This window comes from Paenibacillus cisolokensis (assembly GCF_050481165.1).
Lineage (GTDB): Bacteria > Bacillota > Bacilli > Paenibacillales > Paenibacillaceae > Paenibacillus_AH > Paenibacillus_AH cisolokensis.
Genome location: NZ_JBCNFP010000097.1, coordinates 1 through 57,671, shown reverse-complemented (window position 1 = coordinate 57,671; position 57,671 = coordinate 1). Strand labels below are relative to the sequence as shown.

Annotated in this window: 51 protein-coding genes and 1 riboswitch (1 of these 52 running past the window's edge); of the genes, 13 read left to right on the top strand and 38 right to left on the bottom strand. The window is 58.3% G+C overall.

Annotation, left to right across the window (positions count from 1 at the left end):
- A protein-coding gene (locus tag ABEV74_RS16150; protein ID WP_430147486.1) for a YhcN/YlaJ family sporulation lipoprotein crosses the window boundary here: on the bottom strand, positions 1-240 show its start. Its footprint begins 528 nt before the window's first position; only the first 240 of its 768 coding nucleotides appear in the window; it begins with the start codon at positions 238-240; its stop codon lies beyond the left edge, outside the window.
- Between the two features lie 406 nt (positions 241-646).
- On the opposite strand from ABEV74_RS16150, the gene ssuE reads away from it, so the two are divergent.
- Genes ssuE through ABEV74_RS16125 form a run of 5 tightly spaced genes read left to right on the top strand, consistent with a single transcriptional unit; the run spans position 647 to position 5,038 of the window.
- On the top strand, positions 647-1,201 hold the full coding sequence (gene ssuE, locus ABEV74_RS16145) for an NADPH-dependent FMN reductase (RefSeq protein WP_430147484.1): 555 nt from the start codon (positions 647-649) through the stop codon (positions 1,199-1,201).
- Positions 1,194-2,210, top strand: coding sequence for a sulfonate ABC transporter substrate-binding protein (locus ABEV74_RS16140; RefSeq protein WP_430147481.1), 1,017 nt, complete (start codon positions 1,194-1,196; stop codon positions 2,208-2,210). Before ssuE ends, ABEV74_RS16140 begins: the two co-directional genes overlap by 8 nt.
- Before the next feature lie 2 nt (positions 2,211-2,212).
- The gene (gene ssuD / locus ABEV74_RS16135; RefSeq protein ID WP_430147479.1) at positions 2,213-3,358 is read left to right on the top strand and encodes an FMNH2-dependent alkanesulfonate monooxygenase; all 1,146 of its coding nucleotides are present in this window, start codon (positions 2,213-2,215) and stop codon (positions 3,356-3,358) included.
- A gap of 16 nt (positions 3,359-3,374) precedes the next feature.
- Entirely contained in the window at positions 3,375-4,187 is an 813-nt protein-coding gene (gene ssuC, locus ABEV74_RS16130) for an aliphatic sulfonate ABC transporter permease SsuC (protein ID WP_430147476.1), read from the top strand.
- Positions 4,139-5,038, top strand: a complete 900-nt coding sequence (locus ABEV74_RS16125; protein ID WP_430147473.1) for an ATP-binding cassette domain-containing protein — start codon at positions 4,139-4,141, stop codon at positions 5,036-5,038. The genes ssuC and ABEV74_RS16125 overlap by 49 nt, the downstream gene beginning before the upstream one ends.
- 86 nt (positions 5,039-5,124) lie before the next feature.
- On the opposite strand, the gene ABEV74_RS16120 is transcribed toward ABEV74_RS16125, so the two are convergent.
- The 14 genes from ABEV74_RS16120 to ABEV74_RS16055 all read right to left on the bottom strand — a co-directional run bounded on the left by ABEV74_RS16120 (position 5,125) and on the right by ABEV74_RS16055 (position 20,273).
- Complete coding sequence (locus tag ABEV74_RS16120) at positions 5,125-6,213, bottom strand: phage baseplate protein (protein WP_430147470.1); 1,089 nt, start codon at positions 6,211-6,213, stop codon at positions 5,125-5,127.
- Between the two features lie 15 nt (positions 6,214-6,228).
- On the bottom strand, positions 6,229-6,717 hold the full coding sequence (locus ABEV74_RS16115; RefSeq protein ID WP_430147506.1) for an MgtC/SapB family protein: 489 nt from the start codon (positions 6,715-6,717) through the stop codon (positions 6,229-6,231).
- A gap of 16 nt (positions 6,718-6,733) precedes the next feature.
- The gene (locus ABEV74_RS16110) at positions 6,734-7,546 is read right to left on the bottom strand and encodes a glycerophosphodiester phosphodiesterase family protein (protein WP_430147467.1); all 813 of its coding nucleotides are present in this window, start codon (positions 7,544-7,546) and stop codon (positions 6,734-6,736) included.
- A gap of 20 nt (positions 7,547-7,566) precedes the next feature.
- A complete protein-coding gene (locus ABEV74_RS16105) occupies positions 7,567-8,883 on the bottom strand; it encodes an ABC transporter substrate-binding protein (RefSeq protein WP_430147464.1) in 1,317 nt (438 codons plus the stop codon).
- 56 nt (positions 8,884-8,939) lie between these two features.
- Entirely contained in the window at positions 8,940-9,680 is a 741-nt protein-coding gene (locus ABEV74_RS16100) for a carbohydrate ABC transporter permease (protein ID WP_430147503.1), read from the bottom strand.
- Positions 9,681-9,811: 131 nt separating this feature from the next.
- Positions 9,812-10,648, bottom strand: a complete 837-nt coding sequence (locus ABEV74_RS16095; RefSeq protein ID WP_062494764.1) for a carbohydrate ABC transporter permease — start codon at positions 10,646-10,648, stop codon at positions 9,812-9,814.
- A gap of 101 nt (positions 10,649-10,749) precedes the next feature.
- Positions 10,750-11,511, bottom strand: coding sequence for a DeoR/GlpR family DNA-binding transcription regulator (locus ABEV74_RS16090; RefSeq protein WP_062494766.1), 762 nt, complete (start codon positions 11,509-11,511; stop codon positions 10,750-10,752).
- Between the two features lie 157 nt (positions 11,512-11,668).
- A complete protein-coding gene (locus tag ABEV74_RS16085; RefSeq protein WP_235593209.1) occupies positions 11,669-12,766 on the bottom strand; it encodes an alcohol dehydrogenase catalytic domain-containing protein in 1,098 nt (365 codons plus the stop codon).
- Between the two features lie 932 nt (positions 12,767-13,698).
- On the bottom strand, positions 13,699-14,235 hold the full coding sequence (locus ABEV74_RS16080) for a DinB family protein (protein ID WP_213529160.1): 537 nt from the start codon (positions 14,233-14,235) through the stop codon (positions 13,699-13,701).
- Positions 14,236-14,398: 163 nt separating this feature from the next.
- The gene (locus tag ABEV74_RS16075) at positions 14,399-15,169 is read right to left on the bottom strand and encodes a carbon-nitrogen hydrolase family protein (protein ID WP_430147460.1); all 771 of its coding nucleotides are present in this window, start codon (positions 15,167-15,169) and stop codon (positions 14,399-14,401) included.
- A 462-nt stretch (positions 15,170-15,631) separates the two neighbouring features.
- Positions 15,632-16,681, bottom strand: coding sequence for a ComEC/Rec2 family competence protein (locus ABEV74_RS16070; protein WP_430147458.1), 1,050 nt, complete (start codon positions 16,679-16,681; stop codon positions 15,632-15,634).
- A gap of 76 nt (positions 16,682-16,757) precedes the next feature.
- Positions 16,758-18,392, bottom strand: a complete 1,635-nt coding sequence (locus ABEV74_RS16065) for an extracellular solute-binding protein (protein ID WP_430147501.1) — start codon at positions 18,390-18,392, stop codon at positions 16,758-16,760.
- A gap of 84 nt (positions 18,393-18,476) precedes the next feature.
- A complete protein-coding gene (locus ABEV74_RS16060; RefSeq protein ID WP_430147455.1) occupies positions 18,477-19,361 on the bottom strand; it encodes a carbohydrate ABC transporter permease in 885 nt (294 codons plus the stop codon).
- A gap of 15 nt (positions 19,362-19,376) precedes the next feature.
- Complete coding sequence (locus tag ABEV74_RS16055) at positions 19,377-20,273, bottom strand: ABC transporter permease (protein WP_430147453.1); 897 nt, start codon at positions 20,271-20,273, stop codon at positions 19,377-19,379.
- 224 nt (positions 20,274-20,497) lie between these two features.
- On the opposite strand from ABEV74_RS16055, the gene ABEV74_RS16050 reads away from it, so the two are divergent.
- Positions 20,498-22,750 (top strand): helix-turn-helix domain-containing protein, encoded by a 2,253-nt coding sequence (locus ABEV74_RS16050; RefSeq protein ID WP_430147450.1) that lies wholly within the window; start codon positions 20,498-20,500, stop codon positions 22,748-22,750.
- A 520-nt stretch (positions 22,751-23,270) separates the two neighbouring features.
- Here the strand turns inward: ABEV74_RS16050 and ABEV74_RS16045 are convergent.
- The 5 genes from ABEV74_RS16045 to ABEV74_RS16025 form a co-directional block, all read right to left on the bottom strand.
- Positions 23,271-23,558 carry a hypothetical protein gene (locus ABEV74_RS16045; protein ID WP_430147448.1) on the bottom strand — a complete coding sequence of 96 codons (288 nt, stop codon included), beginning with the start codon at positions 23,556-23,558 and terminating at the stop codon, positions 23,271-23,273.
- 104 nt (positions 23,559-23,662) lie between these two features.
- On the bottom strand, positions 23,663-24,451 hold the full coding sequence (locus ABEV74_RS16040; RefSeq protein ID WP_430147445.1) for a class I SAM-dependent methyltransferase: 789 nt from the start codon (positions 24,449-24,451) through the stop codon (positions 23,663-23,665).
- 253 nt (positions 24,452-24,704) lie between these two features.
- Positions 24,705-25,238 carry a GNAT family N-acetyltransferase gene (locus tag ABEV74_RS16035; RefSeq protein ID WP_430147442.1) on the bottom strand — a complete coding sequence of 178 codons (534 nt, stop codon included), beginning with the start codon at positions 25,236-25,238 and terminating at the stop codon, positions 24,705-24,707.
- Positions 25,201-25,740, bottom strand: a complete 540-nt coding sequence (locus tag ABEV74_RS16030; RefSeq protein ID WP_430147498.1) for a GNAT family N-acetyltransferase — start codon at positions 25,738-25,740, stop codon at positions 25,201-25,203. The genes ABEV74_RS16035 and ABEV74_RS16030 overlap by 38 nt, the downstream gene beginning before the upstream one ends.
- Before the next feature lie 334 nt (positions 25,741-26,074).
- Positions 26,075-27,274 (bottom strand): FAD-dependent oxidoreductase, encoded by a 1,200-nt coding sequence (locus ABEV74_RS16025; protein ID WP_430147439.1) that lies wholly within the window; start codon positions 27,272-27,274, stop codon positions 26,075-26,077.
- A gap of 253 nt (positions 27,275-27,527) precedes the next feature.
- Between ABEV74_RS16025 and ABEV74_RS16020 the strand changes: the two genes are divergently transcribed.
- Both ABEV74_RS16020 and ABEV74_RS16015 read left to right on the top strand, forming a co-directional pair.
- Entirely contained in the window at positions 27,528-28,013 is a 486-nt protein-coding gene (locus ABEV74_RS16020) for a MarR family winged helix-turn-helix transcriptional regulator (RefSeq protein ID WP_430147436.1), read from the top strand.
- A 186-nt stretch (positions 28,014-28,199) separates the two neighbouring features.
- Entirely contained in the window at positions 28,200-28,379 is a 180-nt protein-coding gene (locus ABEV74_RS16015; RefSeq protein WP_430147434.1) for a hypothetical protein, read from the top strand.
- Positions 28,380-28,446: 67 nt separating this feature from the next.
- Here the strand turns inward: ABEV74_RS16015 and sigJ are convergent, their stop codons facing one another.
- Both sigJ and ABEV74_RS16005 read right to left on the bottom strand, forming a co-directional pair.
- Entirely contained in the window at positions 28,447-29,304 is an 858-nt protein-coding gene (gene sigJ / locus ABEV74_RS16010) for an RNA polymerase sigma factor SigJ (RefSeq protein ID WP_430147432.1), read from the bottom strand.
- Entirely contained in the window at positions 29,273-30,577 is a 1,305-nt protein-coding gene (locus tag ABEV74_RS16005; RefSeq protein ID WP_430147429.1) for a phytoene desaturase family protein, read from the bottom strand. Before ABEV74_RS16005 ends, sigJ begins: the two co-directional genes overlap by 32 nt.
- 205 nt (positions 30,578-30,782) lie before the next feature.
- Here ABEV74_RS16005 and ABEV74_RS16000 point away from each other — a divergent pair, with 205 nt between their 5' ends.
- On the top strand, positions 30,783-31,775 hold the full coding sequence (locus ABEV74_RS16000) for a ketoacyl-ACP synthase III (protein ID WP_213529190.1): 993 nt from the start codon (positions 30,783-30,785) through the stop codon (positions 31,773-31,775).
- A gap of 112 nt (positions 31,776-31,887) precedes the next feature.
- Complete coding sequence (locus tag ABEV74_RS15995) at positions 31,888-32,967, top strand: glycosyltransferase family 4 protein (protein WP_430147426.1); 1,080 nt, start codon at positions 31,888-31,890, stop codon at positions 32,965-32,967.
- 380 nt (positions 32,968-33,347) lie between these two features.
- Here ABEV74_RS15995 and ABEV74_RS15990 read toward each other — a convergent pair whose 3' ends face one another.
- The 13 genes from ABEV74_RS15990 to ABEV74_RS15930 form a co-directional block, all read right to left on the bottom strand.
- Positions 33,348-34,331, bottom strand: a complete 984-nt coding sequence (locus tag ABEV74_RS15990; RefSeq protein ID WP_430147423.1) for a polysaccharide biosynthesis protein — start codon at positions 34,329-34,331, stop codon at positions 33,348-33,350.
- 150 nt (positions 34,332-34,481) lie between these two features.
- Positions 34,482-34,604 carry a hypothetical protein gene (locus ABEV74_RS15985; RefSeq protein ID WP_430147421.1) on the bottom strand — a complete coding sequence of 41 codons (123 nt, stop codon included), beginning with the start codon at positions 34,602-34,604 and terminating at the stop codon, positions 34,482-34,484.
- Between the two features lie 287 nt (positions 34,605-34,891).
- Positions 34,892-35,905 (bottom strand): glycosyltransferase family 2 protein, encoded by a 1,014-nt coding sequence (locus tag ABEV74_RS15980; protein WP_160327828.1) that lies wholly within the window; start codon positions 35,903-35,905, stop codon positions 34,892-34,894.
- A 356-nt stretch (positions 35,906-36,261) separates the two neighbouring features.
- Positions 36,262-37,209 (bottom strand): glycosyltransferase family 2 protein, encoded by a 948-nt coding sequence (locus ABEV74_RS15975; protein WP_430147418.1) that lies wholly within the window; start codon positions 37,207-37,209, stop codon positions 36,262-36,264.
- Positions 37,210-37,987: 778 nt separating this feature from the next.
- Positions 37,988-41,875: a WIAG-tail domain gene (locus ABEV74_RS15970; RefSeq protein ID WP_430147415.1), complete on the bottom strand. Its 3,888-nt coding sequence runs from the start codon at positions 41,873-41,875 to the stop codon at positions 37,988-37,990.
- A 140-nt stretch (positions 41,876-42,015) separates the two neighbouring features.
- Positions 42,016-42,843, bottom strand: a complete 828-nt coding sequence (gene thiD, locus ABEV74_RS15965; protein WP_213531216.1) for a bifunctional hydroxymethylpyrimidine kinase/phosphomethylpyrimidine kinase — start codon at positions 42,841-42,843, stop codon at positions 42,016-42,018.
- Between the two features lie 13 nt (positions 42,844-42,856).
- Positions 42,857-43,993: a glycine oxidase ThiO gene (gene thiO / locus ABEV74_RS15960; RefSeq protein ID WP_430147412.1), complete on the bottom strand. Its 1,137-nt coding sequence runs from the start codon at positions 43,991-43,993 to the stop codon at positions 42,857-42,859.
- Entirely contained in the window at positions 43,990-44,844 is an 855-nt protein-coding gene (locus tag ABEV74_RS15955; RefSeq protein ID WP_430147409.1) for a thiazole synthase, read from the bottom strand. Before ABEV74_RS15955 ends, thiO begins: the two co-directional genes overlap by 4 nt.
- Positions 44,845-44,851: 7 nt before the next feature.
- On the bottom strand, positions 44,852-45,721 hold the full coding sequence (thiE, locus tag ABEV74_RS15950) for a thiamine phosphate synthase (protein WP_430147406.1): 870 nt from the start codon (positions 45,719-45,721) through the stop codon (positions 44,852-44,854).
- Positions 45,722-45,783: 62 nt separating this feature from the next.
- Entirely contained in the window at positions 45,784-47,043 is a 1,260-nt protein-coding gene (locus ABEV74_RS15945; protein WP_430147403.1) for a ThiF family adenylyltransferase, read from the bottom strand.
- On the bottom strand, positions 47,036-48,796 hold the full coding sequence (gene thiC / locus ABEV74_RS15940) for a phosphomethylpyrimidine synthase ThiC (protein WP_062494803.1): 1,761 nt from the start codon (positions 48,794-48,796) through the stop codon (positions 47,036-47,038). The genes ABEV74_RS15945 and thiC overlap by 8 nt, the downstream gene beginning before the upstream one ends.
- A gap of 473 nt (positions 48,797-49,269) precedes the next feature.
- Positions 49,270-49,377, bottom strand: a riboswitch (TPP riboswitch).
- A 102-nt stretch (positions 49,378-49,479) separates the two neighbouring features.
- Positions 49,480-50,637 (bottom strand): glycosyltransferase family 4 protein, encoded by a 1,158-nt coding sequence (locus ABEV74_RS15935; RefSeq protein ID WP_062494807.1) that lies wholly within the window; start codon positions 50,635-50,637, stop codon positions 49,480-49,482.
- Between the two features lie 134 nt (positions 50,638-50,771).
- On the bottom strand, positions 50,772-51,065 hold the full coding sequence (locus ABEV74_RS15930) for a hypothetical protein (RefSeq protein WP_062494809.1): 294 nt from the start codon (positions 51,063-51,065) through the stop codon (positions 50,772-50,774).
- Between the two features lie 273 nt (positions 51,066-51,338).
- Between ABEV74_RS15930 and asd the strand changes: the two genes are divergently transcribed.
- Entirely contained in the window at positions 51,339-52,145 is an 807-nt protein-coding gene (gene asd / locus ABEV74_RS15925; RefSeq protein ID WP_062494811.1) for an archaetidylserine decarboxylase, read from the top strand.
- Between the two features lie 41 nt (positions 52,146-52,186).
- On the opposite strand, the gene pdxR is transcribed toward asd, so the two are convergent.
- Positions 52,187-53,656 carry a MocR-like pyridoxine biosynthesis transcription factor PdxR gene (pdxR, locus tag ABEV74_RS15920; protein ID WP_430147400.1) on the bottom strand — a complete coding sequence of 490 codons (1,470 nt, stop codon included), beginning with the start codon at positions 53,654-53,656 and terminating at the stop codon, positions 52,187-52,189.
- A 138-nt stretch (positions 53,657-53,794) separates the two neighbouring features.
- Here pdxR and ABEV74_RS15915 point away from each other — a divergent pair, with 138 nt between their 5' ends.
- Entirely contained in the window at positions 53,795-54,421 is a 627-nt protein-coding gene (locus ABEV74_RS15915) for a pyridoxamine 5'-phosphate oxidase family protein (RefSeq protein WP_430147398.1), read from the top strand.
- Positions 54,422-54,434: 13 nt separating this feature from the next.
- Here the strand turns inward: ABEV74_RS15915 and ABEV74_RS15910 are convergent, their stop codons facing one another.
- Entirely contained in the window at positions 54,435-55,226 is a 792-nt protein-coding gene (locus ABEV74_RS15910) for an AraC family transcriptional regulator (protein ID WP_062494817.1), read from the bottom strand.
- Positions 55,227-55,416: 190 nt separating this feature from the next.
- On the opposite strand from ABEV74_RS15910, the gene ABEV74_RS15905 reads away from it, so the two are divergent.
- Positions 55,417-56,715, top strand: a complete 1,299-nt coding sequence (locus ABEV74_RS15905; protein WP_430147395.1) for an aminotransferase class I/II-fold pyridoxal phosphate-dependent enzyme — start codon at positions 55,417-55,419, stop codon at positions 56,713-56,715.
- Between the two features lie 770 nt (positions 56,716-57,485).
- Here ABEV74_RS15905 and ABEV74_RS15900 read toward each other — a convergent pair.
- A partial coding sequence (locus tag ABEV74_RS15900; RefSeq protein ID WP_430147393.1) for a hypothetical protein occupies positions 57,486-57,671 on the bottom strand: 186 nt, incomplete at its 5' end.

Genomic DNA, 57,671 nt, shown 5'->3' with positions numbered 1-57,671 from the left:
GTAATTCCGATGCTGCCCGACGATGTTGTTGCTGTTCAGGCGGCGCCCGTATTGCCGGTTCATTTCGTTCAACTGGTCGTCCGCGAACCGCTTGTTCATGATCAGATTCCCGTTCGCATCGCGGCGGACAGCGTTAGGTCGGATATTGCGGTTGCCCAGATCCCCTTGCTTCTCCATGCAACCGGACAACATTGCGCTCAGAACGACGCCGGCTGCGAGTGCGACCCATCTGCGCTTCATGTGCCACCCTCCAATATCATCTTGTAATCAGGCCCTGGCCTTTTTTTATGGTTTGCAAAACGGTTTGGACCTATGCCGGCCAAAGGCTGGCATAAACGATGCGGGGAGGGGCGGATAATCTGCACTGGACAATCCGCATTATCGTCTGATCATGTCATTTTTCGTTTAGGGTGCCCGCTCCGCAATCGACTTATGCGCCTTTGCGAAAAACGTTGACACCTTTCACCCACGGTGGTAATATAAATGCCATAAATACTAGTTTGCTCATCGGATTAATGAAATATCGAATGGCTCGACCGGACAATCGGAGGCCTCTCTTGTTCGCTTCATGCGCGAATCGAGGGAGGTCTCTGTCTTTTTTCTGGAATGTCCGATGACAACACAGACTGGGAAGGAGAAAAAAATTATGAGCAAAGCCGTTATGATCTCCGGCAGTCCGAACCCGGGCTCCAGACTGACCGGACTGACCCGTTACGCGGAGCGACGCCTGCAATCCGCCGACGCATTCGGAGGCTATATCGACGTCTCCGCCTTGCCTGCGGAGGATCTCGTCCGCGCCGCCTTCGACAGCCCGGCGATCGCCGGTGCCCACGCTTTGGTCACGGAAGCCGATGCGATCGTGATCGCCAGCCCGGTTTATAAAGCGTCCTACACCGGCGTGCTGAAAACATACCTGGACCTGCTTCCGCAAAAAGCGCTTGCCGGCAAAACGGTCACGCCGCTCTTTATCGGCGGGACGATCGCCCATCTGCTCGCCATCGATTACGCCTTGAAGCCGGTGCTTGCCGCGCTCGGCGCCAATCGGTTCACCAGCGCGGTGTACGCCGTCGATTCCCAGATCGTCCGAAGCGATCGGCCGGACGGAGAACTCGAATTTACGCTGGATACCGAGCTGCAAACGCGGCTTGACGCCGTATTGGACGAACTTCTTCTTGAGCTGGGAGCGGGGACGCATGCTTAGACGAAAACGTTCCGGCAGACCGGGGTTTGCGATTATCGCTTTCCTGAGCTTGTCGCTCGCGCTGGCAGCCTGCGGCGCGGAAGCGGGCAAAGGCGGGGCCGAGACCGAATCGGCCTCCGGCGGCAAATCGTCCGGCGCAGATGTTACGGTCCGCATCGGTTACCAGAAGTACGGCACGATCAATATTTTGAAAGCGGACGGGGCTCTTGACCGAAAGCTGGAAGAATCGGGCGTCAAGGTCGAGTGGACCGAGTTCCCCGGCGGCCCCCAGCTCCTCGAAGCGCTCAATGTCGGCAGCATCGATATCGGCCATACCGGCGAAGCTCCTCCGATTTTCGCGCAGGCGGCAGGAGCGCCGCTCGTCTATCTCGCGCACGAGCCTGCCAGCCCGGCGAGCGAAGGCATTCTGGTGCCGAAGGACTCGGATATCCAGTCCGTCGCCGATTTGAAGGGGCGAACCGTTGTGCTGAACAAAGGCTCCAACGTCCATTATTTGCTCGTCAAGCTGCTGGAAAAGGCCGGCGTCGATTATCAAGATATCGATGTGAAATATCTCCCTCCGGCGGATGCGCGGGCCGCGTTCGAAAAAGGCAGCGTCGACGCCTGGGTCATCTGGGATCCGTTCCTCGCCGCGGCGCAGACGGCTACCGGCGCGAGACTGCTCGCCGACGGTACGGATGTCGTCTCGAACCATGAATTTTATTTGGCTTCCCGCCCATTCGCCGAGAAGCACCCCGATATTATCGAGACGCTGCTGGAGGAAGCGAACAACATCGATACCTGGGCCAAGGACAATCCGACGGAGCTCGCCGAAATGCTTTCTCCGCAGCTCGGCATCGACGTCGAGTCGCTGGAGCTTGCGGCAAAGCGCAGAACGTACGGCGTCCAGCAGATCGACGAGAAGCTGGTCGAAGCCCAGCAGCAAATCGCGGATACGTTCTTCGCACTCGGGCTCATTCCGAAGGAAATCGACATTCAAGACGCGATTCTGAATCAAGGGAGCGAATGACAATGAAGGCTTTCTGGTTTATTCCGACCCATGGCGACGGCCGTTATCTTGGCACAAGCTATGGCGCCCGCGCCGTCGACGCCGACTACATGCAGCAAATCGCCAAAGCCGCGGACAGGCTCGGCTACGAAGGCGTTCTGATCCCGACCGGCAGCTCCTGCGAAGATCCGTGGATTGCGGCCGCTACCCTCATTCCGGAAACGAAACGCCTCAAATTTCTCGTCGCCGTTCGTCCCGGACTTATGTCGCCGACGCTCGCCGCCCGCATGTCGGCGACATTCGACCGGCTGTCCGGAGGCCGCCTGCTCATCAACGTCGTGGCCGGCGGCGACCCCGTCGAGCTGGCCGGCGACGGGCTATTTCTGGAACATGACGACCGCTACGGCTTGACGGATGAATTTCTGGACATCTGGCGGCGTGAGCTGAGCGGTGAAACCGTTCATTTCAAAGGCGATCATCTGCGCATCGAAGGCGGCCGCATCCTTTATCCGGCGATTCAGCAGCCGTATCCGCCGCTATGGTTCGGCGGCTCTTCGTCCGCGGGGCAAGAAGTGGCCGCGAAGCATGCGGACGTATATTTGACCTGGGGAGAGCCGCCGCACGAGGTGGCCGAGAAGCTTGCCAGCGTGCGCAAGCGGGCGGAAGCGCATGGACGCGACGTTCGCTTCGGCATCCGTCTGCACGTCATCGTCCGGGAGACGGAAGAAGAAGCGTGGCAAGCAGCGGATGAGCTGATCAAGCATCTCGACGACCGGACGATCGCCGAAGCGCAGCGCATTTTTGCCCGCTTCGACTCCGTGGGGCAGAAGCGGATGTCGCGGCTTCATGGCGGCGGCCGCTCCGCGCTGGAGATCAGTCCGAACCTGTGGGCCGGCATCGGCCTCGTGCGCGGCGGCGCCGGCACGGCGCTGGTCGGAAGCCCGGAAATTGTCGCCGAACGGATGAAAGAATACGCCGCCCTCGGCATCGATACGTTCATCCTGTCCGGCTACCCGCATCTCGAGGAAGCTTACCGCACGGCCGATTTGCTGTTTCCGCATTTGCCGCTGGAACGTCCCGCAGAGCCGAACGGCCCGTCCTCGATCAGCCCGTTCGGCGAGCTGATCGCGAACGAAGTCCGACCGGCTCCCCGGGCATCCGCGCACTGAGAAAGGAGCGGTCCGCATGAATGGCAACAAGGTGCGGCGTCTGCTCCGCCGTCCGAACCGGTCGCTTCCCTGGTACATTCCGCTCGCTTTACTGGCGATCTGGCAGCTGTTCGGCAGCCTCGGATGGATTCCCGAGCGCACGCTGCCGGCGCCCGATCAAGTGCTGTCTGCCGGCTTCCGTCTGCTGCAAAGCGGCGAATTGGCGGAAGCTATCGGCATCAGCTCGCTGCGGGCGCTGATCGGCTTCGCGATCGGCGGGTCGATCGGCTTTGCCCTCGGACTGTTGAACGGAGTCATCCCGTTGTCGGAGAAGCTGACCGATTCGACGATCCAGATGATCCGGAACATCCCTCATCTGGCGATGATTCCGCTTGTAATCGGCTGGTTCGGCATCGAGGAAGAAGCGAAAATTTTTCTCGTCGCGCTCGGCGTATCGTTCCCGATCTACCTTAATACGCTTCACGGCATCCGGTCCGTCGATCCCGGCTTGATCGAGATGGGCAGAACCTACGGACTTCGGGGATGGCGGCTGTATCGCAATGTCATATTGCCCGGGGCGCTTTCCTCGATCCTGGTCGGCGTCCGGTTCTCGCTCGGCATTATGTGGCTCACGCTGATCGTCGCCGAAACGATTGCGGCAGATTCGGGAATCGGTTATATGGCGATGAATGCGCGCGAGTTTTTCCAATTGGACGTCGTCCTGCTCAGCATTCTGCTTTACGCGCTGCTCGGGAAGCTGTCCGACTTGATCGCAAAATATCTCGAAAGGAGATGGCTCAGATGGCATCCGCATTTCGGAACGGCAACATTGCAGTCGAAGACTTCTTGAACGAAACGTCTCACCGGGAAGAGAAGGAGGACAGAAAGAACAATACGAACAAGCGGCCCGCTGCCGCCGGCGAAAAACAAGGCCTGTCCCTCGAGCTGTGGGATGTGGCCAAAAGCTTCGGAGACAAATCGGTACTGCGCGACATCCGTTTGTCCGTTAAAGAGGGCGAATTCATCGCCATCGTCGGCCGAAGCGGTTGCGGCAAGAGCACGCTGCTCCGGCTGATCGCGGGTCTTGACGGCATCAGCGGCGGGACGCTGGTCAGAGGCGGTCAGCCGGTTGACGGCATTGGCCCGGACACCCGCTTCATGTTCCAGGACGCCCGCCTCCTTCCCTGGAAAACCGTGCTCGACAACGTGCGGCTCGGCATCAACGGGGAAAGCGCCCGAATCGCCGAATGGAAAGCGTATGAGGTGCTGAAGCAGGTCGGACTGGAGGATCGCGCCGGCGACTGGCCCTCGGTCTTGTCCGGCGGCCAACGGCAGCGCGTTGCGCTCGCCCGCGCGCTGGTCGGCAGCCCGCGCCTGCTGCTGTTCGATGAGCCGCTCGGCGCGCTGGATGCGTTGACCCGCATCGAGATGCAGCGGCTAATCGAGCGGCTCTGGGAACAGCGGGGCTTCACCGCCGTGCTCGTGACCCATGACATCAGCGAAGCGGTGGCGCTCGCGGATCGGGTCGTTCTGATCGAGAACAGCCAACTGGCCCTCGACGTACCGATCACGCTTGACCGGCCGCGCACGAGAGACAGCTCGTTTGCCCGGTATGAACAGCTCATTCTGGATCGGGTTATGGCAACCGGAAACGAGATTGCGCAGCCGACGCCGGAGACAGCGGCAGCTGCCAATGGATAAACAGGCATCGGTTAACCAGCGCAAAAAAAACCAAGGGAGCGCACCTTGGTTTTTTTTGCATGTCCAGCGTTCAAGCGCCGGACAGATTACTTCCGCTTCAACGCCTGCACCGGCATCAGCCGATCGAGGTAAAACATGTTGGCGAGCTTCGACGTGTTCTCGGCGGATACGGTCGAAGCGAATCCGAAATGCAATTCCGCTTTATGCGGATGCCGCATATCCGGAATGCGAACCGCCAATCCTTCGGGTTCCCGGAACAGCACGTCCTGGCCCGCCGTGATCAGCTGTCTGTCCACAAGATTGCCTGTATTTAAATCGACGGAAGTGATATACGTATTCCCTAGCGGCGCTTCGGAGCCGTTGTTTCCGTAGGCGTTGCCTTCCAGCAAGTACAGGTAGGCCCCGTAGGAGGCAAATCCCTGGAAGGTGCCGAGACTGGGCTGAGCGATGTCGGCAATCGGTTCGAAGCGGCGCTGCTTGACGTCCTCCAGCCGGTAAACGCCGAACCGGAACGATCCGTTTTCCCGATAGCGCATCGTCAGCAACCCATAGGCCGGATCGATGGCGACCGTCGTCCGGTCGACGTTTTCCTTGAGCCTGAATTTTTCCAATTCCAAAGATTCGTTCGTCAAGACGGCGCCGTTCTCGAAGGAGAACCGGGCAAGCTGCGTTCCCCACCCGTCTTTTCCTTCCGCCACGGAATCCGTTTCCGTCCACAAATAGGTTTTATCCCCTTCCGTCTCCACGCCAATTTGCACGCCATGACCGAAGCCTTTCAGAAACATATGGCCTAACAGATTGCCTTCAAGATCCAGCTTGCTCAGGGCCAGATCGCCGTTTCTCGCCCGATCCGCTCCGCTTACCGGGGCCGGCTCATCCGCCAGCTGCTGTCCGCCGGCCATGAGCTGCACGACGTATACGTGGCCGTTCACATTGTCGAAGGCGAACGACTGCATAACGGTATTGTTGCGCAGCTGCGCTTCCCGGAAGAGCGTCTTGGCGTCGCCCGACAAGACGAAATGCTTCGATTTCAGCGCCTCTCTGCCGCCTTTCGCCCAACCGGGCGACGGGACGGCCGAGCCGAAGACGGTCATGGTCAAGAGAACCGCAACGAACAGCCTTCCGCCCAAAAATTTGGTTTGCCGCACGTATCCGCTGTTACGGCTTTCCTTCATCTACATGCACCTCCGTTAATTGGACATGTCTACCGGTCTTTCATCATCCGCCGCGCGAGCGAACTTGCGCTTTTCCAGGCAGTTTCCGATACGGGCCATAACCGTCGCAAGCGCCACCGTAAAGACGACCATGCCGTAAAAGCCGGCTCCGATCCCGATCCCGACTCCGCCCGCAAACAGGATCATCGCGGCGGAAGTGAGCCCTTTCACCTGCAAGCCGTTCTTCAGAATGACGCCGGCTCCGAGGAAGCCGAGTCCGGATACGATTTGCGCCGCAAGCCGCATTGGGTCCATCATCGTTCGAAGCTCGTCGTTGTTGCCGAACCGTTCCACGCTGTAAATGGAGACCAGCGTAATCAACGTGCTGGCGACGCAGACATACATATAAGTTTTCAAGCCCGCCGGCTTGCTTTTCGCTTCGCGGTCCCAGCCTATAAGGAAGCCGAGCAGCGCGCTGAGAGTGATTCGTATATAAATCTCATAAAAGTGTTGAAAATGTTGCATGATTTCCGCAGCAAGTTCAGCCAACAGGCGCCCCTCCCAGCGGATTTCGGCCGTTCTCCGCCGATCGGAGCGTTTCCCGGTGGCGGCCGATTTCCAATGCGGGAACGGGATTGTTGCATGTCATTAACGTCACGCCGCAGCCGAGCGCATAGTAGACGCTCTTCAAGTCGTCCGGACAATAACACCAGACTTGCAGCCCCATATCCCGAAACTGCTCGACAAGCTCCGGAGTGAGCAGCTTCATGCTGATGCCCACCGCCCACATTTTGGAATAGGTGCCGTTGTCGCCCGGTACGAAATTGTACATCTGCGCTTGCGGGAAGCCTTGCGTCTTCAAGCCGTATGCATCATGAATATGGGCGAGCACCGCGGCATCGAAGCTCGTAAAAACGCACCGCTCCAAAAATCCGTATTTTTTCAACATGGCAATTGCTCCGTCGGCCGCTTCGATGGCGTCGAAACTCGGCTTGATCTCCACATTCAGCAGCACGTCCGGATACGCTTTAAGCAGCTCGCACAATTCCTCGAAAGTCGGGATCCTAAGCCCGGCAAACCGCTCCGCGAACCACCTCCCGGCATCCAGACGCTGCAACTCCTTGCAACTGAAATCGCCGACTTTTCCTTTGCCGTCCGTCGTCCGGTCCACCGTTTCGTCATGGATCACCATGATCACGTTATCCTTCGACAAGCGCAGATCGAACTCCAACATGTGCACGCCCAGCTTCAGCGCCTGCTCGAAGGCGAGCAGCGTATTTTCGGGATAATTCGATTTATATCCGCGGTGCCCCGCCACCACGACCGCTTCACAATCTTGCAAACGCTCAATCATACGGTAACATTCCTTCCTCTTTATTCGGCAAGTATGCGCTCTGCCTCTTTCTTGAACGTATCCAGCGTCGCCGGAATGTCTTCGTTGTCGTACATAATCGCTTCGATCGCGGAGAAAAACTCATGCATCACTTCCGGCCAGGCGACATGCTTGTTGGTGTCGACCGCGTACTGCAGCTGATCGTACGCCACTTTGCGATTCGGTTCCTTTTCCCAAAGCGCCTGCATCGGCTCGGATTCCACCATTTTGGTCGTGAACGGCAAATATCCCGAATCCAGAATAAATTGCTGGGCGCCGTTCGGATCTTCCATCATGAACCGGATAAACTCCCATGCGGCTTCCTTGTTTTTCGAGCCTTCCAGCATCACGACGTTGGCTCCGCCGGTCGGCGTGGCAAACTTCACATCCTGCGGAAGAAACGCGGTTTCGTAATCGAATTCAACGGAACCGAGCAGCGAGCCGATGACGCCCGTCGATTGAAACATCATGGCGACCCGGCCTTCCAGAAACATCTGGTTGACGATGTTGCCGGAATCCTGGGCAGGCGGATAATACAGCGCGCCGGTTGCCTGCAAGTCCTTCAAATAACGAAACACTTTCTCGCCCACGCCGTTGTCGTAGAAACCGATCGAAGTGCCTTCATCGTTGAAAAACCGGCCGTCTGCCTGAGAAATCATGGCGATCGGATACCACGTGTCGTACGGCATGGACAGACCGTAACGTTTGAACTCGCCGTTCTCCTTGACAACCAGGGCATTCGCAACCGTTTTCATCTCTTCCCACGTTTTCGGAATCGAAAGACCCTTTTCATCCAGCAGCGTTTTGTTTACATGCAGAATCGGCGTCGAACGGTTCAGCGGCAGCGAAACGAGCTGGTCGTTGAAATAAGAGTGTCCCATCAGGCCTTCGGTGAACAGGTCCTCGCTCATGCCCGAACTTTCCAAGTAAGGCTTCAAGTCCTCGAGCACTTCCGAATCTGCGAACAGCTGGACATATGCCCGTTCGACCATGCTGACATCCGGTGCGGTGCCTGCGGAAATGGCCTGCTGCAGCTTCGTTACCGTCTCGTCGTATCCGCCCTGGAACGTGCCCACGACGGTAATGCCGTCCTGACTTTCGTTGAAGCGTTGGATCAGCGCATCCATATATTCGCCGTTCTTGCCGCCGAGCGAATGCCAGAATTGGATGGTCGTCTTGCCTTCTTTCGGCTGATCGGCGTCAGACGTTCCGCCCGCCTCCTCCCCCGAGCCGTTGCCGCTGCAACCTGCCAGCAGACCGGCCGACAGACCGATCAAGAGCGCCGCAGCCGTCAAAAATCTCTTCGACTTCCTGGACATTTTGCAAATCCCCTTTCGATCTTGATTATGGTGAACCGGAATCGGGTTGTTCGTTGTTATTTGATCCCGGTATACACGAATGCCTTGACAATCTGTTTGGAGCATATGAAATAGACGATCAATATCGGGAGCACCAGGACGACGTTGCCGGCCATAATAATATGCCAATTGCTGATTCCTTCCGTCTCTCGCAACATGGCAATCCCGATCGTGAGCGGCCGGACGGAGGCGGAATCGGTCATGACGAGCGGCCAGAAATAGTCGTTCCAATGGCTGACGAAGCTGAACAGGGCTATCGTCGCCAGCGCGGGCTTGGACAGCGGCGCCATAATTCTCCACATAATCGCAAATTCGCTCGCGTTATCGATTCGCGCGGCCTCAATCATCTCTTCGGGCAGCTGCATAAAGTATTGGCGCAGCAGGAAGATGCCGAAAGCATTGGACATAAACGGTATAATTTGCGGGAGAAGCGTTTTGATGATCCCCCACTCCGCCAGCATGAGGTATACCGGTATGAACGTGACCTGGTGCGGAATCATGAAGGCGAGCAGCACGAGCCCGAACAGAAAGCTTTTTCCTTTGAAACGGTATTTGGCAAACGCATATGCCGCCGGAATCATAATGGCCAGCTGCATGACGATAATGCTGAACGTAATGATCAAAGAATTGCGGGCAAACAGCAGAAACGGTCCCGATTGCATAGCTTCCGCGAAATTGACCCACTGCGGCGACGCGGGGATCCAGGTCGGCGGAAAGGCCATCGTTTCCCGGAACGTCTGCAGCGACGTCGAGATCATCCACAGAAACGGAAAAATAAACACCGCTACTACAAACGCTTTCAAAACGAAATTGATCGATTCCGTAATTGTTTTGACGCCAAGCCTCGCTTTCAAGTCGGACCCTCCTTTGCTCGGGAAACGGTATCGGCCTATTGATAATGGACCTTCTTGGCCAGCAGCCGGAAGTACAGAAGAGTCAACAGACCGATGACGATCATGAGCACGACCCCCGTCGCCGACGCATATCCGATATTTGTCGTTCTGAAGCTGTAGATGTAGTAAACAAGCGTGTTCGTCGAATTGTTGGGACCTCCGCCGGTCATAATTTTGATCGTATCGAACACCTTGAAGGAGCCAATTGTCATAATAATCAGAATAAAAAACAGCTGCGGCGAAATAAGCGGAAGCGTAATCCGGAAGAAGACATGGCGCCGCTTGGCGTTGTCCAGTTGGGCCGCTTCCAAAATTTCACCCGGAATGCTCTGAATCGCGGCGACCATAATCAAGGCGTAATAGCCGATCCCTTGCCATACCGATACGATAATGACCGATATCATCGCCGTGCCGGAGCTTTGCAGCCATTGGGAGGTCGGCAGCCCGAGCGATTTCAGCACGTAATTGAGAAATCCGAGGTTCGGCTCCATCAGCCATAGCCATATCAAAGCGACCGATACGATGGAAATGATATGCGGCGTAAAAATGCCGGCTTGCACGAACGCGTTGAATCTCGTTTTTTTGCTGATCCATACCGCGATCAGTAGCGAGATCGCCATCGTCAGCGTGACGACTCCTACCGTATACACCACCGTATTGCCAAGCGATTTGTAGAAGTCCTCCCGCGAAAAGATTTGCGTGAAATTGTCGAATCCGATAAATTTGCTTTTGTCTTTGTTCATCAGGTTGTACTTGTAGAAGCTCAAATAGATCAGATACAGCATGGGATAGATGACAAAGGTAATAATGCCGATCATGGCCGGCCCTATCATGACATAGGGGCGAACCGACTGCCAGATTCGCCTTTTGCGCCTTGCCGGACGGTTGGATGCCAAAACAGTATCCCTCCCCGCTTGAGTTGTCGGTCTCGCTCTTACACCGTATAAATGGTCATGCCGTGGTCCCTGAACGGTTTCAGCTTTTCTTCCGGCGTCTCCACTCCGGTAATGAGGGTATGAATGGAGCTGATCGGCGCCACGTTGTGCAAGGACAGCTTGCCGATTTTGCTGTCATCCGCGACGACGATAATTTCTCTGGCCGCTTTGATCATCCCCTTTTTGGCAGGCACGAGCTGGGCTTCCGGATGCATAAGGCCGTGAACGGGATGAATCGCCGGAATACCGATGAAAGCTTTCTCCACATGCAGCGATCCGAGCACGTGGTCGGTAAACATGCCGTTCAGCATATAGCTTGACGGATACAGCTCGCCGCCTGTCAGAATGACCTTGACCCCGGACGAATCTTTCAATTCGGCCGCAACATTCATATCGTTCGTGACCACGATAATATTGTTGCGGTGCACCAAATTGCGGGCGATATGCAGCGTCGTCGTGCCGGAATCGATAATGATATGTTCGCCGTCCTCCACCAGACTCGCAGCCATCTTGCCGATGCGCATCTTCTGATCCAGGCGGGCATTGGTCCGTTCGCTGAACGGAGGCTCGTCATGCGTCCACTGCTCGGCGATCACGCCCCCGTGCGTCCGTTTGAGCAAGCCCTCCTGCTCGATTTCCATCAGATCGCGCCTGATGGTGGCTTCGTGAACGTTAAATTCTTTCGCCAGTACGGCAACCGTCGCGATACGACGCTGTCTGACGTACTCCACAATCCTCATTTTTCTTTCTGCCGCCAACATCGGAACCCCTCCAGTTATGCTCGATTTATGCTCGTTTAATGCTCGATTTTACTTATTCCATTTTATAATTTTTTCGTTTGAATGCAAAATCCGTTTATTTACAATAATGGATGAGCATAAAGGAACGGGTAATCTGGCGGCTGCGAAGTTAGTTCGATTACCATTGGAACTGCAGCAGCACCTTGTGCCAGCCTCTGTGGCTTTCCGCATATTCCATGGCGCGGGCGAAATCCGCCGCGGATGCGACAGGCGTCCGTTTTTCCGGAAGTAGCTTGCCGAGCGTCCGCTGGAATGCCGGATCTTTCATGGCGGCCATGACCGGATGGAAGTCGGCTCGCGAGCTTCTGCTGCTGCCGCGCATCGTAATGCCCTTCTCCAGCACGTCCCTCGTATTGATCGGCACGCGCTCTTCCGAAACCCCCATCAGAATCAGATGGCCGCAAGGGCTTAGCACGTCAATCGCCTGATTGATGGCGCTTTCCGAAAATCGCCCGCCTGCGCACTCCAGGGCAATGTCATAGCTGTCGCCGGCGCTGAAGTCATATTCCTGCACCAGGCTCGTCGTCGCAAAATCGAACTGCGCCAGCTTCTCCGGCACCGCGCCGAAAACGTGCAGCCTTTCTTCGCCGACGCCGTAAACGTATCGCAGCACCGCCGCGGCCAAATAACCGACGGGGCCGTCTCCGAATACGGCGATTCTGGCCGAGTCGAGCTTGCTCTTCACATGGACGAGCGCTTGGTACGATACAGTGCAAAGTTCCACCAGCACCGCGATTTCACCCGGCACCTCATCCGGAATCGGAATGGCGCATTCCGCCGGCACGACGAGCCGGTTCTGGGCGATCCCGTCCGTGCCGCTGCCCAGAAACCTTCCCTTTTGGCAATAATTTTCCCCCGTCCCGTTTCGGCAAGCCGGGCAGCAATCCTCCGGGGCGATGCCGTGAATCAAATACCCGGGAATATTCGGCACGACCGCTACGCGCTGGCCGATCCGAATCTCGGGGGCGCGGCTGTCCACGACCGTGCCGATCCCTTCGTGAATCAGCGCCATCGGCAGCTTCCGGGCCAGCGCTTCCGGACGCCGGTTCCCGCTGAAATAGCGCAAGTCCGCATGGCATATGCTTCCCAGTGTCGGCTCGATTACTACGTGCCGCTCCGGTACCCGATGCTCGATTTCGGTTTCTACTACTTGATGCGGCTTCATCAGCCGGTAAGCGGTCGATTTGACCGCAGGATGAACGCCGGGCGTACTCAATGCGCAAAACCTCCACTCGTTTTTGTTCATTTATACTCGAATATGTTTATTTATTTACGAAGATCATACTGCGATTATGCGATTTCGTCAATAAAATATTTAATTTTTGCTCGTTTCCGATTTGGTTTTGTTCATTTGGGCTCGTTTATCTTTTTTTGCGCCGCTGCATCCTAGTCCTTCTTGACATTTCATGGACGATCCGACATGAGTGTTTTGGGCACATGTCTCCCTGCTTTGACAGAAGAAAGCGACATGCATGCAACCGTCGTCTGTCTATCCATAGCTGCAGTACGAACACCCGAAAGCTGGATACGGACACCCGAATCGTGACGCAGAATGCTCTCCCGGATCGTATCTTTCAGCAGCAGGTATAGTCGATGACGCTTTGAAATCGCTTGCAAAATTGCTCGAATGTGGCAAATCCTGCAAAAGTACATCTTTTCCGCCCCTAATTGGTCCGTTCGGGCCGAATTCCTGCAATTATACATCATTTCCAGGCGGCAACCTCATTTTCGGCCAAGAAGTGAAACAAAAAGCTGCATTTTTGCAGCCTTTTGCTTAAATTGGGCCGATCCCGCTCCAAAATCCTGCACTTTCGCAGGAATTTACCTCCAGTGATTTCTCAATATGGTGCGATTTCCGGAAAAAACGGCGCACATGCCGTTTTCTGATCTCTTGCCACTTGAGCCATCTATTGCTGACTTGAGCACCTAATATCTACTTGAGCATCTATTACCTATTTGAATATCTATTGTCCATATGAGCATCTATTAGCATCTCTTGCCCACTTGAGCATCTATTGCTGACTGGAGCATCTATTGCCCACTTGAACATCTCTTCCCGGCTTGAGCACGAAAAAGCCGCAAGCCGTGGGGGTGATTCGGCGCTTCGAGCACGAATCGCTCCCACAGCTTGCGGCTATTCAACGGTGGTCAAACGTCTTTCCCGGCATCCGGCAACTCGGCACCTGACAATTCGGCATCGACAGATCGCTTTAGTTCTTGCTCGTTCACGCCGTTCTGCACGAACCGGAAGCGGGCGCCGGTCATTCGCTGCACGCGGTCGACAATTTGGCCGGTATGGTAACCGGTGTGCTCCACCAGATGATAAATGGCGTACATATCGGCTGCGGCCGGATCCGCCCGATCGACGGCTTCGCCAAATGCGGCGAACGCCCGTTCAAGTTCGGCCGACACGTCGGCCGGGTCCGATTTCGTCTGCGGAAAATATTGCTCGATTCCCTGACCGAACTTCGTCTCCGGACGAAGCAAACGGGCTGCGTTGCGCTCCGCATGTTCGATCAGATGCATCGCAATGCCGCCGATGCTGTTCATGCCGGGCGCCTCCTCGCTCCATAACGACCGGGCATCGAGCCGTTCCAGGCAAGCCTGAAGCTTCGGCAAATAATGGCGGACCATGCGATGCTTGGAGATGACGAGAAACGCCCGCCGATCATCCCGGCTATTCATGTAACACTCCTCCGGTCCATCTCGCGTTATGCGCCGGCCTCGTCAAGAATACAGACCGGACCGAACCGCCTCATCATTGTCCGAAAGATCGAAAGTTGTCCGAAAATTCGAAAGCCGACATTTCCCCGACTACACCGAAAAAAACGGTAGGCTGCAGCACGGATCATACGCTGATTTCGGCATACAAAATCCCTTCTCCCCAATCTCCCGATTCCTTCACGCACTGCCCGCGCGGATCGAACAAATAACCTCCTCCCGGAAAGTCCTCGTCCATCGTACGTCCGGCTTGCGTGGCGACCCCGATATAGATCGATTGCTCGGCCGCGTATGCCCCCAGTTTCGCGATGCAATTGCTTCTCCACCAATTGTAGCCGGACGCCCAATTCCGCGTTTCCTGTTCTCCGTACAATCCGGGAGCTGCGCTTTCAAAAACGATCGCGGCGCCCTTCCGCGCATACTCGCGAAAAATATCCGGATCGTCGATATCCGCACAGACGGACAAGCCGAATGTCAGGCCTGCAACCGAAAATATCGGCTGCCGGTCGCCTGGAGCGAACCAGTACACTTCCTCGTCCTTAATCGTCTTCTTCCGATAGCAGCCGAGCAAGCGCCCGTTATGGGCAACGAATTGATTGATATAAGGCTTTCCCCCGGGATTGTATTCCACGAATCCGGCGATCACGCAAACCGAATAGAGGGCGCTCATCCGAACGACCTCGCCCACCGCCTGGTGATCGAGGGATAAGACGGCATGCGGTTGGTTAAAGGGATCGATATACCCGGTAATATTCATTTCGGGAAAACAGACGATGTCCGCACCGCCCGCACGTCCGGCGGCGATCGATGCCCGCATCGAACGGAGATTGCGGTCAATCGCCGCCTTCTCGCAATTCATCTGCACCAAAGCGATGTTAAAACGCTTTTTTTCTTCCACATCAATCCCCCATATGAACGCAAATGCCGAAGCCGGGCGGCTGGCTTGCCGACGGTTGCTGGCCGACATCTTCGCAATGTTGGCATTCTGCCTGCAACTTCTACGCCCCGATCTCCCTGACTCGCGATTTCTCAAAAGCTCCCGATATGATCAACAGCTGTATCAACAGGCCTATGTCATGCTGTCCTCCAGTCCGTAAAGCCGAACCGTTTTCCTCATCATAGCGGATCGGGATGGCGGCGTAAAGACGCGACAACCGCTACAAGCGGTCCCGCCTCACCCCCGCGGGTGTACCGGAAGACGCGCGCGGCGGGAGCCCACGGGAATGCGGGCATCGCCGGACTCAACCGTTCGCCGGAAGACGCGCGCGGCGGGAGCCCACGGGAATGCCGGCATCGCAGGACCCAACGCTCGCCAGAAGATGCCCTCAGCGCGCCCACGGGAATGCCGGCATCGCAGGAATCAACGCGCGGCGGGAGCCCCCGCGGGCTGCCAGTCTTTTTCGGTCAACACCTCGATCGTCCGGCCATCGGAATGCAGCAAAATATTGCCGTGCAGCCCGGTGGAATAGACCTCGGTCCCGTTCTTCTCCAGCCGCTCCTTCAGGTTCGGGCTTTGGAAGATGTTTTGGCTCATGATGACGATGTGCGGCGACACCGCCTCGATAAAGGCGGTCGACGAAGAGGTCGATTCGTTTCCGTGGTGCGGCGCGTCCATCATGTCGCTCTTCAGTTTGTCCCGCAGCCCGGAACCGGTCAGCTCGATTTCCCTGCGCTTGTAGACGTCCGCCGTGAACAGAAACGTCCGATCGCCGTACGTCATCTTGAGCACCATCGAATAATCGTTGATTTCCTGGGCGGAGAACGTCTTCACCGCATCGGGAAGCGCTTCCTTGGGAGGGTTCAGCACTTCGAAGCGGACCTGTTCCCCGAGCATAAACGCGTCGCCTTCCTGCAGCGTCTTCTTCGGCACCTTTTTCGCGTCCAGCGCGGCCATGGCGTTCGTATACGCGGACGATTTCGGGTACGGCAGATTTTCCATATAAAAGGTCCCGATGTCGATCTCCTTCGCCACGGCCGCAAACCCGCCGATATGATCGATGTGCGGGTGCGTGTTGAGCGCATAATCGAGCTTGCCGATGTTCAGCTTGCGCAAATAGTCGACCACCTGAGCGCCGGCTTCCGGCACCCCCGCGTCGATCAACATCGTCTTCCCTTCCGGCGACACGATCAGGAAGCTGTCTCCAGCCAAGTTCTCTCCATCGAGATAAAAATACCGGATCGTCAGCTTTCCCTTGTAAGCTTCCGTATCGAACACTTGCGCCGTGCGCACGGCGGTCTCCTGCGGCGCATCCGGCGCGGATTCGGAGCCGTCGACGACGGCGGTTTCCGCCGGAGGCTCCGCAGGTTCGCCGGCCGACAAGCATGCCGCCAAAAGCAGCGAGACGGCGGCCAGCATCCCGCTTGCCCGAAGGGCGCTCCTCCATCGGCGAGGCAAAGGCAGAGGGATCATTCCGCATTCTCCTTTCTTCTCCGTGAAAATAAACAGGGAGGCGCGGACAAGCCGCGGCCTCCGTAAACGAACAGCATCAACCGTTGTTTTTGTATCGTTCGTAAGCCTGTTTGTAAATGGCCATATATTCGTCTACGCCCATCTTATGAACCGTCTCGACATACTTGTCCCATTCCGACATCGGTACGGCGCCGGTAATGAACTTCGCTTCCGACTCGCCGATGTAGCTCTCGATATCGGAGCCGACGGTCGAGCGGAATTCCGTCTCTTCTTCCGTAAAGTTGAAGGCGTTCCAGATTTCCGGGATGCGGTGCGGTTCCGCCTTTTTGCCGACGGCGATCGACTCGGGAAGCGACTCCGATCCTTTAAAATATTTTTCCTGCACATAGCCCGGATAGCTGCCGCCGAGCCAGGTGATATATTTGGCCAGCGCCTGGTCCATCGTCAGCCCGTCCGGATTGTTCGTAATCTCCTCAACGAACTCCAGCTTGCCGTCATCCGTCTTCCGGTACGTCTGCCCTTCGATGCCCATGAAATAGAAGGTCGCTCCTTCGTCGCCGTAAAAATGGTCGATCCAGCGCACCGTCGCCTCAGGATATTTGTTCTTGTCGGTAATGACGAAGGCGCCGGGCCAGACGGCGGGCACTTTGATATGGGAGTACAACTGATCGCCGTGCGGCCCCTTCAGAGCGCCGAGTCCGATATACCCGTCTTGATTCATCTGGGTTTTCGGATTCGGGTTGATGGTGGCGCCGAGAATCCCTTCCTGGCCTTTGGCGTACAGCGCCGCCGTCTTGATCGTGAATATTTCCGGATCGATCAGCCCTTCGGCATACAGCTTCCGCACATAGTCGATGACCTCTTTATATTTCGGATCGGTGCGGAAGAAGCGGAGCTCGCTGGTTGCCGGATCGACGTCGACGAATTTGTGCCCGAGGCCGCGGTTGCCGAAGCCCCAGGCGCCGCGCAGCTGCTCGATAAGCGGGTTGATGCCTTCTCCCGCGTACGGAATTTCGTCCGCCTGCCCGTTGCCGTTCAGGTCGGTCTCCTTTACTTTTTTCAAATACGCGTAAAATTCCTCGGTCGTCGCCGGCTCCTTCATGTTCAGCTTGTCGAGCCACTCCTGCTTCACCCAGAGCGGCGTGCCGATCAGCATCGGGAGAAAGTCCGGACTGTAAAAGGACGGGAACGAGTAGATGTTGCCGTCGGGCATCGTCAGCCCTTTCTTCAAGTCCGGATAGGTCTCGAGCAGCTTCTTGAAGTTGGGCGCGTATTGGTCGATCAGGTCGTTCAGCTTGACGAACGTCCCTTGCGCGCCGTACTTCATCAGGTCGGATGCGGGGACCCGCGCCGAGTAGAAGGCGTCCGGATAATCGCCGCCGGCCAAAGCAAGGTTGCGCTTCTCGGTCAAATTTTCGAACGGCACGAGCTGGAACGTCACGTTGATGTTCGACATTTTCGCGTATTCCTTCCAGACGAGCGTCTCCTCGAACTTGTTGCCGTTGGTCGGCGCCTTGCCGGTAAAGAATGTGAGCGAAATCGGTTCCTTGACGATCGGCATGCCCGTCGCGTTCAGATTGGCCGCCGCCTCCCCGTCCGGACTCGGGTCCGATTGTCCTTCCCCGCCGTTCTGCTCCCCGCTGCAGGCCGACAGCAAACCGGCGGCCATGACGACGGCCAGCGCGGCGGCCTTCCATCTCTTTTTGCGCATCAGCATAAATATTGCCTCCCTCTGAATCTAGTCTATCTATCGGCTAACGGGGTGTCATCCCCGGAGAGCCCTGCCGGCCGTCGTTTACCCTTTGACGGCTCCGATCATGACGCCTTTGACGAAATATTTTTGCAGGAAAGGGTACAGCAGCAGCACCGGCAAATTGGCCACGATGACGACGGCGTATTTGATCGCTTCGCCCTGCATGACCGTTTCGGCATGCACATTGTCGCCGACGCCCTGCATCTCCTGCATTTGCCCCTGGATCAGAATCTCCCGCAATATGAGCTGCAGCGGGTATTTGTCGCGGTCGGTCAAATACATAAGCGCGCTGAAGTAAGCGTTCCAGTGGCCGACGCTGTAGAACAGAATCATGACCGCGATGACCGGCATCGACAGAGGCAGCACGATCCGGATCAGCATCCCGATGTTCGTGCAGCCGTCGATCGCCGCGGCTTCCTGCATTTCATACGGAATCCCGTTCTGGAAAAAGGTGCGCATAATCAGGACGTTGTACACGGAAACCGCGCCCGGAATAATGAGCGCCCACATCGTGTTCAGCATCCCGAGATCTTTGACCAGCAGATAGGTCGGCACCATGCCGCCGCTGAAAAACATCGTCAGCACCAGCATCGCGGAGATCGCGTTGCGGCCGAACAAATCTTTGCGCGACAGCGGATACGCCGCCGCAATCGACAAGAGCAGATTGATCGTCGTGCCGACCACCGTATACAGCAGCGTGTTTGCGTAACCGGTCAAAATCTCGTTATTTTGAATAATTTTCCTATAGCCGACCCAGGTCAAATCTTTGGGCCAAAGCCATACTTCGCCGCGCATGACCGCATCGGGACTGCTGAACGACGCGACCAGCACGAACACGAGCGGGTAGAGCACCACGATGCAGACAAGCGTAAGAAGAGCGTGGACGCCCCAGCCGAACAGCTTGTCGCCAAAGCTTTGATTTCCCATGCCTGCAAGCTCCTCCTACCATAAGCTGGTGTCGTTCATCTTCCGGGCGACGCGGTTGACGACGATCAGCAGCATGAAATTGATGACATTGTTGAACAGGCCGACGGCCGCCGAATAGCTGTACTGTCCGTCGACGATGCCTTTGCGGTACACGTGCGTCGCGATGACGTCCGAAGCCGCCATGTTGAGCGAATTTTGCATCAGATAAACCTTTTCGAACCCGACGCTCAGGAGCGAGCCCATGTTCAAAATGAGCAAAATGGTGATCGTCGGCATGATGCCGGGCAAATTGATATGCCAGATTCGCTGCCAACGGCTGGCGCCGTCGACCCGGGCCGCTTCGTGAAGCTGGGGATCGATGGCGGTCAGGGCGGCGAGATAAATAATCGAGCTCCAGCCCATCTGCTGCCATACGCCGGACAGCACGTACACGCTCTTGAACCAGCCGGGTTCCGTCATAAAATGGATCGGCTCCCCCCTGATCCAGGTTACGGCGAGATTGACCAAGCCGGATTGCGGCGAGAGAAAAATGAGCAGCATGCCGACCAGGACGACGGTCGATAAAAAATGCGGCGCATACGTCACCGTCTGAACGAACCGGCTGAATTTGCGCGAACGCACCTCGTTGATCAGCAGCGCGAGCAGAATCGGGACCGGAAAGCCGACAACCAGTTGGTACAGGCCGATGCCGAGCGTATTTTTGATGAGCCGCCAAAAATAGTAGCTTTCGAAGAAGCGTTCGAAATGATGAAAGCCGATCCAGGGGCTTCCCCATATCCCTTTGGTGGCGATGAAATTTTTAAAAGCGATTTGCACGCCGTACATCGGCACATATTCGAACACGATAAAATAAACGATGACGGGAAGCAGCAGCAAATACAGGTCCCCATTTTTCCGGATTTGTTTTTTCAACGTTTCACCCCGCTTTCTCTGTTCGAAACGGAGTATAGCAGCGACGGGCGCGCGGCGGTATTGACACTTCTTTCGCTTCCTTGCACCGGTTTGGCCGGCATAAAGAAAAGATAACTTTCTAAAAAAATGCGAGTTTCGCCCCGTCCCGAAATTTATATAAAATACAAAAGAAGCTTCATCACGCGTTTCGGACTGGACTATAAAGACGAAGGAGCAAGCAAGCATTGAAATGGCCGATCGTAAACCGCAAGACGCTCTTGTTTCGCATGTTCGCCAGCTTTCTCAGCATTATCCTGATGTTTTCCGTTTTCAATGTGCTTAGCATTTTTTTGTTCAACCGCGGGGTGCAGCATGAAGTGATCCAGTACAACCGCCTGATGCTGAACAATACGGCGGAGCTGTACCGCGCCCACTTCGAGCGAATCCGGACGATGCTGTTCGAGACGTACCGGAACGGACATGTCGTGGGTTTTTACCGGCAGCTGGCGAGAACTGGGGGAATTTTCGAACCGGGGAAAGCGTCGGAAGTTTTAAAGGTTGTGCGCGCCGAGGCGTTCAATCCGATGTACTATCTCAACAATTTGCTGATCTATTACGGGCCCGGGTCTTTGATCGTGGACAAGGAGGGAACCGTCGACTCGGAGATGATGTTTTCCCGCTTTTATACGAGCCGCCGCTATCCGTTCTCTTATTGGAAGAGGCAGTCGGACCGGAGCGACAATTACGTCCTGCACCCGAACGAAACGTTCAAAATTAACGATTTGAGCGTTTCCTACTCGGCGCAGCTCATCCCGTTCTCGTTCCGGATGCCGTCGTCGGATTATATGGTAATCGCGCTGCTGGACGCCCGGTTGCTGCATCAGACGTTTTTCGGCGAGGATGACGACAGGCTGTTTATGATCGTGCGCGAAGACGGCACGCCCGTGTACCGTTCTTCCGGCGCGTTGTCCCTATCGGACATCCCCGCGTTCGAAGGCGGAAAGGAATATGCGCTGGCGGGAGACCGCTACTATTTCGCCGAGAAAGATCCGGCGGCCGGCCTGACCTACATCACGGCCGTTCCGTCCGCCGATATTGCGTCGAGAGTGCGGAACGCCAGCCTGACGCTGCTCGTCGTCTTCGTCGTGTCCGTCGTCATTTGCATGCTGGCATCTCTCTATTTCAGCCGCAAAATCAATCGTCCGGTGAAGCAGATGATCGCCTCGCTTCTGCGGCGCGATCCGGTCAAGGTGCCGAGCCCGATCCAGGAATTCGATCTGATCCAGCGGAATATCGGCGAGCTTATGAAAGAACAGGAGGCCATTCGCAAGGAGCTGCTCGGCAAGCGGACGCTCCTGACCAGCTTCGGCTACATCAACAAATTGAAGGCGATTACATCCGACATCAACGAATGGAAGGATATCGCCGGAATCGACGAGCCGTTCGTCCTGGTGCTGTATCAGCTCCATTTCAAGTCGCAATCCGTCTCCGCCAGCCAGTTGAAGACCGACCGGATGGCTTATTATATCCGGGAATATATCCATGTCGTCATATCGGAACGAATGCCCTCTTCGCATACGTTTCAGATCGAGAACAACCAGATTCTGTCCCTGATTCGCAGCGAAGAAGCAGGCGGAGCCTTGGAGGAAGCGCTGGAGTCGCTCAAGACGATTTTGGACCGCGACAAGGCTTACCTGCTCGTCACGATCGCCGTCAGCTCCGTCTACGACGGTTCCGCGCAGTTCAACAGCGCCTACCGCGAAGTGCTTCACATGGCGCAGCAAGCCAGGCCGTTGGATGAAAGCCAGTTGCTGCGCGCCCATCGAGCCGTGCCGGATCTGCTTCTGCTGACGGTGCCGGAGGAGCAGGAATTGTATGCGAATTTGCAGGCAGGCAACCGGAGTTATTGTATCTCGTTCATGGAACGGGCGCTGGATCGGATGGACAAGAAAGGGGCGAGCATTCAGCAGCTGCGGGAGTTTGCGGGCGGCGTCATTGCCAAGGCGGCGAAAATATTGGAGCCCTTCGGAACCGGCGCCGACGCCTCGATGCGGCTCCGATATGTCGAGCATATGGGCGAATGCTTCACGCTCGACCAGTTCAATCAGCTGTTCGAGCGGCTGTTCTCCGATGCGGCGACGATCATTCAGGCGAACAAGGAGAAGCGGGATTCGACAATCTCGCTCGTCATGGAAATGATCGAGAACCGCTATGCGGACGATCTGTCGCTCGATCTGCTGGCCGACAAGCTGAACCTGTCCGCAGCCTACCTGTCGGTCTATATCAAGGAAAAGACCGGCGCCAATTTCAGCGATCATCTCAACGCGGTCCGGGTTCGCAAGGCGAAGGAGCTGCTTTCGGGCACCGCTTTAAGCGTGCAGGAGATCAGCGTCCGGATCGGGTACCGCAACGTGACCTCCTTCAACCGGATGTTCAAAAAAATAACCGGCATCCCGCCGGGAGAATACCGGAAAAAGGAGTGGCTCAAAGCCGAATAGCCAAGCATGGCTTGTCGGTCCAGCATGGAGCGTCAGCCAAGCGTGACCTGTCTGCCAAACGCGACCTGTCTGCCAAACGCGACCTGTCTGCCAAACGCGACCTGTCTGCCAAACGCGACCTGTCTGCCAAACGCGACCTGTCTGTCAAACGTGACCTGTCTGCCAAACGTGACCTATCTGCCAAACGTGACCTGTCTGCCAAACGTGACCTATCTGTCAAACGTGACCTATCTGTCAAACGTGGACCTGTCTGCCAAGCGCCAAGCATACGGCTAACGAATCGTAGCAACGTTATTTTGCCAAATTCGCCTTTTGGATCGCGCTAACGAATATCAGACACCTTATTTCGCTCAATTTGCCCGATTTCCCTTCAGAAGCAAGCCAATAAGGTTACCTAGATTCGTTAGCGCTTCGAAAAGGCAAATTTCGCCCAAATAAGGTTGTTCAGATTCGTTAGCGCCTCCCGCCACAATGCAACTTACTTATCGATGCCGAGTAATCGCGCCCCCACGCACTTTCGTTAGCACAACCGAGCATCCGACCGACGATCATCTCCGATATGGGTGAACTTCGCCTCGAGATTATCGCCGGCCGCATACTTCGCGCCTTCGTTAGCGCAATCGAGCAACCGCGTCACCACGCGCCACAGCAAACGGATTGCAGAATCGAAACGCTGCGATAAACGCTCGAAGGACCGAAAGTCGTTACCCGCCTTCTTTCCGTCCGCTGTAACTTGCCAATGCGCATGTTCGGACGGATCGAGCGATTCATTTTCGCCCGTTCGCAATGACCGGATCGAGCGATCCATTTTATGACCCGTTCGCTATGATTCGGATCGAGCGATCCATTTTATGACCCGTTCGCTATGATTCGGATCGAGCGATCATTTACGACCCATTCGCAATGACCGGATCAGCCGGCGCTTCCTTCGTACCGCAGTACGACAACGGAATATTTATGGGGAACGTGCAGGATCGGATCGAGCGTCGACAGCCGGCGCAGCAAACTGCCGGTCACGCTCCGGCGCGTCTCGTCGTCCGCGGCCGTCATCCAGGAAACGGACCGAATTTTCCCGCACCACTCCTCATGCGTAAACGGTAGCGTGTACTGATGCTTCCATTCGCCCGCGACGCGCAGCGAGTGGCTCTCCCATTCCGCGAACCAAGGAACCGGGAACCCGCATCTTCGCTCCTTTGTCTCCGCATACGATCCGGCCGGCCCGATGGCGATCCGATAACTCCGAACGATCTCGAATGTCGCCTGTGCCGCCTCCGAGTCAGGCAAAAATACCGAGTTGACCACGACCGCATGCCCGCCCGGCTCGCAGTGCGCGATTAAATTCCGGATGACGCGAACGCGGTCGAACCAATGCCATGCCCGGACTGCCGTGAACAGCGGGTATCGGCCCGGCAAAGCGAAGTCTTCGGCATGCGCGTTGACATATTGAATGGAATCGATGCCATACCGCCGGTCCGAGCGGACCGCCTGCCCGATCAGAGCGAGAGACGGTTCGATCCCCGTTACCCGCGCACCCCGCGATGCCAGCTGCCGCGAGAACAGACCGGTCCCGGAACCAAGATCGACGACGGACTTGCCTTTCCATTCTATTCCTCTTTCCGCCAATTGGTCGAAGAGCGCATTCGGCAGCGGGTCCCGGTACTTCGCATAATCGTCGGCCGCGCGTCCGAAATTCACCGTCATGCCAATCACCTCAATCCGAGGTTACACGATTTTCCATACGCTGTGGAAAACAATGAATTTTATCGGGCCGATCCAAGTTTTTTATTTGGGGCATGAGTGGAGCGTTTTTTAACCGGCTTGCAAGAATACGGTGCTTTTATCCAACAAATAGGAATGCGACGTTTTTTATTCGACAAACATGAATACGACGGATTTTATCCGACAAACAAGAATGCGACTTTATTATCCGACTAGCATGAATGCGGCGAAAGTATCAGAGCTCGACGATCATATGGATATCCTTCGGCTCCTTCTCGAACAGTTCCGGGTCGACGCGTTCGGCAATCCGGCCGCCGATGCTCCGGTACAAGGAGACGGCGGATCTCGTTTCGGTCGAAGAAATATATAAAGATTTGGCCCCTCTCCCGATGGCCGTACGCCTAAGCTCGTTCATGATCCGGGTGGCGATGCCCCGCCTTCGATAGCCGCGCGAAACATACAGCAAGTCAATCTGCAGCTGGTCTTGTTCCGGCCCCCGAAATCGGTGGGCAAGCACGCCGAAGCCCGCCAGCGTCTCGCCGTCGAACGCGCCGAACGCCGTTCCGCCGCGGCTCAATTCGTCGCAGTAACGCTGCCGCATCCGGTCCAGCAAATCCGCATCCCAGGCCGGGCATTCGTGACCGGCCGCGATCTCGCACATCTCTCCGCCCCGCATTTCATAGATCAGATCGATATATTCGGACCGGTCGATATCCTGAAGCCGTTCCGCATCATCGATCGTCATCTGCCGATAAACGATCGTCTGCATCTGCTTCCGCCTCCCCCGTCTCGATCCAATACCGCTGAATGACCGTTCCCTTCACCGTATCCTCCGAATCCAGCACCCCGCCATTGTTCAGAATCGTCTTGGCCGATCCGACATTCTCCTTGTCGCATGTGACCAGCGCTTTCGAAATGCCGAGTCCGCGGGCTTTGCGAAGCGCGAGCGCGAGCAGCCGGGTCGCATGCCCCTTCCTTCGCTCGCTCGGCCGTATGCCATAGCCGATATGCCCGCCGATCGTCAGCAGCTGCTCGTTCAACGTATGCCGGATATTGACCGCCCCCAACACCCTGCGATCCGCATTCACGAGCCAATAGGTCGAACTGTTCACCTTGCCGCTTCCGAGGTCGGATCCGGTCTTGAGCCGATGCAGCTCACGGAGAAAAGCATCGAAATCGGCGCAGTCGAATTTCAGCACGAACGGCACCATGTTCTCTCCGGTTTCCATCCATTCCCGAATCATGTCCACATATTCATCCCGGTACTCCATCGATGGCTCGACCAGCTCGTATCCGTTCACAACAAACGCCCCCCCTTTCTCTCACGCCCCTAAAGACGGAATAAACCAACCTTTTCCTCAGCTTCCTGATTTGACGCTTGAACAAAATCGACAAATTTCCTTTTATCGTAGCGGAATAGGAAAACATTGTAAAGTGATATCGTAAAGCGCCGGTTCCTTCATGAAATTGCCACTTCCCTCATCGCTCAAAACGCTTTGACCATCCGCCATGCAGCCCGACGCGCGCCGGGAGACGCCTGCGTCCGAATTCGAGAAAATGCTTCAGCGCCGCTTTGCCGATCATTCCATTCGCCCGCGCTTCGGGTCACAAATCGCCGCCGAGCTTTCGGTTCCAATCGAGGCGGTAACCGTACATCCAATCGTGCGATCGTTTGCTTGCCGATTTCAAGAAAAGGGGGAGCATCAGATCGCGAAAAAACGTCTGCACCGGGTGCGTGGCGTGCTTGCGCTGTCCGATACTGCGCGAATACCGGACGATCCGCTCCACCCGCTCCCGCCGCATACGCTGAAACGCGGAAAACGCGCGCTCCGTATTCTCGATATCCCTTATGCACAGCGCAAGCGCCATCGCGTCTTCCAGCGCCAGCGCCGCGCCCTGCCCGGCGTTCGGCGAAGTGGCGTGTATGGCGTCGCCGGCGAGGACGGCGAGTCCGCGATGCCACTCGTTCTGGGACGGCATGTCATAGATCGGATATACGCCGATCTCCGTATCCGTCCGCCGAATGATGTCCGGAACCGGCTCCGCATCGCCGGCGTACAGGTCGCGTATCATGCCCCTCCATTCCGCCTGCGGTATCGCCTGCAAATCCCGGCGCGTCGGCGTGCCCGGATATCCGATGTTGCCGAACCAGTAGATCTCTCCGTCCTCCCACACCAGATAACCGAAAAACGCCTTGCTGCCGAACACCAGATGCTGCACGCCCGGTTCGTGCCGGACTTTGCCGCCGCGCGCGTAACCGCCGAAGCTGATGAGCCCCGTATACGACGGCTGCGCCGCCCCGGGCAGGATGATGCTGCGCACGGCGGAGTGCAGGCCGTCGCAGCCGACGAGGAAGTCTCCTTCGTCCGCAGACCCGTCGCGGAATACGGCCTCAACCCGGTTTCCCGACATCCGGATATCCGCGAGCCGGCAGCCGAAACGGATCGGAATGCCTTGCCGCTCCGCTTCTTCGCGCAGCGCTTTATGCAGAACGCCCCGCTTGACGGTATACCCGTGAGGTTCCCCGGACGATTGCACGAGCTGTCCCAGCCGTTTGCCTTTGCCGTTCCAAAAGCTCATCGTCCGCATTTCGAACCCTTCCTTGCGGATGAACGCATCCGCTCCCAACTCCTCGAGCACGCGTACGCCGTTCAGACCTACGTTCAGGAACAGTCCCGCATAATCGTCGGGCTCCGGCTGCGCTTCATAAACGAACGGCTCGCATCCGGCCCGCTTCAGCATCATCGCCGCAGCGGGACCGGCTATGCCGCAGCCGATAATCAACGCCTTCTTCTTTCTTTTCATTCGGTTCGCCCTCCCGTTCTAGTCATCGCCGCAGATATCTTAAAAATTAAGATATCGTAGTTGCGTACCTGTTATGCCGATTTTGTACGGCTGCTTCTATTGTACGGCATGCGGCTCGGGTTCCGACAACTTCCCGAGACCGATTTTGCCCCCGGTCCCGGGTCGGATGCCGAGTACGCTCAAAGCAAGCAGTCTCGGCAACCGTCCGGCGGTTGTGCTATAATCGGGTATATTGCGGAACGGGGGAAACCTCATGAACGGCTCGAAAGAGAAACTGAACCGGGAGCTGCTGGACGCCTCCAAGCGGCTCTCTACCCAAACCGTATTGTTTCATCAGAACGTCGCCGCCTATCTGGGGCTCAACATTACGGATCACAAATGCCTGGACCTGGTGCTCGGCAAGGGCCAGGTGACGGCCGGACAACTGGCCGAATTGACGAAGCTGACGACGGGCGCGATCACAAGCGTGCTGAACCGGCTGGAGGAAGCGGGGTATATCCGCCGGGTCAAAGATCCTGCCGACCGGCGGGTCGTCCTTGTCGAACCGGTCTATGAAAATTTGCGCCCGCTTCACGACGTGTTCGGCCCTCTGGGCGAGGCCATGTCCGAGCTCCATGCGCGGTACCGACCGGAAGAGCTGCGCATCATCCTCGATTATGTCGACAGAGCCTGCCAGGTGCTCGTGCGCCAGGCGGAATTGCTTGAGAGGAAAAGCGAGCGGCAGGTCCCGAACAAGTAATTCGAACAAGTCATATTCTGTCATATTGTCGGAGCGCCGGAGGAGTATTTACATGAAGGAGAGTGCGGCTCGTGCGCGAAACCTGCGTTCCGACCGGCACGGCACTAAAAGACACCGGTTTTGGTTATAAAAGGGTATAGTCTTTAAACTGAGGAGAACAACGATCGGAAGCAGCAAACCGTAGATATGGGCAACCGCGCGCAAACCGGACTGAACCAGGTAGCAAGAAACGAGGCCGAAACCGGCACAATCATCAAAATCGGCGTACTCGGCAAGGGACGGGTGCGGGTTGATCGGGAGCGGAACAGGCGGACGGAGGGAACGGCCGGAACCGGCTCGGTTCAGGTCGCAAGCGAGATAGAATAGGGCGACGACGCCATGGTAACGGCGGGAGAAGGAAGCCGCTTTCCGTCCTCCCGCCCGCGGGCTACAGCTATAGATGCCGCAATTTATCCGGATTCGCCACGGAATAGATGCTTCGTATCTTGCCGTGGCGGAAAGCGAAGGAATAGACGTGCCGATCGCCGTCGTCCGTGACGAGCATTAATCCCGGCGAACCGTTTACGAGCAAAAAGTCGAGCGCAAATCTCCCTTCGTACATCTTGAGCAAATTTTGAATCAGTTTGAAGACCAAATCGAAGCCGGCCACAGGCACTTGTGCGGCCTTCGCTTTGCCTCCGCCGTCGGAATACATCACGACATTTTCGCCGACCAGCTCCAGCAGCTTTCGCATATTCCCTTCGAACATGGAATTCACGAACGCCTTGACCTTTTCCTCGGCGATCGGGAGCGGCGGATGTTCGGCGGGATCGAAATGAATGCTGTTCCGGGCGCGATGGAAAATTTGGCGGCAGTTGACGCTACTTTTGCCGACGATCTCCGAAATTTCGCCGAACGAATAATGGAAAATTTCGCGCAGCAGGAACACCGCTCTCTCCACCGCGCCCAGCTGCTGCAGCAGCAAAAGGTAAGCGGTGGATATCGATTCCCGCTGCAAATATTCGTCAGAAGGATCGATCGAACCGTTATCGATCAGCGGCTCCGGAAGCCATGGTCCGACGTACAGCTCCCGTTTCCTCGCCGAGGAGCGCAGCAGATCAAGACAGCGGTTCGTGACAATTTTGTACAAGTAGGCTCTTTCGTTCCGGATAGCGCTGCGGTCCGGCAATTGATCGTAGCTCAGAAACGCGTCCTGCACGACGTCCTCCGCATCCATCACGCTCCCCAACATGCGGTAAGCCAGCGAGAAAAGAGGCGTTTTATATTCGTGATACAAAGCTTCGATTTCCATCGGCCATCGTCTCCTTGCTTTCCCGGGATAAAAGATGCCGGACAGCCCTCTTCGCGCTTGCGGTTGCGGCATCCGCCAATACTTCACCGTGCGACGCCCATTCTCCTGCCACATACAAGCCTTCGATTTGCGGGACGGCCGGACCGGGATTCTCCCGGCGCTTCATATGCATGAAATCGTGGCTAACCGTAATTTTCGGCAAATATTGCTTGACGATCAATTCGCTTCTCCAGCCCGGCTGAACGAGATCCAGCGTCTGTTCCAGGTCCCGCAAATCCCGGTCCGCATCCGTCTCTTTGCCCTGGTACTTGATGACGGCTACGACCTGCGCTCCGTCGTCGCTCAAGTGAGCCGCGCGCGACTGGTTCGACAGAAAGACCGTTTGGTCGATGCCGTACACGAGCTGCCGCTTCGGATCGGGAAGACGCCGCAAGGCGACATCGAAACAGGCGGCCGTCACTTCGATCGCCTGCTCTTTCCACGTCTTCAGAGCGGTCGCATCCGCGCCGGGCACAAGCCGGCAGGCGGCCGCGGGCGGAACCGCGAGCACAACGTTCTCCGCCTCGATGATCGTACCGTCCTCGCATCGGACATGCCGTACGGAGCCTTCGCGGTGCTCGACCGCAACCGCCTTGCTGTCGGCGAGCAGCTTCACGCCGAGCCCCGCCGCGGTCTCCGACAATTCCTCGACGATCGATCCAAAACCTCGGTCCAAATACAGGACTCCCCGAACGGCATTCTGCAGATGCCGCAATACAGGGCCCGCAGCCAGCAAGTCGGGCGCCGTCACAAAACTGGTGCGCAGCAATGCGTAGAACAGATGCCGCACCATCGGGTCGCGCATATTCCCTTCGATCCATTCCCGGAGGCTGGTCCGCTCGTACCGATAGGTGTCCAGCTTGCCGAGCTTTGCGAGCCAGGATGCCAGCTCCAGCTTTCCTTTCCACGACAGGAAAGGAGTGGCGAACAACGATTTGACCCCCGTAGGGAGCGCAAGCAGCTTCCCTTTCCATATCCCCCAAGCGTCGGCCGAGGCCCACCCGCCCTGCAAGCGCAGCCCCAGCTCGCGAAACGTGTCGTATGCGTCTCCTCTATACAGAGCATGCCCGCCGAGGCTGAAATATGCGCCTTTCTTCTTGACGGTCACGGCCCGGCCGCCGAAACGCTCCCCTTTTTCGATAACGGCCGTCTTTTTGCCCGCCCTGGCGGCATAGACGGCCGCCGTCAGTCCGGCCACACCCCCGCCCACGATAGCTACATCAACCTTTTGCATCTGCTATCATTCCTTTCGATCGTTTGACCGTATGACGGGCAAGGGGGGCGAAGTGTGACAGCTTTCAGGATGTTTTTTTCTGATGATGACGAACAGTTGACATCCCGCCCATCTTCGCATACATTATTAGTACCTGATACTAATACTTGATAATAATACTTGATGTCAAATTCAATTCGTGAAAGGAGTTTTACCTGTGAACCCTATCCATCCCCGCCTGCGGTCCAACGCGCGCATTACCGCGATCGGCTCCTATGTCCCGGATCGGATTCTTTCGAACTTCGACCTGGAGCGGATGGTCGATACGAGCGACGAATGGATCGTGCAGCGCACCGGCATTCGCGAACGCCGCATCGCCGCGGAGAACGAGTATTGCAGCGATCTGTGCATCGCGGCCGTCCGCGACATGATTGACCGGTACGGCGTCACGGTTCAAGATGCGGATTATATCATTGTGGCGACGGAAACGCCGGACACTTCCTTCCCGAATGTCGCATCCCGCATACAGGCGGCATTCGGCATGGCGAACTGCGGCAGCGTCGAGCTGCACGCCGCATGCGCCGGCTTCGTGGCCGCTCTTCAAATGGCGAACGGCTTGCTGCTGTCCGGAGCGTACCGGAAGATTATCGTCATCGGCGCCGAAACGCTCAGCAAAATAACGGACTACACCGACCGTACGACCTGCATTTTGTTCGGGGACGGAGCGGGCGCCGTGCTGTTGGAAGCATCCGATCAAGAAGGCTGCCTGCTCGGCATGATTTCACGGACGGACGGTTCGCTGGGCCATCATTTGTACCGGTCGAATCTGTCCGATTCCATTGACGGACATCCGATCCGCAACAACGGCCTGATCGTTCAAAACGGGCGCGAAGTGTACAGATGGGCGGTGGAGCAGGTTCCGCTCGGCGTGAACAGACTGCTCGACGAATGCGGCTTGAAGACGGAAGATATCGACTGGTTCGCGCCTCATACGGCGAATGCCCGCATTATCGAGTCGGTATGCGGCCGCAGCGGAATTCCGCTGGACAAGACGCTCAGCGCCATCGAGCGCTTCGGCAATACGTCGGCGGCCTCGATTCCGCTTTCGCTGGACGCTGCCGTTCGCGACGGCCGTCTGAAATCGGGGGATATCGTGCTGCTTTACGGATTTGGCGGCGGTCTGATCCAGGCCGGCGCCGTCGTCCGCTGGACGCTCTGAACGCGATAAATTGCCTCCCTACGCCATGTCCCATACCTGCAGCCGGCACCGTGCATAGGATGAAAGAGGCGTTTCTTGCGCCGCTAACCCATCATAAGAAGGGGGAGAAGGAATGAAAATTCTGTTTACCTACTATATTCCGAGCGGCGGCATCGAAACGCTGAACCGGCTGCGGTGCCAGGCGCTGCGCCAGAGAGGGATCGAAGCGGAGCAGCTGTACCTTTGGGATGGAGCCGGCAAGCAAAACATCCGGGACATTCCCACTTATCTCACGAACGATCAGCAACAGCTCGCCGGACTGGTTCATGCCAGGCAGTACGATGCGATCGTCGTCACATGCGATCATTTTATGCTGGAACGGCTGAGAGGGGTCGGATATCCGGGCACGCTCATCTACGAGGCGCAAGGTCTGGAGAGCGTCGAAGCGGCCAACTCGACGCTGGAGTTCGCATCCATGTTTGTCCGTTCGCATGCCCAAGGCGTCATCGCTCCGCCCACCTCCCATCTGATGCAGCTCTTTCAGAAATATTTCGGAGACTTCCCCCGCTTCTATATTCAGAACATGGTCGATACGAACCGCTTCTCCTATGTGCACGCACCGGACTTGAATCCGTCGGAGGCCCCGATACTCATGTGGGTCGGGAGATTGGAAACGAACAAAAACTGGCGCTATTTTCTGGAGATCGGGGCGGCGCTTGCCTCGCATGTTCCGAATTTGCAGTTGTGGATGTTTGAGGACGCCAACATATCGGAACCGGGAGAACGCGTGCATTTTCAAGCGATGGTTGCCAGCCTGGGGTTGGGCCGGCGTTTGAAGGTCTTTTCCAATATGCCGCACGACCATATGCCGCATTATTTTTCCGTTACCGGATATTCAGGCGGCATGCTCGTCTCCACTTCGAAAGTGGAAGGGTTCGGATATGCCGTGGCGGAAGCGATGAGCTGCCGCTGTCCCGTGCTTGCCACCGATTCCGACGGCGTACGCCATTTTATCGACCATGACGTGACGGGCAAATTTATGACCGCTTCGGTGCACGACGCCGTCCGGCAAGCGCTCGATCTGATGCGGAATGCGTCATTGCGGAAATCCGTTATCGCGCAAGGGGAAGCCCGTATTCGCACGCTATTTACGCCGGAGCGCTACGTCTCCGATCTCATTAACGTGATGCGCGCGCTGGGCCACCCGATATGAACGGTTGAGCCGGAGGGGATGCGGAGATGGATTTGGACGATCGACAGGCAGCATCCGTCGTGACGACAGCCGCCTGTCCTCCATATAGTGTGAAAAGACCATGCGAAAAGAACACTCGCCAACAAGAGGACGGTGACCGGACGGTATGCTCAGCACCGGCTTAAAGCGTTGATCGCTGCGCTGCCGGGGGGAGGTTCGGCCCGGCCATACCGGGCTGGCCCGAGCACGATCGGAGCGGCACGCTTAACGACACGTTTTAGCGACATACTTACAGGCACGCTTAACGGTACAACATAACAGCACCACTGCGGCCATAACGGCCTGTCCATCCTTTGTGCGCAAATGCCCCGCCATGCCGCTTCCACCAATGACCAGAAGTTTCACGATATGAACCCCCCGCGTACGAGCATGTCGCGAATTTCCGCTTTGGTCATCAATTTTTCGCTGGAACAGAAGCTGTCGAACGCCACCTTCGGATACTTTCCGTAATGCTCCCGCAGCCCCGGAATATTAAGATCCGGCAGGATGACCAGATATTCGCTGTCGTAGATAACGGTATTTTTGCTCTCATATGCGGTCAGCAATATTTCATGCTGCTTCTCCCCCGGCCGGATTCCCGTCTCTATCATCCCGACTTCTGTACCGAGCGCTTCCATCAATACTTCGGCCAAATCGGAGATACGGCACATCGGCATTGTCATGACGAAAATTTCGCCTCCGAGACTTTCCGCCGAAGCTTTGAACAGCAGCCGGACCGAATCCTGAAGCGTCAGGAAGAAGCGGGTCATCCGCATGTCCATAATATAGACCTTACGTTTTTGGCGTATTTGATTCATGAACAGACGGATGATACTGCCTTCGGTTCCGAGCACGTTACCGCCGCGAACGCAGACGAACCGCGTTTCTGACCGGAGCAGGTTGGCATAGACGATCAGCTTTTCGCCGATCGCCTTGGTCATACCGTAGAAGTTCGCAGGGTTGGCCGCCTTGTCCGTCGAAATATAAATGACCCGTTTCACCCGGTTTTCTATCGCGGCCTCGATAACATTCTGCGTCCCGATGATATTCGTCTTGAGCGCTTCGTATGGCTGTTCCTCGCATACCGACACATGCTTGAGGGCAGCCAGATGAAAGACGTAATCCACCTCTTCGCACGCTTTCTTAAGCGTCTCCTTGTCCCGGATATCCCCGATATGGAATCGGAGTCTGTTGTCCACGAACGTCCGGCTCATCTCTACCTGGCTCGATTCGTTGCGAGAGAAGACGATGACTTCCTTCGGTTGTTTCAGGAGCAGTTGACGGACCAGCTCATATCCCCATGACCCTGTCCCTCCGGTTACCAGGATACGCCGATTATTGAACATCCCTTTTCCCTCCAAGAAAATAATTCACCACTTTATCCGAAACATCCGGTGCCTGATAACCATCGGGGCATTCCTAGCCGCCAGCCGCATGCCGGTACACCGCTGGCCAATCATGCGGCCTTCAAGACGACATCTCCCCTTGCTGTGCTCCTACATGAACAATGCACGGTCTGCATTCAACTTGTCGATAAATTTTTGCCGGTTCATCCATATTAGCTCCGCCACCACCAACTCCGGTTCACGGCGGAAGCTGGCGCTTTCCTCGTAATGCACGAGAGCGTCCCCCCGCATATCAGCAGCAAATAGTCGTGTATGCGGGCGCACAGACAGAAATCGTCATTCCCGTAATGCCCTGATAAGATCGGGCCGGTTATGTTCTTCCGCCAGACGTTCGTCACCGGTCCGGCAATGCCTGCCGCACGGGCATCCGTCAATCCGTTTTCGGCTGCGATTCAGCTCGAATGCGTTTCCGCCGGGTCGGTATATGTCCGGATCGATGCGATGCACCGGATAAGCAGATGGAGCCCGTTATAAATCGGTATCAAATATGTTTGCCAGCTTCATATTTCTCCTTCCGTAGCGGCTATTCTCCGCCGGTTGTGGTCAGGCAGCGACAAGCGGTTTCCTTGACTGCTCATCGTGTGGCGCCATGCTTCCAGGTGGTCTCCGGCGACAAGCTTCGTTCGCTCCCCGGCCTCCTCACCGCTCGACCTGTTCGATCTTTGCCATGATAGCGCGCCGGCGGCCGAGCATACCTTCACCTGTAACCCCCGATGCAGCAATTCGGCCTGCGCCTTGGCAGGCTCGGACAAGACAGCGGCACCGATCTGTCTGATTGCCCGACCGGACAAGGCGTGGGGAAGTACTCCCACACAATTGGCGCGCAGATCGTTCCGACCGAACGAAGCATTCAGGAAAGCTTGAATTTTGGCCGTTCCGCTCCAGTTCCGAAAAATACCAAGCTGCGGGGTCGTATCGTCGAGAACGACGTCCGCGCCAGCATCTGCGGCAAGCAGAAACGGGATTAACCGTTCAGCCGTCACCACCGTATCCGCGCCGACGAACAGCACGATATCGGAGCGCGTCACATTCGCTCCGACCGCCCGATCCGCATCGCGTTCAAACGTATCGGGATGCGAAACGACATGTGCTTCGGGATTCGACCGGGCGAGGCGGAGGCTTTCCTTTTCGCCGCCATGCAGCACGACGACAACCTCTTCCAGCGGAAGGCGCGATAACTGCTCCAGTACGGCGTACAACGCTCCCGTCCCGTCACTGGTGCAAACGACGGCCGAAGCGGAGCTGGTCAGCGGAACCGGGAGCCATGAGCGCCCGGGGAAGCCGACAGCTTGTAAATATCCGTCTCGGTAAGCTGCGCCGCACCGAAGAATGGCCTGAATGTCACGCGGCGAGCCTTGTCTCCGCCACCAGCGCGTCCAGCTGTCGTTCATCCGCCGTTTGAGCGCAGCCTCCGCCGAAATCCATCTGTCTCCGTGAGAGGCCGCACTCCTGCCGTCCTTCGTGCCGGCGGCATAAGCGTTCCGCACGGCAGCGATAGCGCGCCTACGGCGCACAGGACGCACGCCACCGCGAGCGCGGCTTTTGGTGCCGGGTGCGATGCGCCGTTTTGCGCCGCGTACGATGCGCCGTTTTGCGCCGCGTGCGATGCGCCGTTTTGTGCCGCGTGCGATGCGGCTTCTGTCGCCCCTCTTCCTGTGCCCGGAAGCCGAGTCACGTACTCTTGGCAAGATGCGGTCTTCCGGCTCTGCGGTGGCGGAGGCGTCATGAAAATTGATGCGTTCAAGGTTATCGACCGTCATAACTGTCACCACGTCATCCGGTTGACGGTGCGCCGCAGTTTCATCGATTTGTTCATACATCCTGCTTCCTCCAACAGTGCGTATTGTTCCGGTTCCGACGACCGATATTTTCATCCTTCCCGATCGCCGCTTGACTCCATCAGCCAGCCAATCGCTTCCAGGTGATCGCCCACAATCAGCTTTTCAAGTGAATTCGTCCGTTCCCGCTTCAGCCTGGGCGGATTGAGTCGGCCTACGTTGACATGATGAACCGCCTCAACCTTCAGTCCCATCCGGACAGCCTTTGCGTGAGCCAGCGGCGGAACGGACAGCGATTCGACACCGATGGCATGCAGCGCCTCGCGGTTGATCGCATGGGGAACGGCCGTCAATGATGTCCCTTTCAGTTCCGGCCTGCCAAGCAATTCATTGAGCGCATGCTTGGCAAGCACGACGCTATGGATGTTGATCTTGTCTGTTGGACCCGAGTAGTCGTTAAGCGCCACATCGATGCCTCGGTCGGTGACAGCCCGGACAAAAGGACGCAACTGGCTTGCCGGCACGACCATGTCGCCGTCGATGAACAGCAGCACCTCACCGCGTGCCGCGCGGGCGCCGATGCTTCGTCCGACATCGTGACCGAGCGGGCGCCTATATTCGATGACTCGAGCGCCGTTCCGCCTCGCTATAGCGGCCGAACCGTCGATAGATCCATTCGCGACGACGATGACTTCCGCGGACGGGTGAATCTTGACAGCCTCACGAATCACTCGTCCGATCGTTCGCCTTTCGTTCATGACCGGTATAATGACGGATAACAGAGGAATACCGTGGCGGATGTTCGTTTTGACGGCCGGCAGCGGCAGTGCGTCCGGTTCGCCTGGCGGCATCCGATGATGCGCCGACGACGTGTCGGACGCCGTAGAAGGCGACGGTGCAAAACCCGTCTCCCCAGCTTGACGATGCGCCGGTATCGGCGCCGTTTCTGAAACGTTCGGCATGTCAGGGCCGAGCGCTTTCGTATCGGAATATGGCGGCTGGATCGACTCCGGTAATCCGGACACGCTCCTGACGTCCAAACTGTCCCTTCTTCCCGTATTCCTGCCTGCTGGCAACCGGTTGGCGCCGATTTTCTGATTTCCCCGGAAACCGTTACGGCTACCGCCTTTGAGCGAGATACGGGGGCTCTTCCCGGAAAACCGCGCCGAATCGTTCCGGCCGACAGTCCGAGTCCGCCGTTCTGACATTCGGCGCGGCGCTTTCATTATTCCTTTGGCAGACGAATCGACGGCACGTTTAGGCCGGCGCGGCTTTCTCGGGAAAGGTGGCGCTGGCCGTTTGTTCCGCTTGGTCGCTTTGCCTGTTATGTGGCCGCGGCTCCTGGCAATGACCCCAGTAAACGGACGGGTGCCCGTCTGCCCGGAAGAGGCTCCCTTAACGAACCCGCGTCTTCGCATCGCCGACCGGATGCGGGCGGACGCGGCTGTCAGCCGATTGCCGATGTCAGCTCTGTTCATAAGCTTTACCTCCTGCCATGGATTGGGTGCTGCGGATATACTCTGCCGCCTCTTTTCTCCACATATCATATGTACCGCAAACCTTTATGAAACGGCATTTGTACAGGGTTCAGGACGCTTGCCCGTATAGGTATAGCGCCTTTTCCGCGCGCTCTGACCCAGACAGGCACGAATCGTGCGCTTGGCAAACTTACGCCGGATTGTGCATCTGGAGGGAAACTGGGCAAAATAGAAAAGAACCCCCAATACCACTGGTAATAGTGGAAATCGGGGGTCCTTGTGCCCACCATTTCGTATGAACGAGGAACGAGACCGAAATTTTGCAAGATCCCTTATACCGTTAATTCATCGGATGCCGACCGATGGCCACCCAGTTTACTGTCCCTTTCGGTTCCGGGCCAAAACGCGTTCTAACAATACACAGAACCGCTCCGTCGGGCCTTTTTTCCTTAATGGTCGCATAGCACGCGGGATGATCGGTTGTAGAAATGATCGAGTACTGTTCGCTAAGGAAAGGAATCTCGAATTTGATCGGAATGTCAGTCTGTTCAGACTGCCCTGCAAACTCGTAGTCGCAAAGACCGAATTGCTGCAGAGCAGCCTCTTTGGAAGCTGTAGCGACCGGTTGGTAAGCAAGGTGCTGAAATTGTACGCTTCGTTCCCGGATATGCGAACCGCAAACTGCTTCGCTGCCGATGTGCTCCGAACCGACTATGCCTTCAGATAGATGCGCGGACAAAACAGCTCGATCTGACAATTTGTCAGATGTGACGCATCCATCGGTTAATTGCGGCTGCTCCAGAATGCTTACAAGCCGGTTAATCATGAGCGTGACGACATCTTCGGCCAGTTTGCCAAATGTCACTGCGCCGTCCGCCAGCTTCGCTTCCGTTACTGCGCGGTCGGCCACTTTCGCCTCCGTTACCGCACCGTCAGCCAGCTTCGCAGCGGTCACCGCTCTGTCCGCTACTTTCGCTTCCGTCACTGCGCTGTCCACGAGCTTCGCTTCCGTCACTGCGCCATCGGCAAGCTTTCCGGTGGTAACAGCGCCTGAGGCCAGCGCGCTTTCGGTGACGCCGCCCGTGGCAAGCTCGCCCGTTCCGACCGACTGCGCGGCCAGATGAACGGCCAGTACCGAACCCGGGGCCAGTTTCTCGCTTGTGACGCTCGAAACGCCCAACTTTTCTGCCGTCACGGCCCCTTCGGCAATCGCCTGTTCCGTCACGGCGCCGCTCGCAAGCTTCGATTCGTCCACCGATTCCGCTGCCAGCTTGGCACCGCACACGGAGCCGTCTTCCAATGCTTTGCTGCCATGCAGGCTTCCGTCGGGCATTTTGTCGAACAGCAGCAGCGTATCGACCGCCAGATGGGACGCCGTAATCGTTCCTCTGCGGATATGGTACCCTTGTACGCTATCCGCCTTGAGATGCTTGCTGGCAATCGTCTCGAGTGCGAGATGATCGCCTGTCACCGCGCCGGCCGCAAGCTTCTCGGCCGTTACCGCGTTCGGCTGCAGCGCGGCTTCGCCGACCGACTTCGGCGCCAGATGAGCAGCGCTCACGGCTCGTTCGCAGATGGCCTCGCCTCCCACCGAACGGGCGGAAAGATGCCGGGCTTCCACTGCACCGGCCGAAATCGTCTCCGACGATACGGAATCCGGCTGCAGCGCCGAAACGCCGACAGACCGGCTGCGCAAATGAGCCTCCCCAACACTTTGCGGCGCCAGCTTATCCCCTGTGACCGCCTCGTTGGTCAGATGGCCCTCCCGTATCGAACCGTCGGCCAAATGGCAACCGTGCACGGCCCCGTCCGTCAAATGGCGGCCCTCGACAGATTCGGGCGCAAGATGAATGCCGGATACGCTTCCCGGTGCCAGCTTCTGCGCGTCTACCGCGCCGTCGGCGATAATATCCGAAGTGACCGACTGCGGGCGAAAATGGGTTTCTTCCAAAATGCGGTGCTGCAAGTGCCGCCCGGCAATCGCGCCGTCACGCACATGCACGCCGGTTACGGCGTCGGCTGCGATCGCCGATCCGTCCACCGCTCCGGGAACGATTTTGTCGGAGGATACGCTGCTGTCAGCCAGTTTCGAACCCGTTACGGCCAAATCGGACAGTTTGTCGGTTGAGACCGATTCAGGCGAAAGCTTCAGCGAATTGACGACATGGTCCCCGAGATGATGCGAGAAAATGACGCCGGCGCCCAGATGGCGCTCGCTGACCGCCCCATGCGCCAGCTTCGCTCCCGTCACCGCTCCGTTCTGCAGCGCTTCGGTGCCGATCGCATTTTCCGCCATATGCCTGGCACCGACAATGCCGGGCTGCAGATGGCGCGACGCGACCGCTTTCTCCGAAATCGCTTCTTCCACAACGGAACCCGCTGAAAAATGGTGTGCCCGGATCGCCTCGCTGTCGATTTTTTCAAATGTTACGGCACTATCGGCCAGATGCTGCGTTTCAACTGCGCCTTCCGTAAGATGGCTTGCCGTCACGCTTCCGCCGTCTAGTTGAATGGAACCGACAGCTCCTTCAGCCAATTGGTCCCGCTTCACCGCTCTGGCGGAAATGTGACCCTCCCCAATCGCGCGAGCGGCTATTTTCTCCCCCGTTACGGCATTATCCCGCAAATGGGTAGAATCGATCGCATGAAGGGCGATATGAGTGCCGTGAACGGCATTCGCTTTCAATTGGCGGGGGCCGACACTTTTGTCAGCCAGCTTGTCGGACGTAACGGCTGCCCGCCCGATATGGTTCGTCTTGACCGCGTCGTCGGCCAGCTTGTCGCACGTCACATTTTTTTCGGCGATTTTGGAGGAAGTAACGGCGTGATCGACGAGCTTGATCGTCGTTACCGACTGATCGGCAAGTTTCGCCGATGTGAGCGAATCATCCGTGATATGAACCGCTTCAACCGCGCCTGCGGCGAGATGATCGCTTTGAACGGACCCATGGCGCAAATGCGAGCTGTCCACCGATCCTTCGGCTAATGCGCTGGCGGTGACAGACGCCGGACGCAACTCTCGCGAACCGACCGTTCCTTCGGCCAGGTGCTCCGCGGTAATTTCGCCCGGGGCCACGTGCTTTCCCGTAATCGCGCCGATCGTAACGTGCTCGGTAAGCAGCAGGCCTTTCTTCAAGTGGCGGGAATCGATTTCTTCGGCGCCGATTTTATCCCCGGTTACCACGCCGTCGCGCAGTTTCGATCTCGTAACCGAACCGTCGGCCAACTTGGACGTGTCGATCGCTTCATTGGCAATATTTTCGGAACGGACCGCCCCGCTTCCAATTTTCGATGAGACAACCGAGCGATCCGCAAGCAAGTCGGAGTTCACCAGAAACGGCTTCAGATGTTTCGCTTCAATCGATCCTTCGGCCAGCTTGTCGGAACTGATTGTGCGGTCCGCAAGCTTTTCGTAAGTGATGCTGCCGTCCTTCAGCTTCTCGCCGGTAATGGAACGATCGCGAATTTTGCTTCCGGAGATCGCGTTTTTGGCCAGATGTTCTCCTGTAATCGTCTCGGACGCAAGCTTCGCTGCTGTTACAGCGCCGTCCGCTATTTTAATGCTCTCCACCGCAAAATCGTCAATGACACGCGTCGTCACGCTTCCCGTCCGCAGTTTCGATTCGTCAACCGCTCCCGAGGCAATCTTTTCCCCCGTCACCGCTTCGTCCGCCAGATCATCCGTATAAATGAACGGCAGTTGCCGGCCCGGCAAACGCTTCCCTTCCGCTTGCTCGCGCCGTTCGCCGCTATCCTTGACAGGCGGATCGGCGGTTTCGTCGGATTGCGCCGGCACGGCCGCTTGATGATCGGGCGTCAGCGCATCATCCGAGAAAACCGAACCCGGATCGGCCGGCGCGGCTTCCGGGGACGGTACCGTATAAACTGCCGTCTTCGTCGAGAGCTGTTGCTCGTCGAATGACGCGACAATTTTCGTATCCGAGGATACGACGGGGAATTTCCCTCCGGCATTCGCCGTATCCGTTATTAACGACGATTCGGATTCGGCAGCGGCAGACGATTCGACGAGCGGTTCCGCAAGCGCCTTAATCGTGACCGGTTTCTGAACCGGCGGTCTCGCGGCCGTCTTGACCTCATTGACGTCACCCTGCGCCTGCGTTTTTTTCTTCAGTTCATCGAGCCATTTTAATTCAGAAGCTTTGGGATTATCGACATAAAAGAGCGGCTTCCGCCCTCGCGGGCCTTTTCCTTTTCTGCTTTTCGCCATAGCCCTCTCCTTCTTCTGCCTGATATATCATAGGTAGTGTATGCAAATACCTATAGACTCGCGACTAGCAGATGCGAAAAAGCTGGAGAAAGCGCGTGTGAAAAGCGAAAAAGAAAAGCCGGTTCTGCTATATCGACCGCTCAGCGGCGGCCGCCGGGTTCTCCCCGGTGCGCCCCATGCCAGAGCGAGCCCGTGCCCGCTCCGTGCGGAAACGAAGCCCGGATCGCGGCGGTGACGAAAGCTTTCGCCGCGGCGGCGGCTTCGGCGACCGGATACCCGCGGGCCATATAGGCGGCAAGAGCCGCAGCCGTCGTGCAGCCGGTACCGTGCGTATGGCCGGTCGGAATGCGCGGCGCGCTCAGCCAGACCGGCCCGTCGTCCCGTCCGGCCAGGACATCGGCCGCCTCTTCCTCTTCGTTCTCCAAATGCCCTCCTTTAAGGAGAACATATCGGGAACCGAAATCAAGCAATGCGATCGCAGCCTGTTCCATATCGCGGCGCGTCCGCAAGGCGCCATCCGGCAGTCCGAGCAGCGCGCACGCCTCCGGCAAGTTCGGCGTGACGATTTCCGCCGCGGGCAGCAGCTTCGTCCGCAGCGCGTCCAGCTCTTCGCGACGAAACAGCTCGGAGCCCCCTTTCGCGACCAGCACCGGGTCGACGACGACCCGGGGAACGCCGTAACGGCCGATCGCCCAGGCGACGGCTTCGGTGATCGCGCCGTCATACAGCATGCCGGTTTTGACTGCATCGGTTCCCATATCCGACAGGACCGCTTCGATCTGGGCCTCGATGATCGAAACCGGCGCCGGATGAACGGCGTGTACGCCGAGACTGTTTTGCGCCGTCAACGCCGTAATGACGCTCATGCCGAACACGCCCAGCTCCTGAAACGTCTTCAAATCGGCCTGAATGCCTGCGCCGCCGCCGGAATCCGATCCGGCGATCGTCAAAGCGAGAAATGGCTTCATGTCCGTCCTCCTCCTATCCTAGCGTCCTGACGCTTGCCGCGAAGCGGTCCGGCGCGAACGGAGCAAGCTCGGCGGCCGGGAGCGTCCCGTCCAGAACGTCGCAAATCCGTTTCGCTGTAACCGGGGCAAGCAGAATGCCGTTGCGGTAATGACCGGCGGCGACGACAGCCTGAGGCGCGCCGGGTACCAGACCGAGCAGCGGCCATCCGTCCAGGGTGGCCGGACGAAGGCCGGCCCAGCGGTTAACGGGGGAACGGTCTGCCAGCGCCGGAAAGACGCGCCCGCTCCACCTCGTCAGTCTGGCAATGCCGCGTTCGGTGACGGACGTGTCGAAGCCGGCGATATCTTCGGACGCGCCGCAGACGAGTGTGCCGTTTCGTTTGCCCACCCAGTACGCCTGGCTGGTGAACACCATCTGCCTCACTTCGCCGATCGGCGAGTGATAAGCGCATATTTGCCCGCGAATCGGATTGACCGGCACGGCGAACCCGAACCATCGTTCGAACGCCCCCGTCCATGCTCCGGCACATACGATGGCCCGGTCGGCTTCGAAGCGGCCGCCTGTCTCCGTAACGAGACGAACCCGGCCGCCGTCCAGCATGAGATCCACCGTATCTCCCGCATTGCCTGCGCAGCAGACGCCGAGCCGGCGGCATGCCGCCTCCAGCGCCTTGACCAGCTTTGGCGCGTACACATGGCTTTCTTCCGGGCAATACAATCCGCCTGCGGCCGCACTCGAAAGCCCCGGCTCCAGTCTGCGCAGATCGGCCGCGTCCAGCCATTCCGCCCGCGCTCCCCACTCGTTCTGCCATCGTTGCCGGGTGCGAAGCGGCAGCATGTCGGCCTCGTGCAGCGCGACCTGAATGCTCCCGGTATGGGTCAACTCGACGGAAATGCCCGACAGACGCTCGATCTCTTCCGCCCATTCCGGGTACAGGCGCAGACTGTCCAGACAGAGCCGAAAGAAAGGATCGGGCTGCTCGCTATTTTCCGTATACGGCGCAAGCATGCCGGCCGCCGCTCCGGACGCCTGGCCGCCGAAATCGCCGCGGTCGACAATCGTGACCTTCCGGCCGCCTCGCTTCGCCGCTTCATAAGCGCATGATAGCCCGACAATGCCGCCTCCCACGACCAGCAATTCTTCCTTCATCGCCGCAGCCCCTCTGCGGACGTCTCTGCCCGCCGGCCTTCAATCGCCGAACCGGCGGCGTACGGCCCGCCGAACAGCGCTCCTTCGGCCGAGCTGCTGGCCGACGCATACGGCTTGCGCGGGATGCGCCCGGCCATCGCGGACAGCCTGCCCGCTTCCACCGCAAGCCGCATCGCTTTGGCCATCGCTACCGGGTCCTGCGCTTTGGCGACCGGCGTATTTACCAGAATGCCGTCCGCTCCGAGCTCCATCGCCTGGACGACATCCTGCGCCGATCCGAGTCCGGCGTCGACAATGACCGGTACGCGCGACTGTTCGGCAATGAGACCGAGATTGTACGGATTCAGTATGCCGAGCCCGGTTCCGATCGGCGCTCCGCCAGGCATGACGGCGGCGGCGCCGGCTTCCTCCAGCCTCCGGCACAACATCGGATCGTCCGATGTATAGGGAAGCGCGACGAACCCCTCCCGTACAAGCCGCTCAGTAGCGCGGAGCGTCTCCAGCGGGTCGGGAAGCAGCGTCCGTTCGTCGCGGCTGATTTCCACCTTGATCCAGTTTCCCAATCCGGCGGCACGGGCAAGCTTCGCGATGCGCACCGCCTCATCGGCATTGCCCGCTCCCGACGTATTCGGCAAATAGATGAGCGAACGGTCCTCTACGTGCTGCAGCACGGAGTCGTCCTCCACACTGTCGAGATTGACCCGTCTCACCGCGAATGTAATGACCTCCGCTCCCGACGCTTCCAGCGACTGCTGAAGAACGGCCGGATTGGGGAACCGTCCGGTGCCGAGAAAGAGCCGGGAGCGAAGCTTTGTTCCGCCAATTTCCAGTTGGGAATCATATCGTTTCATCGCGGTTTCAGCCTCCTCCAACAAAATGAACCAGTTCGATGACCGCGCCGTTTTCCAGCGGCGTCTTTTCCCACTCGTGCCGCGCCAGTACGGCGCCATTCCATTCCACGACGAGCTTTCTGTCAAGCAGCCCGTATTGCGCGACCAGTTCGGCCACGGTGCCGGCGTCGGTCAGGACGGATCGTCCGTTGACCGTCACTTCGCAGGACTTGGCCGGTCCGGAGGACTCGCGAGCGGCTTCGTACCGGCTTATCCGCTCCAGCAACCGGCGGCAAACGCCGGCCGGATCGGCGTTTCCGACGATGGCCGACACGGCGCAAATCCGTCTTGCCCCCGCCTCCAGCACGGAATCGACGTTATCCGGCGTAATGCCCCCGATCGCCACGAACGGAATGCGGATTTCGGCCGCGGCCTCGCTGACGTAAGACAGCGTTACCGGCGTCCGACCCGGCTTCGTCCCTGTAGGAAATACCGGCCCGACTCCGATATAATCGGCGCCTTCGGCCTGCGCGAGTCGGGCCTGCCCGATATTGTGGGTCGATATGCCGATGATCCGCTCCGGACCGAGCAGCCGCCGAGCCTCGGCGAGCGGCATGTCGTCCTGCCCGAGATGAACGCCGTCCGCGCCGACGGCGATCGCGATATCCGGGTGATCGTTAATAATAAGCGGCACGCCGTAACGCGCCGTCAATTCCCGCAGCTGCTTCGCCTTCTCCAGCAGGTCGGCTTTGGAAGCATTCTTGTCGCGCAGCTGCACGATATCGGCACCCCCCCGCAGCGTCTCCTCCATGACATCCGTCAAGCTGCGGCCCGGGTGGTAATTTTCCCCGGTAATCACGTAGAGCCTGAACGATCTCCAGTCTTTTTTGCCCAACATTGCGTCCCTCCTTCTGGCGTTGTGAAACCTTTTGCCGCATTGCGGCCATCGTTCCGCTGCCGTTACCGGACAACATATTCACGGCAAAGGGCGACCGCCCGTCCCGTATCCGTCGTCCCCTGCACCAGGATGCGCCCGTCGGGGAACAACGCCAGCTTCTCTCCTTCCGGCAGCTCCGCGCGAAGCAAATACGGGTTCGCGGTCAGGCGGCAGCCCCTGGCGGCGAGCGTTTCGCGCCACTCGTCCAGCTTCAACGGAAAACCGAGCGTCACCTGGACCGTATCGCGCCCGCATAGCGACGCCGCCTCAATCGGGCCGGTATCCTGCACGGCTGAGGCGGCCCGTCGAGCCGGACCGCCGATTTCTTCGCCAGCCTCTCCAAAACGAACGGCCGTTCCGGCAACCGGCGCCGCTGTGCGTCTTCCCGGCACCGGCTTGCTATCGCGCCCGCGCCCATAGCCCCCGGCCGGTAGCCGCCCTGCGTCCGGCCTTGCCGCCCCGCCGCAATGCGGACAGGCCGGATTTCCTTCCGGAAGCGCGGACTCCCGCAGCCGAAACGGCCACAGATCGGCAGTCAGCCACGTCGTCCTGACGGCATCGCGATTGCCGGTCAGCCATTTGAGCGCTTCGGCCGCCTGCAGCGCGGCGACAAAATCGACTGCCGGCGAGATGACGCCGATCGTGTCACACGTCTCGCCCTCTCCGTCGTCCCCTTCGCCGATCAGACACCGCAGGCAAGCGGTTCTGCCGGGTACGAGCGGCGCACTCATGCCTTGTGATCCCGCGACGCCGCCGTACAGCAGCGGGATGCCGCGCGCAAAGCAGGCATCGCTGAGCAGCAACCTCGTAGCGGCATTGTCGGTGCCGTCAAGAACGAGCGATGCGCCGTCGGCCAGCGGCGGCAAGGAGCGCTCGTTGACGTCGACGACATGCGCCTCGACCGCCACGCCGCTATTGATGCGGCGCAGCTTGTCGGCGGCCGCGACCGCCTTGGGCAGCGACTGGGCCGCATCCTCCTCATCGAACAGCGACTGCCGCTGCAAATTGCTGAACTCGACGAAATCGCGGTCGGCGAGACGGACTGTGCCGACGCCGGCCCTCACCATATGCTGGGCGAGAGAGGCGCCGAGCGCTCCCGTCCCGACAATCAGGACGCAGGCGGAGGCGAGCTTCGCCTGCCCCTCTTCGCCGATCGCGGCGAACCGGATCTGCCGTGAATAGCGGTCGCTGTCGACGCGGGACGTCAAGCCGCCGTCCCCGTCCGTGCGGCCGCCATCCCGGCCAACCGCCCAACCGCTTTCCGAACGCCGATCGTCAGACATAGATCGAACCGCCGGACGCCCGGAACTCGTCGGCCTTCTCCTTCATGCCCGCCTCGATCGCCTCTGTCGTCTCCATCCCGCTCCGCGCCGCATATTCGCGAATGTCCTGCGTAATCCGCATGCTGCAAAACTTCGGTCCGCACATGGAGCAGAAATGGGCGGACTTGGCCGCTTCCGCCGGAAGCGTCTCGTCATGGTAGGCCATCGCCCGTTCCGGATCGAGCGACAGATGGAACTGATCGCGCCAGCGGAATTCGAAGCGCGCTTTGGACAGCGCGTCGTCGCGAAGCTGCGCGCGGGGATGGCCTTTGGCGAGATCGGCCGCATGGGCGGCGATTTTGTAGGCGATGACGCCTTCCTTCACATCCTCCTTGTTCGGCAGCCCGAGATGCTCTTTCGGCGTTACGTAGCAGAGCATCGCGGTGCCGAACCAGCCGATCATCGCCGCGCCGATCGCCGAAGTGATGTGGTCGTAACCGGGCGCGATATCGGTCGTGAGCGGGCCGAGCGTATAAAACGGCGCTTCATGGCAAACGGCCTGCTGGCGCTCGACGTTTTCCTTGATCAGATGCATCGGCACGTGGCCGGGTCCTTCGATCATCACCTGCACGTCATGCTTCCAGGCGATCTTCGTCAGCTCGCCGAGCGTCTCGAGTTCGGCGAACTGCGCTTCGTCGTTCGCGTCCGCAATCGATCCCGGGCGAAGGCCGTCGCCGAGCGAGAACGAAACGTCGTAGGTTTTCATAATTTCGCATATTTCTTCGAAATGGGTGTACAGAAAATTTTCCTTGTGATGCGCGAGGCACCAGGCCGCCATAATCGAGCCGCCGCGCGAAACGATGCCGGTTACCCGGCGCGCTGTCAGCGGGATGTAGCGCAGCAGTACCCCCGCGTGAATCGTAAAATAGTCGACGCCTTGCTCCGCCTGCTCGATCAGCGTGTCGCGGAACACTTCCCAGCTCAGGTTTTCCGCGACGCCGTTCACCTTCTCCAGCGCCTGGTAAATCGGCACCGTACCGACCGGAACGGGGGAGTTGCGGATAATCCACTCGCGCGTCGTATGGATGTTTTTGCCTGTCGACAGGTCCATAATCGTATCGGCGCCCCAGCGGATCGCCCACGTCATCTTCTCGACTTCCTCGTCGATCGAGGAGGCGACGGCCGAGTTGCCGATATTGGCATTGATCTTGACGTGAAAATTGCGCCCGATAATCATCGGCTCGCACTCCGGATGGTTGATGTTCGCCGGAATGATCGCACGGCCGGCGGCCACTTCGTCGCGGACGAATTCCGGGCTCATCCCTTCGCGGATCGCGATAAATTCCATCTCGGGCGTAATGATCCCTTTGCGCGCGTAATGAAGCTGCGTCACGTTGCGCCCGCTCTTCGCCCGCAGCGGCCGGCGGCTCAAATTGGGGAACTGGCGTGCGCCTTGCTTTTCCGCCCGCTCCGCCGTCGAGAAGCCGTTATCTATCGGTTTGACCTCCCGGCCGGCGTACTCTTCGGTATCTCCCCGTTCGTCAATCCAGGCGCGGCGCAGCGGCGGCAGCCCCTTCCGCACATCGGCTTCATAAGCCGGATCGGTATACGGACCGCTCGCGTCGTACACCCGCACCGGTTCGTTCGGCTTCTCGGTCCCCGCCCTCTCGGTCGGCGACAACACGATCTCCCTCATCGGCACCCGAATGTCTTCCCGCGATCCGGTCACATAAACTTTGCGGCTGCCAGGCAGCGGAGTGGTCAATATCGGCATAAAAAAACCTCCCGTGTGGAATAGTTTGGAATTCCACCAGGAGGCCCTGTCATCCGTCAGGCTAAAGAAGGAAGGGAAGGCACTTTGCGGGAACATCGGCACACAAGACGGCACGGCACCGCTTGCTTCGGTTACCGGCGGCATCAACGCGCATTCCTCCGAAAGATTCCCGTACACATCAGACGCGCCGTACCGCGGATCGCGACGATACCGCCTTCACCGCCTTCGGCAGCGAATTTCGCGCTTCGCCTTGCCTGCCGATCGTTGCCGTCGTCTTGCGCTCCCGTTCCCGGACGACAAAAAAGCCGCCCAGACGAGGGCGGCGGTAACGGCAACTGCTGCATGGCGCCGAGAATGCGGTACCGGCTGGACGCCGGACGCCGCGGACGGAAGCTGTGAAAAGCTGCTTGAAACGACGGGGACCGTCAGATCCAACGGTCCGTCCGGCAGCAAGCCGTCCGATTCTCCACGCTGTACGTACCATTCCACTTTCCTACGCTGGCATGACCCAGATCAGGTTCAAAGGGACCAAAGCGTTCGGCGCTTTATCTCAGCCCTTGCGGGCGCCCCTAGTGGTTTCCTGGTAAGACTATACCCTCAGGCGATAAAGCTGTCAACCCCTGCGGCAATTCCGGTTCGCCGGAAGGAACCTCTTAAGCTGCGATATGACAGCCGCTATTCTTTCACAACAAACCGTCTTCGCGCAGCAAAGCGAGCCAGCGATCGGCGGCGTGCCGCCATGTAAAATGCTGCTCCACCCGTTCCCGGCTGTTCCTTCCCATCGTCCGGCACAGCTCGTCGTCCTGCAGCAGCCGGTGCAGCTTATCGCGAAGCTGCGCAACGATCCGGTCGGGATCGAGCAGATAGCCGGTTTTGCCGTCTCTCACAATTTCCTTCATGCCGCCCGCCCGCGTCGCGACGACAGGCAACCCGGTCGCCATCGCTTCGACATTGACGAGTCCGAAAGCTTCCCGTTTGCCGGAAGGAACGACGGCGATATCGGCAGCGAGAAACCAGTCCGGCACTTTGGTGTGCGGCACGTACGGAACGAACTGGACATGGGCCGGATGCTTTTTCCCCATTCGACGCAGCTTGCGCGAATATGGTGTCGTACGGTGAGAACCGTAAAACGGACTGCCGACAACGACAAGCAGCAGCTTCGGATGCTTGGCAATAAGCTCCGGCAAGGCGGCGAACAGATGATGCACGCCTTTTATCGGGATCAGCCTGCCGACGAACAGAATGACCTTCCGCCCTTCCCAGCCTTTCCGGCGCCGCAGCCGTTCGCGCCTCGCCTTTCCTTCCGGGGAGAACCTCGACCTGAACCGGTTCACGTCGACCCCCAGATGAACGACGCGCAGCTTGCTTGCGGCCTCCGGCACTTTGCGAGCCACGATTTGCCGCAAGTAATCGCTGTTGACGATGATTTTGGAGGCGCTGCGAAAACCGCGGCGAAGGGCAGTCCCGCTAATGTAACGCTTTCCGATGAAGGTAGAGGAATGCAGGTTGATCCAGAGCCGGGCCCTGGGATTGCTCTTTTTCAGACGGACGGCGTAGGAAGGACGGTTTTCAACCTGAATCACTTTCGGCTTGAAGCGTCGCACGGATCGGGCGACGGATCGGACATATTGCCTCTTGTCGGCCGCGGGATACCGCTCGCAGCGCACGCCGCGCAGAAGTCCGGCTGCCGGCAGGCCGCGGCCTGTTCTACCGTAGATGCGCGGTTCCACGTCGGGCGGCAGCAGCGGAACGAGCTCCTCGACGACCCGCTCTACGGAGCTGCTTGACGAAGACGGCAGCGGGAAGGAGCCCGGCGTCACGAAGGCGATTTTCGGTTTCATTAAAAGGAAGCCCTCCTTGGTGCAAGGATGCGTACCTGCGTCGTGCTCCTTCAGCATACGCGCCCTCGCCCTGTATGGACATTCCCAAGTGTCCCGCCATCCGCAAATCGGGCATCCGTCATTTCCCGTCGGTGTCAATCGCCAAGGCCTAGTGTTATCGCGCCGAGCAAACTTAACGCATAAACGGCCAAATAGGCGCCTCCCGCCATAAAAGCGGGATTGAGCAGCAGCTCGTGAATTTGCGTGAGAAAAACGGTATCTCCGGCAACCGTACGATAGATGCTGACGGCAGCGGCCGCAAAGACAACGAGTAAGGCCAGCGCGGCGGCCCCGTCAATAAGACGCCTGAGCGTTCCTCCCCGGATTCTCGCAGCAGCCAGCACAGCCGCTCCCAACAGCGCCGCTGTGCCCGTAATGATGTACATCATCCTTCCGAATCACCCCCAGCACCAAGGATGCTCGGAATCGTTCCGGAATAAACCTTTGTCACCCGGGTGAGACGCACGCCAGCGCTTCTTCAACTGCTCCGGCATGATGCTGCTGTATATACGGCATCCTTTCGAGGATAAGGAAAACTTTACCTGGATTTCGTTAAAACAATTTCCGGGCAGAATGATTGATTTGTTTGTCGGGATATGTCACACTATCCGGGTAAGCTAAGTTACCATGTTTACCGAAGGAAAGGACGTGAGGACACCGGCATGACCAAATGGCTGCTGCGTTCCATGACCGAATTAAGCTCTCGCAAATGGATTTCCAGGCTGACCGGACGCTTCGCCCATTCCAGGGCAAGCCGCCGCTTCATTCCCAGATTCGCCCGCATATACGGCATTCGGGTCGAGGAAGCCGAGAAGCCTCTTGAACAATATACGACGTTGAACGAGTTTTTTACCCGCCGGCTGAAGCCGGGCATGAGAATCGTCGATTCGGCTCCGGACGCGCTCGTCAGCCCGGTCGACGCGCTTATCACCGGATTGGGGCAGGCAAGGGAAGGAACCGTCCTAAACATCAAAGGTCAGGACTATTCAATCGAGGAGCTGCTCAACCGGTCTCCCCGAACCGAAAACTACAAGAACGGCTACTGCATCGTCCTCTATCTCAGCCCGACCGATTATCACCGCATTCATGTGCCGGCAGACGGCACGATCGTGGAGCGGGAACGGGTAACGGGCAAAGTGTATCCCGTCAACGATTTCGGCCTGCGACATATGCGGCGCGTGCTGAGCCGGAACGAGCGGCTGATCACCTACATCAGGCATCGGGGAGGCGAAATGGCTGTCGTGAAAGTCGGGGCGATGAACGTCTCCGGCATACGCTACACCGATCCGGAGCGAAACGAGGTCCGAAAGGGCGAGGAGTTGGCCTGCTTCGAATTCGGTTCAACCGTCGTGCTGCTGACCGAAAACGGTACATTCGAGCCGCGCGCCGACCTGCGACCCGGACTGAAGGTAAAAATGGGGGAAGCGCTCGGACGGCTGATCGCCGCAGACAGCAGGAAAACGCGCTAGCGAAGCCGGATCGATCTCGCCCGGCTATCCGCAACATATTCTTACATCCGCCGCCATACCTCCTCCATACGGCGGACGCCCAGAACGATCCGCTCTTCCGGCAAATGCGCAAAACCGAGCAGCGCCGAAGGCTGCGGCGGTCCGCCTGTCCAGTACACGGCGCCGTCCGTCCACGTCACGCCCGCCCTGGCGCAAGCCTCCCGGAAACGGCTGTACAGCTCCGGCTCCTTCTTCCATCGAACGAACAGATGAAGCCCCGCACCTGACCGCTCGCGCTCGAACAGATGCGGAAGGCGGCGATCAAGCTCGCGGCTGAGCGCGGCGAGGCGCCGGCCGTATATTCTTCGCGCCTTCCGCAAATGTTTGCCGTACTGCCCGCTCGCCATGAAGGCGGCCAGCGCCCGTTGCTCCGCAATGCCGGTCGGATGCGGCTCCAGTAAAAATTTCGCACGCAAGAACGGCTCGATCAGGCTATCCGGAAGAACGGCGTAGCCGATCCGCAAGTCCGGATACATCGTTTTGGAAAACGTGCCCAGATAGACGACCCGTCCGGTCGCGTCCATCGCCCTTAAAGGCTCGGACGGTCGGCTTCCCCAACGGAATTCGCTGTCGTAATCGTCCTCGACGATGACGGCCTCCCGGCGGATCGCCCATTCCAGCAATTGCTTCCGCCGGACAGGCGGCAATACCGCCCCCGTCGGAAACTGCCGGCTCGGCGTTACAAACAGCAGTTTCGCCGCCCAGTCGCACGGTACGATCCCATCCCGGTCGACCTCCGCCTCCACCGCGATCCCGCCCGCCGCCAGCACGGCACGCACGATGCCGTCATAACACGGGCGCTCGACCGCAACGGGGTCCCCCGGCTCGATCAGCAGCATCGTCAACAGCGCGATGGCCTGCATCGAGCCGTTCGTCAGAACGATGGCCCGGGGATCGGCATGAATGCCCCGCTCGCGCCGCAGCTCGTCCGCGATCGCCTCCCGCAACGGTCCATGCCCTCCTGCGGCGAACGCGTCCCGTCGCTGCTTGCGGCCTGCCTCCCGGATTTCCGTATACATAAACGTTTTCCACCTCTCCCCCGGCAGCGCCTGCTCGTCCATGCGCCCGATGATAAAGCCGATCTCTTCCCCCGTATTCCCCGTATGGCGGTATTCCGGCCACGAGGACCTGTCGGGAACAGGCAGCAGGCGTCCCGCCCACGCCGACAACCGGACGGCTTCCGGCTTGCCTGCCCCGGACACCGGAGGCTGCGGGTCTGTCGATGCAAAAACGACGAACGTTCCTTTACCCTGTTCTCCGCGCACCAGCCCGGCGGCATACAGCATATCGTAAGCTTCGTTTACCGTTCCGCGGGCGACGCCGAGCGTCTCCGCTATTTGGCGGGTAGACGGGAGCCTCGAGCCCGCAGGGAACCGGCCGCTCGCAATCGCTTCGCGCAGCGTCAGGAAGAGCGCGGTCCGTTTCCGTCTGGTCGCGTCCAGAAACCGCTCGTATTCCTCCGCATAAATCATGTTGTTCCTCCTTCCCGAATTCGGACTCGGACGCCCGGCGACGCAAATGGTCTACTAAAATCCGACTATATTGGTCCTTTTCGCCGGACACTTTGCCTTATACATTAAAATACAGGATCGGAGAAAGGCGGTAAAGCGATGAGAAGAAAAGAATTTTTGACGGAAAAAGCCGAAGAGCTGGAGACGTTTCTCGCGGACATGTCGTTCGGTTTTCTCGGAACCGCCGGTACGGACGGGGCGCCGGGGGTGACGCCGCTGAATTTCGTGTACTGGAACGGAGCGATCTATTTTCACGGCAGCCGGATTGGCGAGAAGATGGACCGGATCGCCGCCGATCCGCGGGTTGCGTTTGCAGTCGCGAAGGAATACGCCGTTATCCCGTCCTATTTCAGCGACCCGTTTCTGGCCTGTCCGGCAACCGCTTATTTCAAATCGGTGCTGATCCGGGGAACCGCGCGGCCGGTCGAAGACATCGGTGAGAAAGCGGGAGCGCTCGAAGCGCTGATGCGCAAGCTGCAGCCTGAAGGCGGTTACCGGCCGATTGCGGCCGACGACCCCGAATACCGGAAACGGCTTGCCGGGGTGGCGGTCGTCAAGATCGAAATCGAAAGCATAACCGGCAAATTCAAGTTCGGTCAAAACGCGAGCGGGAAGATGCGCGGTGCCATCGCGGACGGATTGCGGCGGCGGGGGAGGGAGCTTGACGATGAAACGGTCCGGTTGATGGACCGCTATTGTCCGCATCATCGTCAAGCGGATCATTGAAGACGCGCCGGCATCAGCGGATTTCCGACGGGCTGCGCCCGGTATACTGCTTGAACTGCCGGCTGAAAAAGAAAATGTCCCGGTATCCGAGGGCATCGGCTACCTCCGTTACGTTCATGCCGGCATGCATGAGCAGGTGCTGCGCCCGCTCAATGCGCATGCGGATAATGTAGGTCTGCACGGACATGCCGATCATTTCCTTGAATTTAATGGAAAAATATCGCGGCGACAGCTGCGCACGTTTCGCCAAATCTTCGACGCGGTGCGGCTTGCCGGGATGCTGGCGGATATAGTTGGCGACTTCGTGGATGGCCTCGGTCAGCTGGTTGGACCCTTTCTGCTCGGCAGGCGCCTGAATATCCCCGCGCATCAGGCGAAGAAGCAGCTGCTTCAAAACGAGCTGCGCCTCTTCCTCACCCGCGAATGTATTGACGAGCAACAGCCGGACATACCGTGACAGCAAAAACTCGAAATCGACCGTTTCCGTATCGTCCAGAACCCGGTACGATTCCGGAATGACGGTAACCGGCTCGGTCACGTCGAAATGAATATAGGTCAAAACGAGCGGTTTCTGGGGATTGTGCGTGGCGCACGGATGTTCCCCGGGACGGAATACGAAGCAGCTGCCCTTGCCGACGGAATAGAATTTGTCGTTCAGCTCCACTTCTCCTTCCCCGCTCCAAACGTAAAACAGATCGTAGTTGGCGAGCGGCTTTTCCCTTTTCGCCCACCTCCATCCCGGTTCGCAGGAGATTTTGGCAAACGACGGAAGAAGCTTGAGCGAAGTTGGCGGTAAATGCAGCATACAGGCCCTCCCCTCGATCGGACATCTTTTTGCCGTCATCATACAACAGCCTGCCCGCGTATGCAACAGCATGAAAATAATCCCTCGCGACATGGTCTTGCGGCCCAAAATAATGATATAATAACTCCCGAAATGACAATCCGTTCGCGAATTGCCGCGGACGAAAGATTTCCGGAAGGATGGAAGAGCCATGCACCCACTCGCTCAGCAGTTGAATGAGACGTTGGAACGGGAAAACCCGCACGTCAGCGCCATGTTGTCTTCGCTCGGCAAAGCGATCTATTTCCCCAAGGTAGGCATTTTGAGCCAATCCGCGGAGGCGAAGGCGAAGGCGAAGAAGTTCAATGCTACGATCGGCATCGCCATCGAAAACGGGCAGCCGATGCATCTGGACGTTATCCAGAACACGCTAAGCGAATACGATCCGAAAGACCTTTACGAATACGCGCCGCCGGCCGGCAAGCCGGAGCTGCGCGCCGCCTGGCGCAGCAGACTGCTGAAGGAGACCCCTTCGCTCGGCACGAAAAAAATCGGCAATCCGATCGCAACGAACGCGCTCACCCACGGACTTAGCATCGTCGCCGACCTGTTCGCCGACGCCGGAGACGCCGTTATCATTCCGGATAAAAACTGGGAAAACTATGAGCTGACATTCGGCGTCCGGCGCGGCGCCGTCATCGTGGAGTATCCGCTGTACAACGCGGACAACCGTTTCAACAGCGCCGGTCTGCGCGACGCCCTGCTCTCCTGCAAGGACAAAGGCAAGGCGATCGTCGTCCTGAACTTCCCGAACAATCCGACCGGTTATACGCCCGGACCGGCTGAGGGCGACGAAATCGTCGCAGCGATCCGCGATGCCGCGGAAGCCGGCATCAACGTCGTCGCCGTAACGGACGACGCCTATTACGGGCTTTTCTTCGAAGACTCGTTGCACGAATCGCTCTTCGGCAAGCTTGCGGACATGCATCCGCGGGTGCTCGCAGTGAAAATCGACGGCGCGACGAAGGAAGAGTACGTCTGGGGCTTCCGCGTCGGATTTATTACGTACGCCTCGTCTTCCGACGATGTGCTGGCTGCGCTCGAGCAGAAAACGATGGGCATCATCCGGGCCACCATTTCCAGCGGACCGCATCCGTCGCAGACGTTCGTACTTCGCGCGCTTCAGTCGCCGGATTACGAGGCGCAGAAAGCCGAAAAATACAACATCATGAAGCGCCGCGCCAACCGCGTCAAGGAATTGCTCGACAGCGGCCGCTACGGCGATGCGTGGGAATATTATCCGTTCAACTCCGGTTATTTTATGTGTCTGAAAATGACGAAGACGGATGCCGAATCGGTGCGCCGGCGGCTGCTGGATGCCTACGGCGTCGGGACGATCGCGCTCGGACCGACCGATCTGCGCGTCGCCTTCTCCTGCATCGAGGAGGAAAACCTGGAGGAGCTGTTCGATACGATCCACCGCGCAGTGCAAGACGTTCTCGGACAATGACGATGCCCGCAAGGGGCTGTCCCAAAATTGTCCCAGAATGTTGATGGCCCATCTCGTCAGCCTGGTGTGCGAGGGGATATTCGAGAAGTTTCCCCGGCTCAAAGTCGTGCACGTCCAAGGCGGTATGACGGAGAGGCCGGCATCTGTGCGAAGGAGCGTATGCTGGGCGGCGCTGCCGTCCGATGAGTACGCGTACGGCTGGCGGGCGAGATCGTCCGCTGTCCTTGGCACGGCCGAGCAGGCGAAACTCCACGGCCTGACTGGCGATTTCGTCCGCGGCCAAGCGAGCGGGATCGTCCGCTGTCCGCGGCACGGCCGAGCGGGCGAAACTCCACGGCCTGACTGGCGATTTCGTCCGCGGCCAAGCGAGCGGGATCGTCCGCTGTCCTTGGCACTGGGAGTTCGCCATCAAGACCGGCCGGTCGCTCGTAAGCGGGCGCATCCGCGCCAGAAGTTATCCGGTTGCGCGACAGCAAAATCGGCATCGTGATGTAGGCTGAAGCTGGAGCGCGGCGGGTGCGGCAGGTTGTCCCGCGGCCGCTGCGCGATGGGGACGAGAGGTTGTTCCGGGGGCCGCTGCGCTACAGGGGCAAGAGGTTGATCCGGAACCGCTACGCGACGGTATGGAGCCACCCGTTTGCAACCGGACAACAGCCCCGGCGCCTGTTCACTGCCGTTTTGGTCTTGCACCTGTTCATTGCCGTTTGGGCCTGATACCTGTTCGCTGCCGTTTTGCCCCGGCGCCTGTTCGATGCCGTTTTCACTCGTTTTCATCCGTTATAAATCAACCAATCCTGCAAAAGTGCAGTTTTTTTCCGCTCTTGACAGCTCGAACGCTCAAATTCCTGCGATAATGCAATATTTTTGACCTCCAAGTGGCGCATAAAACGGAAATGGTCAAAAAATACTGTACTTTTGCAGGAATGTGAGCCAAGAGGATGATGTACAATAGTTTG

Excerpts from the sequence above, each read along its gene's own strand:
- ssuE (WP_430147484.1), top strand. The coding sequence starts at position 647 with ATGAGCAAAGCCGTTATGATCTCCGGCAGTCCGAACCCGGGCTCCAGA.
- ABEV74_RS16140 (WP_430147481.1), top strand. The coding sequence starts at position 1,194 with ATGCTTAGACGAAAACGTTCCGGCAGACCGGGGTTTGCGATTATCGCT.
- ssuD (WP_430147479.1), top strand. The coding sequence starts at position 2,213 with ATGAAGGCTTTCTGGTTTATTCCGACCCATGGCGACGGCCGTTATCTT.
- ssuC (WP_430147476.1), top strand. The coding sequence starts at position 3,375 with ATGAATGGCAACAAGGTGCGGCGTCTGCTCCGCCGTCCGAACCGGTCG.
- ABEV74_RS16125 (WP_430147473.1), top strand. The coding sequence starts at position 4,139 with ATGGCATCCGCATTTCGGAACGGCAACATTGCAGTCGAAGACTTCTTG.
- ABEV74_RS16120 (WP_430147470.1), bottom strand. The coding sequence starts at position 6,213 with ATGAAGGAAAGCCGTAACAGCGGATACGTGCGGCAAACCAAATTTTTG.
- ABEV74_RS16115 (WP_430147506.1), bottom strand. The coding sequence starts at position 6,717 with ATGCAACATTTTCAACACTTTTATGAGATTTATATACGAATCACTCTC.
- ABEV74_RS16110 (WP_430147467.1), bottom strand. The coding sequence starts at position 7,546 with ATGATTGAGCGTTTGCAAGATTGTGAAGCGGTCGTGGTGGCGGGGCAC.
- ABEV74_RS16105 (WP_430147464.1), bottom strand. The coding sequence starts at position 8,883 with ATGTCCAGGAAGTCGAAGAGATTTTTGACGGCTGCGGCGCTCTTGATC.
- ABEV74_RS16100 (WP_430147503.1), bottom strand. The coding sequence starts at position 9,680 with ATGATCTCGACGTCGCTGCAGACGTTCCGGGAAACGATGGCCTTTCCG.
- ABEV74_RS16095 (WP_062494764.1), bottom strand. The coding sequence starts at position 10,648 with ATGATAGGGCCGGCCATGATCGGCATTATTACCTTTGTCATCTATCCC.
- ABEV74_RS16090 (WP_062494766.1), bottom strand. The coding sequence starts at position 11,511 with ATGTTGGCGGCAGAAAGAAAAATGAGGATTGTGGAGTACGTCAGACAG.
- ABEV74_RS16080 (WP_213529160.1), bottom strand. The coding sequence starts at position 14,235 with ATGAATAGCCGGGATGATCGGCGGGCGTTTCTCGTCATCTCCAAGCAT.
- ABEV74_RS16070 (WP_430147458.1), bottom strand. The coding sequence starts at position 16,681 with ATGATCCCTCTGCCTTTGCCTCGCCGATGGAGGAGCGCCCTTCGGGCA.
- ABEV74_RS16065 (WP_430147501.1), bottom strand. The coding sequence starts at position 18,392 with ATGCGCAAAAAGAGATGGAAGGCCGCCGCGCTGGCCGTCGTCATGGCC.
- ABEV74_RS16060 (WP_430147455.1), bottom strand. The coding sequence starts at position 19,361 with ATGGGAAATCAAAGCTTTGGCGACAAGCTGTTCGGCTGGGGCGTCCAC.
- ABEV74_RS16045 (WP_430147448.1), bottom strand. The coding sequence starts at position 23,558 with ATGGATCGCTCGATCCGGTCATTGCGAACGGGCGAAAATGAATCGCTC.
- ABEV74_RS16040 (WP_430147445.1), bottom strand. The coding sequence starts at position 24,451 with ATGACGGTGAATTTCGGACGCGCGGCCGACGATTATGCGAAGTACCGG.
- ABEV74_RS16035 (WP_430147442.1), bottom strand. The coding sequence starts at position 25,238 with ATGCAGACGATCGTTTATCGGCAGATGACGATCGATGATGCGGAACGG.
- ABEV74_RS16030 (WP_430147498.1), bottom strand. The coding sequence starts at position 25,740 with ATGGAGTACCGGGATGAATATGTGGACATGATTCGGGAATGGATGGAA.
- ABEV74_RS16025 (WP_430147439.1), bottom strand. The coding sequence starts at position 27,274 with ATGAAAAGAAAGAAGAAGGCGTTGATTATCGGCTGCGGCATAGCCGGT.
- ABEV74_RS16020 (WP_430147436.1), top strand. The coding sequence starts at position 27,528 with ATGAACGGCTCGAAAGAGAAACTGAACCGGGAGCTGCTGGACGCCTCC.
- ABEV74_RS16015 (WP_430147434.1), top strand. The coding sequence starts at position 28,200 with ATGGGCAACCGCGCGCAAACCGGACTGAACCAGGTAGCAAGAAACGAG.
- sigJ (WP_430147432.1), bottom strand. The coding sequence starts at position 29,304 with ATGGAAATCGAAGCTTTGTATCACGAATATAAAACGCCTCTTTTCTCG.
- ABEV74_RS16005 (WP_430147429.1), bottom strand. The coding sequence starts at position 30,577 with ATGCAAAAGGTTGATGTAGCTATCGTGGGCGGGGGTGTGGCCGGACTG.
- ABEV74_RS15995 (WP_430147426.1), top strand. The coding sequence starts at position 31,888 with ATGAAAATTCTGTTTACCTACTATATTCCGAGCGGCGGCATCGAAACG.
- ABEV74_RS15990 (WP_430147423.1), bottom strand. The coding sequence starts at position 34,331 with ATGTTCAATAATCGGCGTATCCTGGTAACCGGAGGGACAGGGTCATGG.
- ABEV74_RS15970 (WP_430147415.1), bottom strand. The coding sequence starts at position 41,875 with ATGGCGAAAAGCAGAAAAGGAAAAGGCCCGCGAGGGCGGAAGCCGCTC.
- thiD (WP_213531216.1), bottom strand. The coding sequence starts at position 42,843 with ATGAAGCCATTTCTCGCTTTGACGATCGCCGGATCGGATTCCGGCGGC.
- thiO (WP_430147412.1), bottom strand. The coding sequence starts at position 43,993 with ATGAAGGAAGAATTGCTGGTCGTGGGAGGCGGCATTGTCGGGCTATCA.
- ABEV74_RS15955 (WP_430147409.1), bottom strand. The coding sequence starts at position 44,844 with ATGAAACGATATGATTCCCAACTGGAAATTGGCGGAACAAAGCTTCGC.
- thiE (WP_430147406.1), bottom strand. The coding sequence starts at position 45,721 with ATGTTGGGCAAAAAAGACTGGAGATCGTTCAGGCTCTACGTGATTACC.
- ABEV74_RS15945 (WP_430147403.1), bottom strand. The coding sequence starts at position 47,043 with ATGTCTGACGATCGGCGTTCGGAAAGCGGTTGGGCGGTTGGCCGGGAT.
- thiC (WP_062494803.1), bottom strand. The coding sequence starts at position 48,796 with ATGCCGATATTGACCACTCCGCTGCCTGGCAGCCGCAAAGTTTATGTG.
- ABEV74_RS15935 (WP_062494807.1), bottom strand. The coding sequence starts at position 50,637 with ATGAAACCGAAAATCGCCTTCGTGACGCCGGGCTCCTTCCCGCTGCCG.
- ABEV74_RS15930 (WP_062494809.1), bottom strand. The coding sequence starts at position 51,065 with ATGATGTACATCATTACGGGCACAGCGGCGCTGTTGGGAGCGGCTGTG.
- asd (WP_062494811.1), top strand. The coding sequence starts at position 51,339 with ATGACCAAATGGCTGCTGCGTTCCATGACCGAATTAAGCTCTCGCAAA.
- pdxR (WP_430147400.1), bottom strand. The coding sequence starts at position 53,656 with ATGATTTATGCGGAGGAATACGAGCGGTTTCTGGACGCGACCAGACGG.
- ABEV74_RS15915 (WP_430147398.1), top strand. The coding sequence starts at position 53,795 with ATGAGAAGAAAAGAATTTTTGACGGAAAAAGCCGAAGAGCTGGAGACG.
- ABEV74_RS15910 (WP_062494817.1), bottom strand. The coding sequence starts at position 55,226 with ATGCTGCATTTACCGCCAACTTCGCTCAAGCTTCTTCCGTCGTTTGCC.
- ABEV74_RS15905 (WP_430147395.1), top strand. The coding sequence starts at position 55,417 with ATGCACCCACTCGCTCAGCAGTTGAATGAGACGTTGGAACGGGAAAAC.